Annotated in this window: 73 protein-coding genes, 2 tRNA genes, 1 pseudogene and 2 other annotated features (1 of these 78 running past the window's edge); of the genes and pseudogenes, 10 read left to right on the top strand and 66 right to left on the bottom strand. The window is 40.5% G+C overall.

Annotation, left to right across the window (positions count from 1 at the left end):
• Positions 1-63: 63 nt before the first annotated feature.
• The 30 genes and pseudogenes from CZ434_RS14670 to CZ434_RS22235 all read right to left on the bottom strand — a co-directional run bounded on the left by CZ434_RS14670 (position 64) and on the right by CZ434_RS22235 (position 22,290).
• Positions 64-261 (bottom strand): hypothetical protein, encoded by a 198-nt coding sequence (locus tag CZ434_RS14670; RefSeq protein ID WP_077623849.1) that lies wholly within the window; start codon positions 259-261, stop codon positions 64-66.
• Positions 261-2,291, bottom strand: coding sequence for a phage tail spike protein (locus CZ434_RS14665; protein WP_281252302.1), 2,031 nt, complete (start codon positions 2,289-2,291; stop codon positions 261-263). The genes CZ434_RS14670 and CZ434_RS14665 overlap by 1 nt, the downstream gene beginning before the upstream one ends.
• Before the next feature lie 126 nt (positions 2,292-2,417).
• Positions 2,418-3,893, bottom strand: a complete 1,476-nt coding sequence (locus CZ434_RS14660; RefSeq protein ID WP_077623847.1) for an O-antigen ligase family protein — start codon at positions 3,891-3,893, stop codon at positions 2,418-2,420.
• A 111-nt stretch (positions 3,894-4,004) separates the two neighbouring features.
• Positions 4,005-6,356 carry a hypothetical protein gene (locus tag CZ434_RS14655; protein WP_077623846.1) on the bottom strand — a complete coding sequence of 784 codons (2,352 nt, stop codon included), beginning with the start codon at positions 6,354-6,356 and terminating at the stop codon, positions 4,005-4,007.
• Between the two features lie 16 nt (positions 6,357-6,372).
• A complete protein-coding gene (locus CZ434_RS14650) occupies positions 6,373-7,176 on the bottom strand; it encodes a phage tail domain-containing protein (RefSeq protein ID WP_077623845.1) in 804 nt (267 codons plus the stop codon).
• On the bottom strand, positions 7,176-9,341 hold the full coding sequence (locus CZ434_RS14645) for a phage tail tape measure protein (protein WP_077623844.1): 2,166 nt from the start codon (positions 9,339-9,341) through the stop codon (positions 7,176-7,178). Before CZ434_RS14645 ends, CZ434_RS14650 begins: the two co-directional genes overlap by 1 nt.
• Positions 9,334-9,978, bottom strand: coding sequence for a Gp15 family bacteriophage protein (locus CZ434_RS14640; RefSeq protein ID WP_179107286.1), 645 nt, complete (start codon positions 9,976-9,978; stop codon positions 9,334-9,336). The genes CZ434_RS14645 and CZ434_RS14640 overlap by 8 nt, the downstream gene beginning before the upstream one ends.
• A gap of 4 nt (positions 9,979-9,982) precedes the next feature.
• A complete protein-coding gene (locus CZ434_RS14635) occupies positions 9,983-10,387 on the bottom strand; it encodes a hypothetical protein (protein WP_077623842.1) in 405 nt (134 codons plus the stop codon).
• A gap of 56 nt (positions 10,388-10,443) precedes the next feature.
• Positions 10,444-10,908 carry a phage tail tube protein gene (locus CZ434_RS14630; protein WP_077623841.1) on the bottom strand — a complete coding sequence of 155 codons (465 nt, stop codon included), beginning with the start codon at positions 10,906-10,908 and terminating at the stop codon, positions 10,444-10,446.
• Between the two features lie 13 nt (positions 10,909-10,921).
• The gene (locus CZ434_RS14625; RefSeq protein ID WP_077623840.1) at positions 10,922-11,311 is read right to left on the bottom strand and encodes a phage tail terminator protein; all 390 of its coding nucleotides are present in this window, start codon (positions 11,309-11,311) and stop codon (positions 10,922-10,924) included.
• A gap of 12 nt (positions 11,312-11,323) precedes the next feature.
• Entirely contained in the window at positions 11,324-11,668 is a 345-nt protein-coding gene (locus CZ434_RS14620) for a minor capsid protein (RefSeq protein ID WP_077623839.1), read from the bottom strand.
• Positions 11,669-12,013 (bottom strand): putative minor capsid protein, encoded by a 345-nt coding sequence (locus CZ434_RS14615; RefSeq protein WP_077623838.1) that lies wholly within the window; start codon positions 12,011-12,013, stop codon positions 11,669-11,671.
• The gene (locus tag CZ434_RS14610; protein WP_077623837.1) at positions 12,013-12,411 is read right to left on the bottom strand and encodes a head-tail connector protein; all 399 of its coding nucleotides are present in this window, start codon (positions 12,409-12,411) and stop codon (positions 12,013-12,015) included. The genes CZ434_RS14615 and CZ434_RS14610 overlap by 1 nt, the downstream gene beginning before the upstream one ends.
• A 15-nt stretch (positions 12,412-12,426) precedes the next feature.
• A complete protein-coding gene (locus CZ434_RS14605; protein ID WP_077623836.1) occupies positions 12,427-12,696 on the bottom strand; it encodes a hypothetical protein in 270 nt (89 codons plus the stop codon).
• 28 nt (positions 12,697-12,724) lie between these two features.
• Positions 12,725-13,603, bottom strand: a complete 879-nt coding sequence (locus CZ434_RS14600) for a hypothetical protein (protein WP_077623835.1) — start codon at positions 13,601-13,603, stop codon at positions 12,725-12,727.
• Between the two features lie 19 nt (positions 13,604-13,622).
• Entirely contained in the window at positions 13,623-14,189 is a 567-nt protein-coding gene (locus CZ434_RS14595) for a phage scaffolding protein (RefSeq protein ID WP_077623834.1), read from the bottom strand.
• A gap of 132 nt (positions 14,190-14,321) precedes the next feature.
• Positions 14,322-14,720 carry an ImmA/IrrE family metallo-endopeptidase gene (locus CZ434_RS14590; protein ID WP_179107285.1) on the bottom strand — a complete coding sequence of 133 codons (399 nt, stop codon included), beginning with the start codon at positions 14,718-14,720 and terminating at the stop codon, positions 14,322-14,324.
• Positions 14,721-14,822: 102 nt separating this feature from the next.
• Positions 14,823-14,954 (bottom strand): hypothetical protein, encoded by a 132-nt coding sequence (locus CZ434_RS22680; RefSeq protein ID WP_281252278.1) that lies wholly within the window; start codon positions 14,952-14,954, stop codon positions 14,823-14,825.
• A gap of 11 nt (positions 14,955-14,965) precedes the next feature.
• The gene (locus CZ434_RS14585; protein WP_077623833.1) at positions 14,966-16,090 is read right to left on the bottom strand and encodes a phage minor capsid protein; all 1,125 of its coding nucleotides are present in this window, start codon (positions 16,088-16,090) and stop codon (positions 14,966-14,968) included.
• Positions 16,090-17,580 (bottom strand): phage portal protein, encoded by a 1,491-nt coding sequence (locus CZ434_RS14580; RefSeq protein ID WP_077623832.1) that lies wholly within the window; start codon positions 17,578-17,580, stop codon positions 16,090-16,092. Before CZ434_RS14580 ends, CZ434_RS14585 begins: the two co-directional genes overlap by 1 nt.
• 12 nt (positions 17,581-17,592) lie before the next feature.
• Entirely contained in the window at positions 17,593-18,870 is a 1,278-nt protein-coding gene (locus CZ434_RS14575) for a PBSX family phage terminase large subunit (protein ID WP_077623831.1), read from the bottom strand.
• A gap of 178 nt (positions 18,871-19,048) precedes the next feature.
• Positions 19,049-19,396: pseudogene (locus tag CZ434_RS22790) on the bottom strand (terminase small subunit); the annotation flags it as partial.
• An 81-nt stretch (positions 19,397-19,477) separates the two neighbouring features.
• Entirely contained in the window at positions 19,478-19,672 is a 195-nt protein-coding gene (locus CZ434_RS14565; RefSeq protein WP_077623829.1) for a sporulation protein Cse60, read from the bottom strand.
• An 83-nt stretch (positions 19,673-19,755) separates the two neighbouring features.
• Positions 19,756-20,109 (bottom strand): hypothetical protein, encoded by a 354-nt coding sequence (locus tag CZ434_RS14560; protein ID WP_077623828.1) that lies wholly within the window; start codon positions 20,107-20,109, stop codon positions 19,756-19,758.
• Between the two features lie 288 nt (positions 20,110-20,397).
• The gene (locus tag CZ434_RS14555; RefSeq protein WP_077623827.1) at positions 20,398-20,859 is read right to left on the bottom strand and encodes an RNA polymerase sigma factor; all 462 of its coding nucleotides are present in this window, start codon (positions 20,857-20,859) and stop codon (positions 20,398-20,400) included.
• Positions 20,852-20,977 carry a hypothetical protein gene (locus CZ434_RS22675; RefSeq protein WP_281252277.1) on the bottom strand — a complete coding sequence of 42 codons (126 nt, stop codon included), beginning with the start codon at positions 20,975-20,977 and terminating at the stop codon, positions 20,852-20,854. The genes CZ434_RS14555 and CZ434_RS22675 overlap by 8 nt, the downstream gene beginning before the upstream one ends.
• Positions 20,978-21,101: 124 nt before the next feature.
• Entirely contained in the window at positions 21,102-21,500 is a 399-nt protein-coding gene (locus tag CZ434_RS14550; protein ID WP_077623826.1) for a hypothetical protein, read from the bottom strand.
• Positions 21,501-21,539: 39 nt separating this feature from the next.
• A complete protein-coding gene (locus CZ434_RS14545; RefSeq protein ID WP_077623825.1) occupies positions 21,540-21,719 on the bottom strand; it encodes a DUF3954 domain-containing protein in 180 nt (59 codons plus the stop codon).
• Positions 21,720-21,790: 71 nt separating this feature from the next.
• Positions 21,791-22,141 carry a hypothetical protein gene (locus tag CZ434_RS14540; RefSeq protein ID WP_077623824.1) on the bottom strand — a complete coding sequence of 117 codons (351 nt, stop codon included), beginning with the start codon at positions 22,139-22,141 and terminating at the stop codon, positions 21,791-21,793.
• Positions 22,138-22,290 (bottom strand): hypothetical protein, encoded by a 153-nt coding sequence (locus tag CZ434_RS22235; RefSeq protein WP_179107284.1) that lies wholly within the window; start codon positions 22,288-22,290, stop codon positions 22,138-22,140. The genes CZ434_RS14540 and CZ434_RS22235 overlap by 4 nt, the downstream gene beginning before the upstream one ends.
• Positions 22,291-22,719: 429 nt before the next feature.
• Between CZ434_RS22235 and CZ434_RS14535 the strand changes: the two genes are divergently transcribed.
• Positions 22,720-23,115 (top strand): YhjD family protein, encoded by a 396-nt coding sequence (locus CZ434_RS14535; protein ID WP_077623823.1) that lies wholly within the window; start codon positions 22,720-22,722, stop codon positions 23,113-23,115.
• 177 nt (positions 23,116-23,292) lie between these two features.
• Here CZ434_RS14535 and CZ434_RS14525 read toward each other — a convergent pair whose 3' ends face one another.
• The 21 genes from CZ434_RS14525 to CZ434_RS14435 all read right to left on the bottom strand — a co-directional run bounded on the left by CZ434_RS14525 (position 23,293) and on the right by CZ434_RS14435 (position 33,526).
• On the bottom strand, positions 23,293-23,721 hold the full coding sequence (locus CZ434_RS14525) for a RusA family crossover junction endodeoxyribonuclease (protein ID WP_077623821.1): 429 nt from the start codon (positions 23,719-23,721) through the stop codon (positions 23,293-23,295).
• Positions 23,718-23,903, bottom strand: a complete 186-nt coding sequence (locus CZ434_RS14520) for a hypothetical protein (RefSeq protein ID WP_077623820.1) — start codon at positions 23,901-23,903, stop codon at positions 23,718-23,720. The genes CZ434_RS14525 and CZ434_RS14520 overlap by 4 nt, the downstream gene beginning before the upstream one ends.
• Positions 23,891-24,016, bottom strand: coding sequence for a hypothetical protein (locus tag CZ434_RS22670; RefSeq protein ID WP_281252276.1), 126 nt, complete (start codon positions 24,014-24,016; stop codon positions 23,891-23,893). The genes CZ434_RS14520 and CZ434_RS22670 overlap by 13 nt, the downstream gene beginning before the upstream one ends.
• Before the next feature lie 11 nt (positions 24,017-24,027).
• On the bottom strand, positions 24,028-24,528 hold the full coding sequence (locus tag CZ434_RS14515) for a dUTP diphosphatase (protein ID WP_077623819.1): 501 nt from the start codon (positions 24,526-24,528) through the stop codon (positions 24,028-24,030).
• Positions 24,515-24,946: a hypothetical protein gene (locus CZ434_RS14510; protein ID WP_077623818.1), complete on the bottom strand. Its 432-nt coding sequence runs from the start codon at positions 24,944-24,946 to the stop codon at positions 24,515-24,517. Before CZ434_RS14510 ends, CZ434_RS14515 begins: the two co-directional genes overlap by 14 nt.
• A gap of 11 nt (positions 24,947-24,957) precedes the next feature.
• On the bottom strand, positions 24,958-25,227 hold the full coding sequence (locus tag CZ434_RS14505; RefSeq protein ID WP_077623817.1) for a hypothetical protein: 270 nt from the start codon (positions 25,225-25,227) through the stop codon (positions 24,958-24,960).
• A gap of 11 nt (positions 25,228-25,238) precedes the next feature.
• Positions 25,239-25,781: a hypothetical protein gene (locus tag CZ434_RS14500; RefSeq protein ID WP_077623816.1), complete on the bottom strand. Its 543-nt coding sequence runs from the start codon at positions 25,779-25,781 to the stop codon at positions 25,239-25,241.
• Positions 25,774-26,061 carry a hypothetical protein gene (locus CZ434_RS14495; protein ID WP_077623815.1) on the bottom strand — a complete coding sequence of 96 codons (288 nt, stop codon included), beginning with the start codon at positions 26,059-26,061 and terminating at the stop codon, positions 25,774-25,776. The genes CZ434_RS14500 and CZ434_RS14495 overlap by 8 nt, the downstream gene beginning before the upstream one ends.
• Entirely contained in the window at positions 26,058-26,222 is a 165-nt protein-coding gene (locus CZ434_RS22230) for a hypothetical protein (protein WP_179107283.1), read from the bottom strand. The genes CZ434_RS14495 and CZ434_RS22230 overlap by 4 nt, the downstream gene beginning before the upstream one ends.
• A complete protein-coding gene (locus tag CZ434_RS14490; protein WP_077623814.1) occupies positions 26,222-26,758 on the bottom strand; it encodes a YopX family protein in 537 nt (178 codons plus the stop codon). Before CZ434_RS14490 ends, CZ434_RS22230 begins: the two co-directional genes overlap by 1 nt.
• 11 nt (positions 26,759-26,769) lie before the next feature.
• Complete coding sequence (locus tag CZ434_RS14485; protein WP_245830997.1) at positions 26,770-27,585, bottom strand: ATP-binding protein; 816 nt, start codon at positions 27,583-27,585, stop codon at positions 26,770-26,772.
• A 28-nt stretch (positions 27,586-27,613) separates the two neighbouring features.
• Entirely contained in the window at positions 27,614-28,570 is a 957-nt protein-coding gene (locus CZ434_RS21830; protein WP_077623813.1) for a DnaD domain protein, read from the bottom strand.
• Between the two features lie 167 nt (positions 28,571-28,737).
• Positions 28,738-29,574: a recombinase RecT gene (locus tag CZ434_RS14470; RefSeq protein ID WP_077623811.1), complete on the bottom strand. Its 837-nt coding sequence runs from the start codon at positions 29,572-29,574 to the stop codon at positions 28,738-28,740.
• Position 29,575: 1 nt separating this feature from the next.
• A complete protein-coding gene (locus CZ434_RS14465) occupies positions 29,576-30,529 on the bottom strand; it encodes a YqaJ viral recombinase family nuclease (RefSeq protein WP_077623810.1) in 954 nt (317 codons plus the stop codon).
• A 100-nt stretch (positions 30,530-30,629) separates the two neighbouring features.
• Complete coding sequence (locus CZ434_RS14460; protein ID WP_077623809.1) at positions 30,630-30,848, bottom strand: YqaI family protein; 219 nt, start codon at positions 30,846-30,848, stop codon at positions 30,630-30,632.
• On the bottom strand, positions 30,835-31,062 hold the full coding sequence (locus CZ434_RS14455) for a hypothetical protein (RefSeq protein WP_077623808.1): 228 nt from the start codon (positions 31,060-31,062) through the stop codon (positions 30,835-30,837). The genes CZ434_RS14460 and CZ434_RS14455 overlap by 14 nt, the downstream gene beginning before the upstream one ends.
• A 385-nt stretch (positions 31,063-31,447) precedes the next feature.
• Entirely contained in the window at positions 31,448-31,684 is a 237-nt protein-coding gene (locus CZ434_RS14450) for a hypothetical protein (protein ID WP_077623807.1), read from the bottom strand.
• A 91-nt stretch (positions 31,685-31,775) separates the two neighbouring features.
• Entirely contained in the window at positions 31,776-31,946 is a 171-nt protein-coding gene (locus CZ434_RS22225) for a hypothetical protein (protein ID WP_179107282.1), read from the bottom strand.
• Positions 31,947-32,033: 87 nt separating this feature from the next.
• On the bottom strand, positions 32,034-32,315 hold the full coding sequence (locus CZ434_RS14445) for a helix-turn-helix domain-containing protein (protein ID WP_077623806.1): 282 nt from the start codon (positions 32,313-32,315) through the stop codon (positions 32,034-32,036).
• 122 nt (positions 32,316-32,437) lie between these two features.
• On the bottom strand, positions 32,438-32,758 hold the full coding sequence (locus tag CZ434_RS14440; protein ID WP_077623805.1) for a hypothetical protein: 321 nt from the start codon (positions 32,756-32,758) through the stop codon (positions 32,438-32,440).
• Positions 32,759-33,526 carry a BRO family protein gene (locus CZ434_RS14435; protein ID WP_077623804.1) on the bottom strand — a complete coding sequence of 256 codons (768 nt, stop codon included), beginning with the start codon at positions 33,524-33,526 and terminating at the stop codon, positions 32,759-32,761.
• 72 nt (positions 33,527-33,598) lie between these two features.
• On the opposite strand from CZ434_RS14435, the gene CZ434_RS14430 reads away from it, so the two are divergent.
• Positions 33,599-33,871 carry a hypothetical protein gene (locus CZ434_RS14430; protein ID WP_143262133.1) on the top strand — a complete coding sequence of 91 codons (273 nt, stop codon included), beginning with the start codon at positions 33,599-33,601 and terminating at the stop codon, positions 33,869-33,871.
• Here the strand turns inward: CZ434_RS14430 and CZ434_RS22220 are convergent.
• Both CZ434_RS22220 and CZ434_RS14425 read right to left on the bottom strand, forming a co-directional pair.
• Positions 33,868-34,029 carry a hypothetical protein gene (locus CZ434_RS22220; protein WP_179107136.1) on the bottom strand — a complete coding sequence of 54 codons (162 nt, stop codon included), beginning with the start codon at positions 34,027-34,029 and terminating at the stop codon, positions 33,868-33,870. The genes CZ434_RS14430 and CZ434_RS22220 overlap by 4 nt on opposite strands.
• Entirely contained in the window at positions 34,029-34,286 is a 258-nt protein-coding gene (locus CZ434_RS14425) for a helix-turn-helix transcriptional regulator (RefSeq protein WP_077623802.1), read from the bottom strand. The genes CZ434_RS22220 and CZ434_RS14425 overlap by 1 nt, the downstream gene beginning before the upstream one ends.
• Positions 34,287-34,424: 138 nt before the next feature.
• Here CZ434_RS14425 and CZ434_RS14420 point away from each other — a divergent pair, with 138 nt between their 5' ends.
• The 4 genes from CZ434_RS14420 to CZ434_RS14405 all read left to right on the top strand — a co-directional run bounded on the left by CZ434_RS14420 (position 34,425) and on the right by CZ434_RS14405 (position 36,820).
• Complete coding sequence (locus tag CZ434_RS14420) at positions 34,425-34,814, top strand: helix-turn-helix domain-containing protein (RefSeq protein ID WP_077623801.1); 390 nt, start codon at positions 34,425-34,427, stop codon at positions 34,812-34,814.
• 3 nt (positions 34,815-34,817) lie between these two features.
• Positions 34,818-35,093 carry a hypothetical protein gene (locus tag CZ434_RS14415; protein ID WP_077623800.1) on the top strand — a complete coding sequence of 92 codons (276 nt, stop codon included), beginning with the start codon at positions 34,818-34,820 and terminating at the stop codon, positions 35,091-35,093.
• 73 nt (positions 35,094-35,166) lie between these two features.
• Positions 35,167-35,691, top strand: coding sequence for an ImmA/IrrE family metallo-endopeptidase (locus CZ434_RS14410; RefSeq protein ID WP_179107281.1), 525 nt, complete (start codon positions 35,167-35,169; stop codon positions 35,689-35,691).
• Entirely contained in the window at positions 35,669-36,820 is a 1,152-nt protein-coding gene (locus CZ434_RS14405; protein ID WP_077623798.1) for a tyrosine-type recombinase/integrase, read from the top strand. The genes CZ434_RS14410 and CZ434_RS14405 overlap by 23 nt, the downstream gene beginning before the upstream one ends.
• Positions 36,821-36,921: 101 nt before the next feature.
• On the opposite strand, the gene CZ434_RS14400 is transcribed toward CZ434_RS14405, so the two are convergent.
• A tRNA-Arg gene (locus tag CZ434_RS14400) sits at positions 36,922-36,994 on the bottom strand.
• A gap of 192 nt (positions 36,995-37,186) precedes the next feature.
• Here CZ434_RS14400 and CZ434_RS14395 point away from each other — a divergent pair.
• Both CZ434_RS14395 and CZ434_RS14390 read left to right on the top strand, forming a co-directional pair.
• Entirely contained in the window at positions 37,187-37,828 is a 642-nt protein-coding gene (locus CZ434_RS14395) for a deoxynucleoside kinase (RefSeq protein WP_077623797.1), read from the top strand.
• Entirely contained in the window at positions 37,825-38,508 is a 684-nt protein-coding gene (locus CZ434_RS14390) for a deoxynucleoside kinase (RefSeq protein WP_077623796.1), read from the top strand. Before CZ434_RS14395 ends, CZ434_RS14390 begins: the two co-directional genes overlap by 4 nt.
• Positions 38,509-38,556: 48 nt before the next feature.
• On the opposite strand, the gene proC is transcribed toward CZ434_RS14390, so the two are convergent.
• From proC to CZ434_RS14340, 10 genes are all read right to left on the bottom strand, one after another.
• The gene (gene proC, locus CZ434_RS14385) at positions 38,557-39,405 is read right to left on the bottom strand and encodes a pyrroline-5-carboxylate reductase (RefSeq protein WP_077623795.1); all 849 of its coding nucleotides are present in this window, start codon (positions 39,403-39,405) and stop codon (positions 38,557-38,559) included.
• A gap of 66 nt (positions 39,406-39,471) precedes the next feature.
• Positions 39,472-39,695: a binding site (T-box leader), on the bottom strand.
• A 197-nt stretch (positions 39,696-39,892) separates the two neighbouring features.
• Positions 39,893-39,985: transfer RNA gene (locus tag CZ434_RS14380), tRNA-Ser, on the bottom strand.
• A gap of 82 nt (positions 39,986-40,067) precedes the next feature.
• A complete protein-coding gene (serS, locus tag CZ434_RS14375; protein ID WP_077623794.1) occupies positions 40,068-41,342 on the bottom strand; it encodes a serine--tRNA ligase in 1,275 nt (424 codons plus the stop codon).
• Between the two features lie 79 nt (positions 41,343-41,421).
• Positions 41,422-41,626: a binding site (T-box leader), on the bottom strand.
• Between the two features lie 31 nt (positions 41,627-41,657).
• Positions 41,658-42,248, bottom strand: coding sequence for a pyridoxal 5'-phosphate synthase glutaminase subunit PdxT (gene pdxT / locus CZ434_RS14370; RefSeq protein WP_077623793.1), 591 nt, complete (start codon positions 42,246-42,248; stop codon positions 41,658-41,660).
• A gap of 69 nt (positions 42,249-42,317) precedes the next feature.
• Complete coding sequence (pdxS, locus tag CZ434_RS14365; protein WP_077623792.1) at positions 42,318-43,202, bottom strand: pyridoxal 5'-phosphate synthase lyase subunit PdxS; 885 nt, start codon at positions 43,200-43,202, stop codon at positions 42,318-42,320.
• 124 nt (positions 43,203-43,326) lie between these two features.
• Positions 43,327-44,661: a serine hydrolase gene (locus CZ434_RS14360; RefSeq protein ID WP_245830996.1), complete on the bottom strand. Its 1,335-nt coding sequence runs from the start codon at positions 44,659-44,661 to the stop codon at positions 43,327-43,329.
• A 150-nt stretch (positions 44,662-44,811) separates the two neighbouring features.
• Entirely contained in the window at positions 44,812-45,492 is a 681-nt protein-coding gene (locus tag CZ434_RS14355; RefSeq protein ID WP_077623791.1) for a uracil-DNA glycosylase, read from the bottom strand.
• Positions 45,493-45,588: 96 nt separating this feature from the next.
• A complete protein-coding gene (locus CZ434_RS14350; RefSeq protein WP_245830995.1) occupies positions 45,589-47,685 on the bottom strand; it encodes a TRAP transporter permease in 2,097 nt (698 codons plus the stop codon).
• Positions 47,675-48,202, bottom strand: coding sequence for a DUF1850 domain-containing protein (locus CZ434_RS14345; protein ID WP_077623790.1), 528 nt, complete (start codon positions 48,200-48,202; stop codon positions 47,675-47,677). Before CZ434_RS14345 ends, CZ434_RS14350 begins: the two co-directional genes overlap by 11 nt.
• A 204-nt stretch (positions 48,203-48,406) precedes the next feature.
• Positions 48,407-49,426 carry a TAXI family TRAP transporter solute-binding subunit gene (locus tag CZ434_RS14340; RefSeq protein ID WP_077623789.1) on the bottom strand — a complete coding sequence of 340 codons (1,020 nt, stop codon included), beginning with the start codon at positions 49,424-49,426 and terminating at the stop codon, positions 48,407-48,409.
• Positions 49,427-49,930: 504 nt separating this feature from the next.
• Between CZ434_RS14340 and CZ434_RS14335 the strand changes: the two genes are divergently transcribed.
• Positions 49,931-51,121 (top strand): IS110 family RNA-guided transposase, encoded by a 1,191-nt coding sequence (locus CZ434_RS14335; protein ID WP_077623788.1) that lies wholly within the window; start codon positions 49,931-49,933, stop codon positions 51,119-51,121.
• A gap of 305 nt (positions 51,122-51,426) precedes the next feature.
• Here CZ434_RS14335 and guaB read toward each other — a convergent pair whose 3' ends face one another.
• On the bottom strand, positions 51,427-52,896 hold the full coding sequence (gene guaB, locus CZ434_RS14325; protein WP_077623786.1) for an IMP dehydrogenase: 1,470 nt from the start codon (positions 52,894-52,896) through the stop codon (positions 51,427-51,429).
• Between the two features lie 214 nt (positions 52,897-53,110).
• Between guaB and CZ434_RS14320 the strand changes: the two genes are divergently transcribed.
• The gene (locus CZ434_RS14320) at positions 53,111-54,076 is read left to right on the top strand and encodes a YaaC family protein (RefSeq protein ID WP_179107280.1); all 966 of its coding nucleotides are present in this window, start codon (positions 53,111-53,113) and stop codon (positions 54,074-54,076) included.
• A gap of 101 nt (positions 54,077-54,177) precedes the next feature.
• On the opposite strand, the gene CZ434_RS14315 is transcribed toward CZ434_RS14320, so the two are convergent.
• Positions 54,178-55,002 carry the 3' portion of an HD-GYP domain-containing protein gene (locus tag CZ434_RS14315; protein WP_179107279.1) on the bottom strand. It continues 273 nt past the right edge of the window, so 825 of the gene's 1,098 nt are visible here — the last part of the coding sequence; its start codon lies beyond the right edge, outside the window; the stop codon is at positions 54,178-54,180.

Here is a 55,002-nt window from a genome sequence, read left to right as displayed (position 1 = left end):
TTATCTTTACTATACACATCACCACCTCAAGCTTGAATTCCTATTTGGAATATAAAAAAACGCCTATATGGCGCTGGTTTCTTCTTCCTCTTCTATTGTTCTTGTTCCCTTTATATCTATGCCTGAGAATGTTTCGCCGCCAAGCTCTACTAACTGGGAGCCGGCTTCGTTAACCTCTTGAATGAATGCTTTGCTATCAAAATCTTCAACTTCCACCGTTACGTCGTCTCCACTATGTGTTAGAACCTTTATTTTTATCATTAATAATTACCTCCTAAATGTGATTGGATAAATACTCTTAAAATTACGTCAGCCTCTATCCTCGCTAAATCATTAGGTGAAATTTCTATTTCATGCCGACCTCTTGTTACTTTCCCAGAGTCATCCTTCTCCAAATAATCAACTATATCGATGCGATCACCACTTGTGCTGTCAAAATCAACCACGTTACCATCCACTCTTATTTCCACATTGGATGGTGTTTCATTAAGTTCATAAATGCCATGATTGATATCGTGAGTATGATTCGGCAGTTCTATCTCATGAGAATGATTTGGTATATCAATTTCATGCGTATGATCTGGAATAGTCACATCATGAGCGTGATTCGGTATAGTTACTTGGTGTGTATGATTTGAAATCGAAACATCATGTGAATGATTTGGCGTGCTAAATGAATGAGAATGGGCCGGTATGCTTACAGAGTGATTATGAGCTCCGTCTGCCGAATGAGTATAGATATCCCCTGCAGCTCCTGGTATAAAAACGGCGCCTATAGCAGTACCGTCAGCAACCCTTGGAGCAGAATAATACTGCCAGTTATCATCTGCAGGCACCGTCCCGAAATTGTTGTTGTAATTAAAAACTCTGTGGCGATGGGTTCCAGCTGACGTTGATGATTGAGTGGTAGAACCTCCACTGTTTGTGGATTTGCTTGTCCCTCCACCACTACTGGAAGTGGCAGTCGTTCCACCCCCAGAGCTAGATGTCGCTGTGGTACCCCCTCCGGACGTGGTAGATCGTGTCGTTCCTCCTCCTGAAGAAGTTGATTTTACAACCGAACCACCACTGGAAGTGGATTCAACAATTGCCCCTCCTCCATGAGTAGCCTGACTGTATGCCCTGAAAGCCTTTGTCCGGAAAGTTAACTCGCAAGTATTAATATTCACTACATCGTCATCAATATAGATAGGTATTAATGCAGGGACTGCGCTGTCGCAATTGTCCTGATAAGTGAAATTCATGATGTTCGTTGCTCCCATGCTATACGCATCATTAACTTGCTGCTTTCTTTCAACATCTGCCTGAGTAGTCGCAATATCATCCAATTTATTATTCAACTCAAAGTCTATATCTTCATATCTGCCAAATAAATCACCTTTTGACTCATTAACTATTCTAACGATGTAGCTATCCCTATCCGGGACAATAATTTCAACCAGGTCACCCTCGCGAAGCCTTTCGTGCTTGAACTCTTCTTTCATGGATAAATCAGAGGCTTTGGCTTCTAGTGATATTTTCGGGTCCTTCCACTGACTTAACAGCGACTCACCGTTTGCCATTAACGTTTTAGCATTTTCAAATCGATTATCCACCCATACATATTGAAAGAGTCCATATTTTTTGATGGATTCTGCATCCTCGATATAAGGAACACTGTTATTCACTTCGGTAATATCGAGTTGATTGACCCCTTCACCAGCTCCGAGAGGATAAATCCGGTTTACAATTTCAGTAGGGTCCAGAACTTCATCAAAGGAGCCCATATTCTTCCCCCAGCGTAATTCGCCCTTAACGACTTCAGAGGGTCTTACCAGGCTTAATTCCCAAGGGTATGTTTGCGTATTATATTCAAATCGATATGGTTCATTAAATGGTTCTGGAATCGACAATACCGGAGCAAGCAGACCATTCTCATTTTCAAACTTATAATGAAATCTACGCTCGAAATCAACTCTATCCAATACCCAGTGCTTGGTTGTTTGTTCATCTAGGATGAATTGAAGAACTTGTCGTGTCGTATAATTCGTGAATTGATGGTATTTAAAAAGCACGTCCCCCAACAGAGTGGCCAGAACGTGCTCGCATTCATAGTTTATTATATTGTCTTGGATGCTTGTTTTCTGCGGTATAATACGGAACAAGCCGATATATTCATCGTGATGTGTTATCTCAAGGACATTGAAGGAATCACATAATTCATTCTTCGGATCGTCTATCGGCAAAGAAAAATAAGCCGTCCAAAGTTCATTGGTTGGCTTCTCGTATCCTACATTTGAGGCGTTTTCCAGTATGCCTAAATCCTGTAAGTCTTTTGTTTTTACAGTTAGTATAGCGATTCACCTCCATAAAAAAAGAACCACTGCAACAGAGGTTCTTCTAAATTATTATCAATATGTTAAGCCTTCGGTTGATTATTAACTAACACGTAACTTTCCTTTTTTTACTTGTTCTTCCTCATTTTCATTACTATCTAAAAGTATTTTATAATTATTAATTAAGATGCTAGACAACAGTATTGGTATCCCGGCACTAGTGTATGAGATAGCAGACTCCGTTAAGAAAGCAGTTGAGAATATAGCTACCATCACAGCCAACAACGAAACTGAGACAGAATACAGAAATTTATCATCAGAAACCAACTTTAAAAATTTCATCAACCTGTTAAATATCAGGATAAAGAATAAACTGAATAAAGCAAAACCAATAACACCAAATTGCCCGACCACTAATCCCAAAAAGCTTTCTGCTCCAGCTCCCTCCGAAACAGTCGCATTGCCATTATATACCTCTGCCAGGTTTCCTACAGTGCCCAATCCTGATCCAAATGGATGTTCAAGTCCTTCTTTAAAGCTATTAGTAAAACCAAATATATGGTCTACCGCTGAAAGTCCTTGTTTTATTACTTTATTAATATATGCTGCCGCCCCTAATACACCTAAGCAACCTAAGATGTAAGATAAAAAAGGTCTTTTTAAGACAAACAACAAATAAAAACCAAACCCGATAGCTAAAGTGATAATTCCGCCTTTGCCTAGTGTTAAAAATACACCAGCAGACAAGAATAATATAGAAAACCAACTCTTGCCAATGTATTTCCGGTTAAACAGAGAAAAAACAGCTAGGAATCCTATAATATGTGCGAGTACGGGCGGGTTTGATACAAAAGAAGCCGTCCTCCTTAACATTTGCCCAGTATATTTTACAAAGTCAGAAGTATAAAAATTCGAGGGTAGCCCGTTCACCATTGTCAATGCTTCCTGCCCTCTTTTTTCTAAAAAGAAATTATATATTCCTATATCCTGCCAAAATTCAGGGTATAGATAACTCTCAAAAATGCCAAACAAGACAATAATAACTCCAAAAACATGCAATTTAGTCAGCAACTTCTTTAAGTTAGACCTACTAAGTACAATATGCTTACCTAAAAAGTAAAAGATAAAAGGGAGCATTACCTGTCTTAAGGATGCAATTTTTGTAAAATTATTAGCATCACCAAGCCAAACCGAAATTGTCAAAACATAAAAAATAAACAATATCGAAACAAAGTCAATTCTTGTTAAATTATGGAAAAGTCTATTCTTAAATAACAATAAATATCCCAATAACCCTAACAAGAATAACTCTTTATAATACTGAAGTTCATAAGCTTGTGAGATGCCTAAGTTCCCCATTAAATAAATAACTACCGTGTTTTGAATAATCGACACAACAAAAAGGAAATATATCATTTTGTAATTGGACTCAACAAAAAAGTAGAATGTCACACATAAACCCAAAATTGCTATAATTATTCCGGCTGTTAGAATTGGATAAAATCCTATTAAAAGCAAGAAAGGTATTGCCACAGCTCCAATCACTATGTTTTCACGTCTTTTATTAATCGTTAGCATTTTCTTGAACCCCTGTCAGTATTTGTATCTACCTAATAATACCAGTATCATAATACTAACTCAATGAAATTTTATGAAAATACCGACTTTGGACCATAACGATAACCAAACTTACATACTACTCCAAGAGCTTCCATTCCATAGCAATGTTATAACATCTTTCGGCTGTAATGTTACTGGTTGGCTCATTCGAAGTTCTGTCCTGTAAGAAGAACTTGATCTAATTACAAGTGTATTCATACTACTGTCATTCTTTATTGTTAGAGTCTGTCCTCTTCTATTTCCAGCAGGAAATTCATAAAAGCCAATAGAGTCTGTGCTCGGGTTTACTTTTAGATAAATGTTGTCATGTAAACTCTGACCGATTTTATAATGTGCATCTACATTGGTGTTTATTGTCTGGTTTAAAAAATAAAAAGTATTATTGTAATCATTAGCAGATGAAAAAAGGAAAGACGGTATGTCTTTATCAGTTGCCACTTCTTGATTCCCTGAAAAATCAATAATTTCACATTTAGTTGTAGAAGAATCACCTTCAGCGACAAGATGTACACTACCACCACCATATATAACTTTGACATCCTTCGCCTTCATTTTAGACCCCTCGTTAGTGGTGAAAATTCTTGATCCCGATAGTGAATATTCACTTAAATCTACTGTTAAATTTTCAACAATAAAATCAGATCTTGTCTGTTTTATCATCCGAGCATAAGAGGAATTAGTCTTACATTTAATCTTTACTCCCTCTATTCTTCCGTTTGAATCAGCGAGATCAAATACGACACTCCCTCGCAATAATTCAAAGTATCCACCCTTTATGAATACATTATTAACTATTTGACCAGTTCCCGTTTTATTGACGATAACGGCAGCACCAACTATATTAAATGCTTTACAGTCAGTTATGAATATATCTTTAGTTGAGTTTGGAAACCCTTCAAAAATGTTAAAAGCGTATCGACAATTCTCCGCTACACAATCCGTAAACTGAATCTTCCTCCCTCTAGCACTAAATGCTGTACCACTAGCTGATTTACCTTTGTAATTTCCATAAACCGTACATCCCCTAAAGTGAATGTTGTAAGCTTCATCATGGGTATCAAAAGCTGAATTGGAACACCCGTGACCAAAACCTTTTACGGTCGTATTCGCACTTCTTCCGAAACTCTCAATCTCCGTAGAACCGGCTTCCACACCGTTTGTGTTAGTGGTATAGCCATGACGACAATTAATAAACAATGTTGAATTCACGGAACCATATTCGCAAGAAATGTCGTTAATCCCATAACCATAAGAACCGGTAGCCGGATCATTTTTTAAATTTTTAATGTGAGTGTCAGTTACTGAATATCCGTAAATTCCGGTTAACGTTACAAACGAACCGTACCCTTTTTCGCATTGTAAATCATTGAGTGTTATGTCCCTCGCTGCTTTTATGGTGATATAGGAAGCGTTCCATCCAGAAGAATCTCCAGAATTCAGAGAGTCAAACTTGAATCCTTCAATGGTAAATGTGATATTTTTTAACTTCGATACCCTTGGACTTGTTATATATGTTTCGCGAAGTTTGCTTGTTAGAACAACATCTTCACCCTCCACCGCTCCTACTACGGCAAATTCTCCTTTTCTACGTACACCTGTTGCACTTTGTTTTGCTCCTTCTATTTCGTCATCTGAAACTACCTTGATAACATCTCCCTTTTTAAATGCAGGTGTTGTAGAAAGGGTAATTTTATCAGTTATAATAGAACCTTCCCCAGAAAAATCATAGTTGGTTTCAGAAATGGAGGAAATACTGCTCGTTTCCTCCCACCCTCCTTTGAAACTCATTACAGGGGAATTTACATTTTGAATAATTCTTGCACCATAACTTATAACACTAAGCGATTTACCTTCACTTGAAACATTGCCTAGATAATAAGTTTCGGTAGGAGGGAAGATAATCACGCCACCATCTAATGAATCATCCACCGTTTTTTGGAATGCGGCAGTCCAGTCCCATCCGTTCGCAACAGCTATTTTTAAACTTTCATTTTCTTTTATGCTTTTAAAATAATCTACTTTCTTTTCTGTTGCTTCTATTTGCGAACTAAGTCGTTGATCAACTTCATTGACTGGACCGGTTGTTATCTCGGAAAATTCAAACCATTCACCGTCTTTTCGAACAAATACTTTTCCTGTATCCCGTATAAAGACTCGGTCGTTTTCTTCAGGGTTAGGATAAGTAGATGCTAAATCTGATAGTGTGGCTACTGGTTGCAGGTATTTACCAACGTTATATCTTAAAGCAGCTTCTGAATCTTTTATAGCTTTGTCAGACTCGGTTTTCGCTTCATTAGATATATTAATCGCTTGATTCGACTTATTTTCAGCTCTATCTGCCGCATCAATGGCAGCATTTACCTTTTTGGCACCTGATGCCAGTGATTCTTTCTCTCCAATTTTAATTTTATCTAATGACATATCACCCACCGTCCTTCTACATGTATTGATCTATGACTATTACTGATAAATTAAAGTCCATATTAGATCCACTTATTTCAATGTCATTTAAACCTGGCAACAACTCTAAAAAGTCTTTGCCTACTTTTTCACTAAAACCGTTTGCTCCATCCTTAATGATCGTGTAATTTTGTCCATTTATCTCAAAAGAAGCATCCGTGAAATTCTTCAAAGAAAAAGACTTCCCATTCGCACGGAAAGTCACATTGTCACCACTGCCTGTAATTATTATTTTTGGTCTTATAGCATAGCCGTTTACAAAAGTCTGTACCGTTTGCGGTGAACTAATATGTTCATCGTCAACATAAACAGTTTCGAAAGAATAGTCATCATCAAAGGTCACTGTTTCACTATCCCAGTGAATTTCATTGTTCTCCACATTACTGTAATGCCAAGCTTTGTTGTTAATAAAAGGCAAGGTGAAATCTCCGGCTATAGCTCGCCTTAAAATATCCAGCGATCCAGAGTATCTCACCCAATGATACTTATTCGACTCTAAATCGTAGGACAGCTTAACATTTTTCGGTCTTCCCCAATCATCCAAGAGAAGCCTGGTTAATTCTTTCACCTTTCGTTGGACATCAGCCATATTGTTGCTTCTAACCCTTAGAGGAATGGCATGAGGTACAGGGTCCATTTCCGATGGGAAATCATAGACCCCATGCATACCAGGTATTTCTAATGTTTTGTCGCGGGTAGGAGGTAAACCCGGAAGCTCTATATCTAGCAATATATCAATGCCTAAATCCTTTTTTAAATGTACACCGTCAATTGCAACCATTACCTGTACCCCCTACCTCTTGCAGATTTTACTTTTTCCCCTTGCAGATATCGCTTCATCGGCTTTCCTGTTGTTCTTACAATAGCCTCACCGTTAACATCAAAGGAAGTTTCCAACACAATTTTGTCCAGGACTTTATCAACCAAAGCCCCGATATCAATGCTTCCTCCACCGCTGTTACGTTGCATTTCGCTAGAGAATATATTTCGAAGCATCTTCTCAGGTGCTACAATTTCCGGGTTTCCTGTTCCGGCATCACCAATCATGGCCAAAGTTGGATCGGCTGCAACACCACCAGTTGCCAGTGAAGGGATTCTCGGTAAAGAAACAGATGGGATGTGTGGCAATCCGAAAGAACCACCGCCTATTCCTGGTACCCAATCCGGAATATCTATGCTCGGAATACCGTTTATTGCCCTAGAAATTCCATTGACCATGCTCTCTATGGCACGCAGGACTCCGTTCGCCATAGAGATAATTCCGTTTATTGGTCGTTTGACCCCATTTTTGATGGCTACCCATGCTGAAACAAAACCGTCCTTCAAAGAAGATATCCCCGAAAGTAATTTAGACCAGGTTCGAGAAAAGAAGCCAGAAATACCCGACCAAATAGAACTCGTTGTATCGGAGACCCAGCGCCAAGCTTTGCCGATTATTGACTGACAAAATTCTACCGATTTAGTAAAAATCGACCCTATTTTTGAAAAAATTGAGCTGAAAAAACTAGCGATTCCGGAAAAAACTGATTTTGTTAAATTAGAAGCAGATTTCCACCCAGAAGCTATCTTAGCAACTACTAAAGCAATAAATTTTAAAGTTACATCCCAAAAATCCTGCCAGAATTTTTTTAAAAACGCTGCTACCGCTACAAAAATTTGCACCGTAAATTCCTGAATTTTGCTCCAGTTTTTCACTATCACTGTAGCCAAAACAGCGACAATTGCAATTACCCCTACAATAATGCCAGTCCACATTAAAAATGGAGCACTAAGCCCCATTACAACAAGCGATAAGCTACTTAATAAAATCAATAAAGGACCAATGGCTGCAATAATAGCACCAACTACCATAATGACTATTTGGGCAGTCGGTGACAGATTTGCAAACCATTCCGCGACTTTTTGAACAGCAGAAATCAAAGGAGGCAAAGCATCTTTAGCAAGGTTCAACAAAGTTTGTCCCAAAGGTTCTAGTGCTGTCATAGATTGGTTTTTGAGTTCCTGGAATTGTTCTCCTATGGTTTTAGTTTCTTCTGTAGTCTCGTTTATCAGGCCTTGAGAACCTTCCATACTGTCTCCAAGTTCATCAAAGGCAGGAATAGCACCATTTTTAATGGCCGTCATCAAACGCTGGGCACCTTCTGCACCAAATGTTTCGGTAGCAAGAGATAACGCTTCCTGACTGTCCTCTGTTTCACGTATTTTCTTAACTACCTTTTCTAGTTCATCACGGCTGTTTTTCCCTTCGGATGCCCAGTCACGAAATGACTTATTCAACCCTGGCATGATACGACTCACTGCAATACCATTTGATTCCAAGCTTGCCATAAATTCAGCAGATTCCTGCATATTAAAGCCGGCGTTACCCAAGACAGAACCATAGGTTGTCAATTGACCACTTAATTCTCCTAACCCCACGCCATAATCCTGGGTCATTTTGTATAGGTGATCTAATTGGCCAACACCTTCATCAGCAGGAATTTGCCATTGTTTCATAGCCCGACCGAATGCTTCACTATTTGCAACGCCATCTTCCCCTAATGTCCTCGAAGCATCTAAAACACCCTTGGTTAAATCACCTAATTGATCCCCGGTTGCTCCTGTTAAGGTGTTAATCGTTGATAGAGCATTGGAAACTTGGTCAGCACTATCCGGAACGCTTTCAAATACATCTTTAAAGGTATCTTTCAAGCCTTCCAATTTATCACCAGTCGCACCAGTACCAACTCGGATATTTCTATAGGCCTGATCTAAGGAGTCTGCTGCTGCAAAACCAGCTGCACCCACAGCCATTATAGGAGCAGTTAGATAAGTGGACATCTTTTTCCCGACGTTATTGGCTTTCTTTGCAGAACCTTGAAGTGTTTTTTGAAGGTCCTTTACTCCATGCTTTGCTCCCAGTTGATCTATTTTTGTACCTATGGTTATTTTCCCATCATTAGCCATGCTTTCCACCTCCTTTGGCGGATGCAATGAATGCAGCTCCTAGTTGGTCAAATGTTTGATTGATGCTCTCCACGGATGGTTTATCAAGCTTGTGGAGACGTTTTAATTTGAGAAGCTTGTCCACGTCTTTGGCGTTATGCTTGTTGCGTTCTGGGACATCGCATGTGCGAATCTCAATCACTTTCTTAAATGGCGTTCTTTCACTCAGTCCAGTTAGAAGTGCAATGAATTTCTTCCAGTGAAGCCTGCCCTGGTACTCGAATAGATCCATGTTGTAATCCATTAAAAAAGACGCGAATATCAAATCCGCATCCTTCTCCAAGTCATATGTTTTTTTAGGTGTTGAGCTCTCTTCCTGGTTGTCATCATCTTCTTCTGGTTCTTCCTCGTCCTCTTGATTTAGAATGAATTTATCAAATATAAAACCTACTAATTCCGATTTGTCATAGATAGAAAGCTCAATATCTCCGCAATTAATGACCAGCATTTCAAACATTTGTTCAATTTTCTCTGTGTCTGTGAAATCTTTATCTTTCTGCAATTCAAAAAGGCGCAAGACATTATCGAAAGCCATATCAAGCTTTAATTCGACCCCTTGCACAATTAAAGTGTCATCCAACCAGTCCGTAAGCTTCATTTGATCACTTCTTGCGTTTTGGTTTGTATCGCTGTTTTTTCTTGTCATCAACTGTTGCCAGTTTGGAATCTAACCATTCCATAATTTGATTTATAAGTCCGACAAGATTAATCATTGATTTACCACAAGCCTGGTACATCTTTTCGTATGAGCCGGCACCAAGGAATGTTTCTATGAATTCCTTAACGAACTCAAACCCTTCATCTTCAAGCTTTTTGCGTTCTTTTTCGCTCATTTCAGGGATTTTATCTTGTTTCTTCGCATAATCAGATGCTTTTTTCGAGTAAATTTGCGCTTGTTTTTGATATCTTTTTAAGCTTTCATCATCATAGAAGAGCTTATAATCTTCTCCAGCAATCTCCACTTCGTCATATGCTTTACTGTTTACATCAAAACTTAACTTTGCCAATATCTTTCACGCTCCTTTTGAAATAAAAAAAGAGCAGCCATTAAGCTGCCCTTATATTAGGTTGTTGTTGTAGTTGTAGTGGTATCTGGTGGTGTAACATTCGGTTTACCATTGAAGTGAACAGCCACTGTGATTTCGCCTTTTGCATTAGCCTCACCACTAGCCCCTGTAATCTCAGCAAGAGTACAATCCCCTTCTACTATAGTCCCGTCAGGCATTGTCCAACGATAGTCCGTTTCTCGTTCTGTCCCAAGAGAAAACTGCCTAGAAAAAATAAAATCTTGTGCTTCGTCCCCATAGTAGCGATGACCGCTGAAGGTCAAAATCAATTGCCCACCCATTACAGTGGATCGTAACCAACCGTCATCTGTTAAATATGCGGTTTGATCTACTTCCTCATTGTTTGATGGTTCGACACCTGTAAAACCTTGCCCCATTCGGGCGTATGTGCCTGGATCAGTACCAGGTGTAGTATTAATTTCAAAGCGATGTTTTGATTGTGTAAGAAAACCCTCTGGCATAGTTCTTCCTCCTTTAATTTATATATAATTCCGCTTCAAACATGGCTGTCCATAACGCTCCATAGCTTGTCTTCTGAACAAAATTAGGAGTCGTAGTACATTGGAATGAAACCAATTGAAAAGAGCCATCACTTGATGTGATAGCTCCGTTGGAAAGATTCTCATATTCACTTAATAATTGCTCGATCATTCGATATGCTTCTAAATTGTCTCGATGATGGACCAGCAGCTGAAAGGAAAAGGGATATATTTTCGATTTCTCCATATACCTTTCGCTAATGTTAGCTGGAGAAGGCCGCAATGCTATGCTGTTTCCATCTTCTTTATATAATCCAATACCAACAGTAGGAGGTGTATAAGACAACCCTTCTGTATATGCTTTTAATCGTTCAAGAAAATCCATCAGATACACCCCCTAAATGTGCTTCTTCACTTCTTTTTCAGCTCCATCAAGCCATTCTTTAAGAAATTGTGCTTTGGCATTTTCGAACCAGAATCCCCTGGCATTTGGATTTTTGTCAGTTGAGAAGTCATAATACGGATTGTAATATAACCGTCTTGCATATTTGGTTTTCCATACTACTTCACCACTACCAACTTTCGTATTAATAACTCCACTATCCCGTAGGTTCCAAGTTCTAGCCGGGATATAAAAATTACTGTCTTTAAGAATTTCACCATCAAGGTATTTCTGGCCATGACCTAATGCATCATCAATCTTCTTCTCGATATCGAAAAACTCTACTTTGACATTGAACATCTAAACCAACTCGATTTCTAAGTGGTGTGGTTCAGGGCCAAATGCTGTGGGAGCCAAAACTTTGGTGACTTCCCGGTATTCAGTCTCTCCAAGCACTCTGAATCTGTCCCTTTCTTTCACTTGTGGGAAGGATGACGAATTAACTCGATCAATGATCAATAAATGATTAGCTTCTTGCCCTTCAGAGTTAGAACTCCTATTCAAGGAGGTTGCAGACTCAACACGTACATAATGAATCGCCACTGGATCTGCATATTTTTCCTTCCACCCATCATTATTTAAATAAGCTTGATATTCAGTAGAATGTGGCAACAATCGCTTAGGAATCGGTTTAACTCTTGGCATTACCTCACATCCAATCCGGCATAAAGTAATCCAGTTGGTTCCAGGTAAGATAAGGCGCTAGGGCTTATTCTGTCGGCCTGTTTATTTCCGGTGCTTCCACCGCCACCATAGCTGAACGTACCTACTTTTACATTCCCTAAATCGCCCTCTGTTCCGGCATTAACTTCAGAATCGCCGTCCTTCTCCACATAAAACTCCACTTGTGCAGCTGTAGCCTTTTTAACTTGCTTCTGTAGAAAGGTTGCCAGGTTATCAATGCCGTAATTAGCAACGGAATACCTGGTCACTTGATCTATAACATCACTGGCACGTTCAATATACCTTTCAATTGTGGTATCGTCCGGTTCTTCTTTTCCTTTGAAATCATCCCGGTAATAGGTAATATCGATATAACCCATAAATAAAGCGCCCCCTTATTTAGAGGACGCATTATCGTTATTTTCCTGCTTATTAGCTGATTCAGCTTCTTGCAGGGATTTTTCAAGTTCTTCAACCTTTGCCTTCAACTCTTTATTTTCTTTCAAAACTTTCTTATGAGTTGACTCAGCAACAGTTTTTTCTTGCTGCTCCTCCACGATTTTCCCGTTTTTATCGGCTTCTTGATAGCCCATAGCCTTTAATTCCTTTATTTTCCCCTTATCATCTTCCTGCAAAATTACATTATCTCTACGAAAGTAAGGCATGTTATCACTCCTTGTAATTATTAATTATTTAGGCTCCAGTAGGCTCGTGAGATACGATTACACCGGCCGCTTGATTCTTCATTACAAACAGATCATGATACAAACGGTTTTGGTACAAGTACCCGTCGCCTTCTGTATGATCCCCTGGTTGGAATAGATACACAGAATTCAATTTTGATTTCGCTACAACCGCTCCACGATAGACAATAACCCAATTCAATTGAAGTGCATCAGCAGCAGGAACAAATCCGTCTGTGAAATCAAAGCTAGAATGGAAACGATCCACGTCAAATACCTCAATCAAACGAACACCGTCAAGCGTGGTTACACGAGTTTCAATGATGGTCCCCTCATTGCTGATTGAAATACTTCCTTTGCCCTCTTTATATAACTCAATGGCATCCATTACATCAGCAGATACATAGACCACTAGATTCGCAATCCCGTATTTCCGTACTTTTCGTAGGTCTCGCTTAAGAGCAGTGATAACATTGTCAGCTGTAATTGCTTCACCTGTAGCACGGTTTCCATTGATTGCATTGGTAGCAAGCTTAGAGAACCGATATGCATCAATTTCAGGTCCCGCATGGTCATTCAAGAAAGTACGAGTTACGTTAGCAGCACTTGCAGCCTGGTTGGATTCATCTACATCCATTTGGTCAACAAACAGCTCGACATCACGGTCGAATTGCAGCGTATATGGCTCATGGGTTACATCAACCGTACCTCGGTTATATCCACCGTTCCTGCTATGGTTTTTAAAGCCACTAACAGATAGAGAAGGTACATGGAAAGTCTTTGCACCCATCCATTGAACGTTTGGCGTCTCCAATACATTTGTTAGAGTAGCCTGTTTAATTACTTGATCCAGTTCCGTTTGATACTTTTCAGCGTAGTTAATCGCCATTAATAATCATCTCCTCAAATTATTCTTTACCTAGTAATGTTTTTGCGAAAGCGTCCATGTTACTCTCAGAAGAATGTTGGCCTGTTGAGAATGAAGGTTTTTGTTGCTGTTGTTCTGTTTGGTCTTCTTCAAAAAGGTATGGATCACTTTCTTTAATGGTTTTCAGCTGATCATCCAAACCTAATAGTTTATTACCATCAAGTTTGATATTCTCAGTATCTAGCAATGCTTTAATAGCTTTAGGATTGCGGGCTTTAGCATTTCCTAGCGCATCTTTTAAAGCATAGTCAAATTGCTGTTGTTGAATTTGCGATTCATAATCATCTTTAAGTTTTTGGTTGTCGTCTTGCAGCTGTTGAATCTTGTTCTGCAATTCTTCATTTCCTGTGGCTTTGGTTTTAAGGTCTTCAAGTTGCTGATCGCGTTCTCCGAGAGATTTCTTGTAGTCATTCTTTTCTTTGTTGACTGCATCAAACTTCTCTTTCGGAATGTAACTTCCATCAGAAACCACAGCAAGCTTGTTATCACCAGCTTTCTCCATGACTTGGTTGTACAGTTCTTCTCCAAGCAATTCTTTTAAATCCATCTATATCGTCTCCTCATTAGTTTTTTTAACGTGTAACCCTCCACGCTAAGGAATCCGCTTAGTTTCACCCCAAGCCTTTAAAAAGGGCATAAAAAATAAGCTTGTTTAACGTCTGTTGCTTAAAGACAAGTGTTACCTCATACCTTTTATTCGCGCTTCCTTTCGTTCTGCTTCCAACAATGATTTCTGTATTGCTTTAACAGTCTCTCCTCCGGTTTCCAATTCTGGAGGGCTTTTTCTTTCAGACAACATATTTGGATTATCTTTTAATACTTGATTCAAGACCTTTCCCAGACGATTAATCATTTCCTCGTCTTGTTCGTCATATCCTGCAGCTTCGAATATGGCGTGAGTCAATTCATGTACAAAGACCTCTTCTTTTCTTTCATCAGAGATATTTTCAAGAATCTCAATTGTTGTTTGGTCATAATCACAAGCACCCAGAAAATTTTTGTTGTTATTAATCCCAACATAAGGTTTTTCTTCAACTACATAATTCAATCCAGCGACTTTCACTTGTTTAGGTATCAATTCCTCACCGCCTTTTCATAATCATTGCGTAAACAAAGAATGCAACTATAGGAATAGTGATAAATATAGTCATCAATAAACCAGTTAAAAACATTTCATCACCTACCCTAAGTAATTAGGCTCCTTCTTCTCATCTTCAAGCTTTTTCACTTTTTCTACTAGCTGAAAGAACATCATTTCAAGCTGCTCGTGCTGGTTCTTTAGTTTCTCAAACTCCTTTTTACTTACTGGCAATTTGGCACCTCCTAATAGATTTGCTCTCTATCATACTGGCGTGTACGATTTGTAGACTTAATGAACCCTCTCATGTTTGCTTGTCTATCCAAAACCTTGCGTTTGGCAGTTTCAAGACCTTTTGAATCCTCCATAGCCTCCATCATCCGCATTTCACGCTTAGCATCACGGATGCGCCTTTCCAGATATCGTTGCTTCTGGCTGTTTTCATACTGCCTATCATTCGTTTCCGGATCCCGGGGCTTATAAGTCCGTTTACTGACTCCTTCAATGAATGGATATTTAATATGGCCGCAATGAACACCGAATAATCCGTCCGGCTCTCCAATACTTGTACTAGCCAAGGCAGGGTATTTAGGATGATTGCCACTTCTGGAATAAATTCTACCCTGATAAGGTGCACATTTAGGACGGGCGCCAGAGTGGGAGCTTACTTCCACCAAATCATTGCCATATTCGTCCATTCTGGCGTCTTGCATGTCGTTTGCTATGTTGTTGCTCATGGAGCGGGTAATCATGCTCACATAGCCTTCTGTGTACATTCTAGCGCCATTGCTTTTCTCTAAAACTGGCATTCCTTTTTCTGCCCATTCAGAAGCAGTCTTTCTCAATGCTTCTTGTGGTGTGGAGACACCCGCCAATACTTCACCTGTAGTCCGGTTGATAATGTCTAAATAGACTTGCTGTGATTGCTCTAGCATAGTCGTATTGATGAGATTGAATCTATCCTTTGCTTGCCTATCAAAAGCAACTAAAACATCCTGCAGGGCTGTGCTTTCCTCGACTGGTGGTGCTTTTCGGAGAACACCCTTTTCAGCACCCTCTTGTAAGTCATCCTCTGTCTCTTGAACAGCAGAATAACCGGCTTCTTCCAACATCTTGGTTATTTCCTCAATTGCCTTGCCAGAATACTGGGATAATGTTTCAAGATTCTCTTCTGTAAGAGTGTTTAGATCGTTAAGCCTTAGCAGCTGCCAGGATTCAATCTTGCTGACTTCTCCACCCTTTTCGATTTCGTCTAGCAATCTCTTATCCTTGGCTATTTTCTTAGCGATATTTACAAGGATTTGTTCTTCAATCCCCATGTAAACATCAACGATAGGCTTAGAAAGATTCTGCAGCTTCTTTTTGTCCATCAGTTACCACTGCCTTGGCCTGTTCCGAAGAAATCCACGTCTTGAGCTGTTGCTGTAGCATTCTCTTCATCGATTTCCTTCATCATTTCCAACGCTTCCTCTTCTGTGACCCCATGAATTTTCATGATTTCCTTTTTCCGGGGACTGAGTTTGTTACTTACCAACTGAATAGACCTGGCAACCTCTGCCGTTTTGTCCTCTGCCACGCTATCATCAAAAGTAACAGTGACTTCCACATCTTTCGGAGCGCTAATCAATTTGTAAAGCTCACCTATCTGAACGATAGATTCAATCAATTCCTGCAGTCCGGCCTCAATAATGGTTTCATGAGACTTCTTCGATTTAAATGTCTTAGATTGTTCGGAAACAACCTCCGTAGCTGTTTTCATGCTCTGGCCATCGAATGTGAATGTTCCTGAAGAAAAGCCTGTCTGCATAGCAAGAAGGTTCAACATGGCGTTAATGGCGCTAATATGCTCTTCCACTCTTAACTCAATGGAGATATCATGGATTTTGCCTTCTTCTGGCTGCTGATATTTCATTGCTTCGTAGGTTTCGTCATCAGCATCAAAGTAACGATGAAACTCTTGGGTGTTTGGATCCACCACTGTTTTAACCATTTGCGCCGGCACCAAGATACGCTTTTTCCCTAGACGGAATTCTCTCTGAAAGCTGTCAAAGGCTGTATCAATTGATTTAATGGTATCTATGGAGTTTGCATACAAAGATATGCCCATCGGGCTCTGAGTATCGATATTGTTAGCGATATTCGGCTTAAAATAAACGAATAAAGGCCGTTTCAAGTTTTCGATTGGTACTTCTTCATCCAGATCAGGGAAGAATCGCTCCAAAGGAACTTTAATCCCTAAATCATTGCCGTTTTTGCTCTCATACACTTCGTTGCGGATAACATATATACCGTTTTCCCAGATATGCCATTCCAAGTGAGTGTATTTCTTATTGCCTTTTCGGAATTCATTAACAAAGACACCCTCTCGAACGCCATCATTGCCCCATGAGATAGGGATAAAGCAATCAGCTGTCACAAACGAAAACTTTATTTGCTCCCCTTCTACATAAGGCTTGATGACCATACCACCATGAGCGAAGTTATATTCAAGATAGTCCTGGAACTTTTTATAGAACTTGTTCTTTTTGAAAACATCGTTAATGTCTTTTTTCAGGCCCTCATCGCCAATGCTAATCTCGCATTTTTCATTAAAAACTAAAGAAGCCATCTCCTCTGAGATGACCTTTGGCATGTTCAATGTCTGCATTCGGCGGGTTTGCTGCCCTTTGCCAACAGTATGATATTTAATTGTGTGTATTTCTTCATGATAGCCTTTGTATAAAGCCTTCCAGTCATCTATCTTCTGGTACATTTCCTCATTCATGTAAATGTCCTTGTGATTCTCCAAGCTATTGATTCCTTTAATTATATTCAATCGATACAGCACCTCCTTTATCTTGTAAATTATGCTCTTGAACATCGTTTCACCGCCTTACAGGACGTATTCTCGATAGAAATGATTATTAGCGTATCTCGCTTCATCCATTGCATGGTTAAAATCATCAATGGGGTTTCCGTTATCATCTCTTACATACATACCAATTTCTTTGATGAAATCGTAGTGATCATATTTATCGTTTTCCACCAGGAAGAATTGTTCGTTGGTCATGGAATTCTGGAATCGTTCAATACCTGTTTCAATCCCGCCGCCTTGCCTCTTAGCGTCAGTAGCATTGTTATCAGCTCTTTCTGTATCAACGCCTATTTTGTGTAATTCTTCGCGAAGTGATTTACAGGCAGGGTCCACAAACACATCCGTATAGCGCATTTCGTATTTATCAACGCACCATTGAATGAACTCCTTTATTTCCTTGGCATAGGTACTCATAGCTTTTACTTGGCCTGTTTCAGCCCCGCTATGATAATAATTTCCTGCTCGATTCAATCTGAATTTTTCTCCATACCTGGTAACAATGTTGCAGCTGCAGGAAGTGGCATCTGATTGACCGCCATCAGCCACAAAGTACATTTCATAAGGCTTACCTAACAAAGCCGGTATCTGGTGGACTGCCGGATTGAACATGGAATAAATAACACCTTCTGGCATTACTCGTTTTCCGTACCAGTCACGATCCAGCAAGTATGGATTCTTTTTCAGCGTTTCATAGATTTCCTGTTTACGCTCATCGCTGATTATCGGGTTGTCCTGAATAGTCCAATGCGTCCAGCGTGTGTTTTGAACATCGAATACCTCGGTAATAACCGGATGGTTAGGTGCTGGCGGGTTTAAGTCTGCAAGAAAATATCTATCCTGTGCAGCAAAGGTACGTCTAAAGCATTCTTGAATCATTCCCATGTTCAATAAGTTAATCTCACAAAAAACAACAGACCCTAGCGACATACCAGTTATCGCGCCGACACTGTTTGCCTTGGCTCCGCCTTTGTAATAGACACGTTTTATTCCATTAGGTGTATGGACTTCCAAGTGATCTCCATGCTCATCATGTTTGATATCAGCCAAATCTCCGAATATATGCATCAACCCGGTTCCGTCACCATCGATAAAAAGCCTAAATGCTTGCTCCTGGTTATATGCGGCAATCAAATGGTTTGAATCTCTGGAAAGAGTAAGGTAATCAGCGTATCTGAAATGCCCTGCAGTCGTCTTACCACTTCTAGGTGTTCCTTCCAGCACGTCCATGGTGTAATCATATGGTCTGTAAATCGTTTCAAGTTGTTTTTGCGAAAACTCAATTCCTGTTTTGCTCATAGGCTTTACGTCCTTCAATTAATGCATCGAGTAGAGAAGTATCTTTCTTTTGACCTTTAACAAGCTTGATTCTTTCCTCCAAGAACTCAATTTCTTTCTGGTCTTTCTTGTTCTTAATCTCAAGTGACTTCAATTGCAATTGTAGCTTTGGATCGAACATGCCTATATGCTTGCCGATTAATTCAGTAGCTTTATTGGCTCCGTTACTATCGAATTGATACTCTCCAGTTGGCACCATTTCACCTAATGCCGGGTCCCACGTTTCAACAGGTTCTGCTTGCATGGATCTGTCCGATATATCTTTCAATCGTTTTAGAACCCAGTAAGCATCAAGTTCCAATTTCTCAGCGCGCTTATCCTTCAATTCTTTCACACGCGCGGAAATGTTAGCTTTTGTTAACAGTCTTGCTGCCGTCTGCCTAGCTGTTTTCTCACTATAACCAGCTCTAATGGCTGCCTGTGTAGCATTCAAGTCTATAATGTATTCCTGACAGAATAACTCTTGTTTTGCAGTTAACTTAGCCATTTATGTCATCACCCTACCCCCTTGTTTTAATAAATTTACGCAAAGAAAAAGCACCCCGGTTGGGATGCTTTCAATAAAAGGTTATTTTGCTTTGTATATTACCATCGCAGCATAAATATCTATAGTTCCGCCATACGGCTGACTGTCAGGCGCAGTATTAGAAACATTAAATTTTATATCTATTAGTCTATCTTCAGGTAAATTTGCCAGGAATTTATTCAATTCATTTTCTAAAGCTGCATTATTAGCGCCCCTAAGTATCTTTGTTTGAACCACTGAGTATCCCTCCTCTCATCAAACAAATTCGACAAAAGGAAGTACCTTCCTGCACATTAAGACAACCGCAAGAGTATTCCAAATTATAATTTTGATTTGAATTTTTCAATCAATAATTTGATATTTTTAATATCTGCTGCATTATTTTTTTCTATTTCTTCTTTTTTGGTTTGCAATAACTCCACACTTTGCTGCACATTTTCCAACCATTCGCTATATTGAGAGTACACTTCTCCCTCGTTTACACCACTGTTTTTAATTACTGAATAGATATCTTCAATCTCTCTGATTTGGTGCAATTCACTCAATACGTTTATTTTTTCAATACTCTTATTCGGATAATTTTCCGGACGCTCTATGGTATAAATGTCCTCTAGCTTTTTTTCTAGTTCTTTAATATGCTGTTCACAAAAATTTTCAAATGCTACTTTATCCATCTATTACCACCCCCTTTATTATTATTTTACGATAATTAATCATTGCTATGGGGTGGCTTTTTGCGACACAAAACGACAAGACACCCGAAAGGGTGCCTCCTATTTGCTATTCTTCTTTGGTCCGGAGCGACCTTCTAAACGGCTGTCTTTCTTACTGGTGTTAGAAGAATTCTGTTTACTCACCGGACCTGGCTTCGTTCTGCCTTTTTTGGCCATGAGACATACCTCCTTATCGGGTATTTCTCGTATTCCGGGACGGGAATCTGCCTCGCCGTCCTCCCTTCCAGTTTACACAGCAGATTTTTCTTCAATCAAATCATGCAAGAAGTGGCATTTTTGGCATAATTGGCACAGCATGTCCTCTTTTAACTCTCTAATTTTATTTCTGTTAAGGCTTAAGTGATCAGCGATAGAACGGTAGCTCATGCCTTCCATCATGCAATCTAATACAATCTGCTGCTGTTCATCTTCAAGGTAATCGACCATTAATTCAATTGCTTGTACTTTCTCTTGATATGCTAACCAGCGCTTGTATAATCGTTTTTCTCTAGCTTCCATAGCATCAATTTCAGCAGCACTTTTTATATTCGTATTCGCTTTTGGCAAAGAAGCTTCTACCCCCATTTGCTGGACTAAACCAAAAGAAGGTGACTTTGAATATCTTCCCCAGATAATAACCTCGATACGATCCAGTTCTTTCTTACGCCAATGATATTCATAAATGAGATTTTCGACTTGTTTCTTATTCATTCCAACCAGCTCCAATCTCGAATAATTGTTTTGCATATTCGCTTCTTTTCACTGGCTCTTGTGGCTTCTTATCCTTGTCTTTCCTAAATTCACTTACTTTCCACTGCATTTTATACACTTCATCGACCCCCTCGATAAAATAAAAGAGGACACCAACTAAGCAGCTGCAATCAGCTAACTTAATCAGTGTCCTCGGTTTTTCCGATAGACTTATTTAATTTTCATTTTCTCCTAGTATGTGTTTAATTTATAAAGTCACTTTCATCTTCGAATATCCAATCGGTAATTACATCTTCAATGGGAGGCATTTCCCCTAATTTTTCGAAAGCTTGCTTTCTCATATCCTGCAGTTCTTTTTCAAAGTTATTCCTTTTACTTATAACTCGATTTATGAATTCACCAACTTTATACAAAAATTTCATGGTATCTTCTTTTGATTCGGTAGCCGTCATCACTTCTAAATTCATCGGTATTGTCATTACTCTTGCTCCGGATGTTGCCTCAGATACATTTATACCGCTATTTAATGGGATAGCGCAGAAATGATACTTTCCCACTTTGATTTCATGACCAGTAACAGGCAACCATTCATCGAGTGCTAAATAGAACTTTTGAGTTTGTTCGTTAACCGATATTTCCATTTATTTTCCCCTTTCCCTCTTCAATAAATTGGTCTATCCCTACCTCTTCGAATAATTAATCTCATATCGTTGCGGCTTGCCATCCTGCCAATGAATCACTTGCTTTCCAAACCCTTCACCAGGGACATCCACTCGATCTAGTTGCCCGTCTTTTACTCGATACACCGCGTTTTCCTTAAGGTTGATCTCAGCCGTCTTCTTCTCTACATCCATTTTCATATCAGGCGCCCCCTTGTTTATGCTATACTTTAGTTATTCAGGCTAAAGTCGGGCGCCCGCTCGGCTTTTTGTTATTCTTCAGATGCTAAATCAAATGCGTGTTCAAATTGCTCACTTGTAATATCCAAGTTTATTGGTTCGTAAATCTCAAGCCAGGCTTTTACGTCGAAGGACACATACGCATCATCTCCAAATTTATCTTTCAGGAACTTCTTGTGAGCTTCTGATAGGGTTATCAAATTATCAACATCTTGTTCATCCGGTTTTGATAAATCCTCTCTCCAGATCATCATGGCGTTTTCTATTTCATTTATGGATACATCTAACTCTTCATCGCTCCAATCTCCCACATCCATAGAAGCAGCTAAATAACGTTCATCCTTCGATTTGTTTTTAAATGCGATAACAGGTATTTTGTTCATCTCTTCCCCTCCATCACTTGTCTTTCAAGCTTCCTGGCATAATGCAGCGTTTCAATTAAAATCTTCCGGTTTTCCCCGAGAATCTTGTCCTCAAAATCAGAGCCTTCCACCAACCCAATTGCCTTGGAAAGCTTTTCTTGATCAGTCATTGTTTTCACTCCTTCGTAATTTCGTCGACTGCGAAGCTATCTTTCTTGTTTCTCTTTTATAGTTTGTTCATTATCGCATTGTTTACATTTCATCAGACCAACTTCTACACCATCTGACATAACTAAATACTCGTTTGAATAAACCATTTTTTCACCGCACTTTTTACATCTCATAATTCATTCTCCCTTCTAATGCTTTTGTTGTATTCGTCAAACTCTGCCTTGGAAACTTCGATATACCCATCACCTAAACAACTAAGGCATTCTGATTCGGGTATGTCACGGTCTATTCCATATCCTTCGCACATTAAGCAAGTTATTTTATACTCCATTTAATCACCTTCTCACTTCGCTTTTCAGTCAACTATAAATTACCATTTATAAGAACAAATGTTCGTGATAAACTAATATAAAAAAGGCGGTGTACCCATGAATCCAGAAATTGAGAAAACGATCTACAGCTATATCATCCTTCCGTATGCCCTCAAAATCTTTAAACGCGATCGGAAGCAGTTCGAGAATTTCAGTTCGTCTGCAGCATATCCGGTGTACCTGGACAAACTAGACACCGTGATTGATTCCGTCCAGCAGGATTTGAATTCCATTAAGCTGGAGATTATCAAGAAGTATCACTTGCGCGTCAAATACATAGGCAAAGAGAATGAAATGGTGCAATACAAGTGGTACTCCAAAAGTGATTCCGGCGTTATTTGGATTGCTGCAGATGACCTTCGAAACTTAACCAAAGACATGATGAGCGATTATCTGTATGGGTCCTTGGCCGTTGAAGTAACACCTTCAGGGCGACCTTGGGCTATGCATTAATGCCTCCTAGCTTTTTTCCGGACATAATCCGGGAGACTTTCTTCTATGATGGTCTCCTGGGTACTAAATCGGGTAAGACATTCTGAGTATTCATATCTGCGCCATCTTTTAATTACTTTGATTTTTCTTCTTACCTCTAGAACTTTAGCTTTTTCGCCACAAACAGGACATTTCATCCTAAGCCCCCATTTCCTCTAAGACTTCCACCCTTACCTCGATCCTTGGCTTTTCGCTGTAAAACTTGGAAACTCTCATTTCAACGATCTGGCTGTCATCCTTCCAGATGATTTGATTCAGCGCATCTGCAACAGCTTTCCCGTAGTTATCGACATCCGGCTTGGTAATCGGCCTGTATAATCCTGCCTCGGCTTCTTCTCTGCGTTTTTTAGACATATTCGAGAGCAATGGCTTGTACACTTTAATAAAGACAACTACAGGCCCCTCTATTGGCATTTTGGGAGCGTGTTGCTGGGCGACCAATCGGACGTACTGTTTATAATCCTTTGACTTGCCCGGATCATAGACAACTGTTTTTCCTTTTCGGTTTTTTCCGGCCCTTGGTCTGCCCTGGGCAACTGCCTCGCCTAAGACAGTGAACTGAATCATGCTAACTCTCTCCCAAGACGACATTTTGCATTAATGTACTCATGTTCCAAGGTAAACAGGCTGACATCCTCCAGTTTCCGGCCATCTCTTGTTTTATCTACATCCATCAGATAAAGCTCCGTGATAAGCTTTGTTTTCCGTTCCTGCACTGCTCTAGCTTTCTGCTTTTCTACCAAATCCATAATTGAATCACTCCTCCTAACGTTGCTAATAGTCCAAAACCAATTAAGACATTCGTAATCAAATTGCTAACTGTCGCGGCCTTCGTCCTTTCTTCGTCTAAATTTGGGTTCACTTTTGGACCTCCTAATAGCCGTTTACTTGCCGATCATGGTTGATTTTGTTTTTCTCCAGGTATGCAGCTTCGATTTGTTCAGCCGTAAATCCTAATAACTCTCCTAAATGATTAAATCCATGAAGGACACTTCCGTAATTATGTTTCTTGTCAGCTTCTTCATATTTCAAAGTGCTTACACCCATAATTAAGTCTGATAAAACCTCTGTAACATTGCTGGATATTAGTCTGTTTCTTGTCAATATATCAATATCAGTCAGCTTTAAATCCAATCCGATACTTAAGATAAAGTGCAGGCAGTCCACGTACTCTTCTAGCACCTTTTTTCCATTCCGTTTGAATCCTAACTTCCAAAACTTCCATGCATCCTGAACTTCTTGCGCCAGCTCCCCAAGCTCAACCTGTAGAGCAAGGATTTTCTGTGGCAATAAATCCTGCCCTTGCAGCCCTTTTTCTTTAGTTATGTGGAAGTCCAAGCCTCCCTGTATCTCGAATAACTTATCCCAGTTCATTGTCTGCCTCCTCTATCGTCCATTTGCCGTTAATCCATTTATCAAATGATAAACCCGTTCCCTCTAAGAACTGGATGGAAATGCTTTTGTTAAAAGAAGTTAAGAATTCATTGGTACGTTCATTCCAAAGCGCAACCCTTTTCCCATCCTTCAAAGCCCTCACTGCTTCTTCAAAAGACACATAGTTTGGTAGTATGCGCCATTTCCACGTAAGTACATGTCCAAATATTTGTAACGGAGAGGGACTTGGTAGACTCCCATCATTTTTGCACCACCGAATGTCTCCATCTTCTTTCTTGATTACGTGTTTATAACTTGGTCCATAGTTGCTCGGTATGCATTTTGCTGATTCTAACTCCGCGCGCTCGCCCACCTTCAACCGATCTATCATTTCACCTGTTGTAAGCCATTCACGCATCCTTCTACCTCCTAAATATAATCAAATATTTCCGTCTGTCCTTGCTCTCGCAATTCCTGCTGCAGCTTCATGATTGCTGCTCTTTCCTGCACCTCCTGGGGCGGATTGTAAGCCGGCCTGTCCAGTTCGTCGTTCATCAGAATGTTTTGAGCATTAAGCCGATATGGATAGGGAAGACCGCAACGTCCCAGCCATTCTCTTTCAAGCTTTGCTCGATGTTCTGGATGTTTTTGGTGCAAGGCGACTATTTGATGTAGTGCTAGTTGATTTAGGTTTTGCATTGGCTTCCTCCTTAAAGCAAAGGTAGTTCTTTTTCTGAGTGAACCTCATCCCAATCAAATGTTTCTAAAATTTTCATAAGCCGTTCCATCTTTGGTGCCCTCCAAGCTGTCATTGCATATGTGTGGACTTCTTTTGTATAGTGATAATGATTCAACCGGATATGTTGTTTTGCTTCCTCTTTCGTTAAAAACATAGTATTAGGTATTACATAATGTTCTTTTACTTCTGGGACTAAATATGCACCGTCATCAACATATTCCTTTATCCAATCAAGAGCGCTTAATTCGCATCCTATATTAGCAAACCCTTCCTGAGCTTCTTCATTAAATTCTTCTTCAAGTTGTTCTTCTTTGTCTTTCAGGTATTCCTCTAGCTCCCAATCTTCTCCATCATTAGGTATATAAACTGAATATCTTTCTGCTGCTGAATCATCCCATGTACCTACCCATCTATAATCTCCGACTGTCCAAAATCTTGGTTCAGCTTGGCTGTCGCGATCCTGCGTTTTTAATTCTTTCTGCAATTCTTTTAAAAATTGAATATCGTTATTCACTTTTACTCTCCCCTTTCAGCCTGTAAGTAAATGGCCGTTCAATAATCCCTTTCCTCGCTTGATGAAACAGAGCAAGAAACACTTCATCCGGATGCCGTTTGAACCTCTTGGCCATAAACTCAATTGAAGCGCCTTCTTCCCATTGCTTGGTGATTTCTTCAAGCTGATCCTTAGGGAAGGCTAATTCCAATTCCTCCAGGCAATACTCATAATCTCCGGTCAATGGCAACACTGGAATGATTTGTTCATTCGATGTATTGAATTTCCTTGCTGTTCTCATGCTGTCTCCCTCTCTGATTCATCCAGTTTTGCTAATATTGCAGCATACCGATCTTTGAAATATTTATCGGATAAAGGCGGGCACTTCGGGCAAGGGGTGATTTCATATCCAAATCCGTTGTAAGAATGAATTGCGCCTGTTCCGTTGCATGTTTGGCACATTATGTCGTCGCCTCCTTTATCAAATGGGGATGCTCGTAAATGTTGCCTAAATAAGTCCAACTGGTTTCATGCAATCCGTAAAACATACAGATTGGTATTTTCTCGTCTTTGAATTCTTCGGGGTTTCCATATCCCATATATTTTCTTATGTCGTGATGATTTACTTTTGTTAAGCAAACGCATGCTTGATCATCGTTATAAGTTAATACGCCGACTACTTCATCTTCGTATTCGTCACCATCAAATAGAAATTGATGCATGCTTACAATATCGCCCGTGTACAGTTCCTTTGGTTCTTCAAATTGTTCAATGTCTTTCAGGCCTGTGTACTGCCTTGCCACCAGTTCCACTTCTTCTTCGGCGCTATTGTTCGTCCCGAATCCTACATCAATCATTTGGTGAATGATGCCTCTTAAAGTTTTGTCACTAGCTGCAAAGTATTGAAAGGTCCAACCATTTAAGGTTTCACCGGCTTCATCTAGTTCCCACATCTTTTGATTGACCGCATCCCAAAATTGGATCTTGATCTCTTGCATGAAATACCTCCTTAGGCGCCTTTCCTCAACCGATAATCAGCGCCCTCCACTTTGTATAATCGTTCTCCGCACATTCCTAGCAATCTACTGGAAGCTGCATAACCAATCTTTTCGCTCAAGGTTCCGGTGTCCTCATTAGAGCTAAACAAGATCGGGAGCTTATGCAGGTACCGGTGATTGATGATTTGGTAGTAGAAATTCTCTTTCGATTCCGACCACTTTGCTTTGCCCAGATCATCCCAGACAAGAACATCCACCTTGAGAGCGCTGTTCAACAGTCCTGCCAATGTGACACCTTCATCGTTCATTCGTTTGGCATTAATCAGATCATCCATAAACGTTACGTCTGACACGCATAGCACCCGGCAACCTCTTGTGAATCGGGAATACTGTTTTTTGTCGCTACGATTAGGTGATATCTCATCCCTCACCTTGATTTTCCGCATGATATACTTTGCGGCAGCCATTTGGAGATGGGTTTTTCCTAATCCAAAATTGTTATGTTCCGCCTTGGCTTGATACCTTTCTCTTGGATCCAGACCTCTAATTCGTGATTCGCCAAGAACTGCAATAAACCCCATGCTGTTATGTTCTGGTTTGCCGTCCACAATTGATTGGAATGTCTTTAAGTAATCTGTCGTTGCCTTAAACAATGTTTGCTGGACGTCTGTGGCTTGTTCATAATTATCAAATCTTGCATTCTCAAATTCACTTGGTATCAGGGCGTTTTTAAAGCGATTTTGAAGATTCAATGTTTCCTGGCAATGGCACGGCCTATAGACATCCTTTTCACGTTCTAAATAGTCGTCATATACTTTTTCAAGCAACGAACCGGTATCCTTGCAGTCATTGCACTTATAACTTTCTTCCGAGGGCGTGTTCTGCTTGTTCTGCTTCTCGAAGTGCATCTGCATAGCTTTTGCTCTTTCCATTACCTGTTCGATTTCCTTTCCTATGTGTTGCATCTCCTTCACCCCTATTCGTTTGTTCAACTTCTTCCAGAGTCAGCAATGATTCATTGATCCAGTTTTTAAGAATCCCTTCAATGTAGTTGAGCCTTCTCTTGTTATTCGAACAAGCAATATCCATGGCTTTAAGAATCATTTCTTTCGGATTGTTAAAATTGGTATCATCCAACCACGACAACAACTGTTTTTTAGCCTGCATGTTATTAAAACCGAATCCATTATGGTCCCAGAACTGAATAACTTCAGAAACGTCTCTTTCTTCTTGTTCTTGTTCTCTTTCTTCTTCTCTTTCTCTTTCTTCTTCTCTTTCTCTTTCTTCTTCTCTTTCTCTTTCTTCCCCCGAGTCTATGGATGGACTATGGATAGGGTATTGATACGGTATCGAACCCGCATGGTTAAGGGATTCTTGCTTTTTTGAGTCGATACGGTATTGATGCAGTACCGATAGGGTATCGATAGGGTATCCACACTCTATGCATTTGGTATAAAACATGCTTAGAAAGTCATTGTTTTTTATTTCTTTTAACTCTTTATTAATTAGAGAGAGAACTTTAGGTGACTTAATCCAGTTAAATTTAATCCAATTAATGATCATAATTTCTCTCGTTGGCTCGTGATAAAGAATCTTTCCGTAATCCTTAAACCTTTGAAGGAGTTTTTCTACTGTCTCCCGGTTGTAGCCCGTTTCTGTTTCAATAATCCGTTTAGGCAACTCATAGATTCCGCATTGAGTAGTCTTGCTGTTCGTCATAAGGTAAAGATAGAAGTATTTTTCTTCGGGTGTTAGATCTAAGACAAAACCGTCCTGCCAGAACTCAATGTGTATTTGTCGGTATTTAGCCATTGCTTTCGTCTCCTTTTACCTCTGTTCGTTCACAAATCGCCGTCATGCCCTTTATATCCTTCAGCTGATAACCGGGATGAGAGGACTTAACATATCCCCTCACATACCCGATAAATAGCTTTTTGTTACCCCTGGACATCCAGATATAACAGTGGGGAATGGTGGTTTTAATTACCTTCTGACTCGGCACTGTTGAACAAATCCTCAGCTTGTTTTAATTCCTCTTCGCCAGGCTCGTCCACTTCGCTGAATTCCCCATCGATAATGTCTTCATCGACTTCCTCATTTTCGTTATCGATATCAATTGGTGCTTTATCATCATCAGCAAAAGCCTTCTGCATATCGATGGAGAGAATCCCCCATTTGTTCAACATGTTTCGGATCACCGTTTTCTTAGCCATTGCATCCCAGTCGTTCTTCCACCCGAAATCTGATTTACTGAACTTCTTTTTGTGCTTCTCTACATCAGCCTTGGACCAATAAACGGTTTTTCGGAATCCGTTGATCAATTCGAAATATCCTGTATAACCAATCACCTTATCTGATTGCTTTTCATCGAAATCCAGTTCAATTTCTTCAGTAAGACGATTCCATTTCAATAATTCGCCTTCATATACCTCAATGACGTTGATGTTTCGGTACTGGCCTGTCCGTAAAGCCAGCTGAATATAGCCTTTATAACCAAGCTGAAACTGGGCTTTCCCGCTGTAAGGAACAATCCAGGCATATCCAAGGTTCTTATCGACTGGCAAATCCAATGTTGCTGCTATCATAGCTGAAGAAATAACGCTCATAGGTTCAGCCTTCTGAAGCATCTTTTCGCTGTTATATAGGCTTAAAATGGAAGCTGTGAACTGATTGGCACGTTTGCCTAAGACTTCCTCGAAACGTTTCATTACTGCCGGGGAGTTAAGCAGCCCTTTCATGGTTGTCCCTTGTCCATTGGATGGGGCATTGTTCTTTCGGTTAGATATCTGGTTTTTCAAGCTAGAATTAGTGGCCATATTAACTAATCTCCTTCACTTCGAATTTTCGATATTTACTTGGCTTCGTGACCTTCTTATAAATCTCAGGGAATTCTTTCTTGAGATACTTTGTGTCTACACGGTTGCTGACTATCGGTTTCCAATTCACTTGGTAGTTGTGAATGAAGCCTGTCTCCGCTTCTTTTAGTTCATTTTTCATTTCATTTTCGAGTTGTTTCTTTTGAGTTTCTAGTTTCTTAATAGAATCTTTCAATTCATGGTACTGCTCGATTTTCGATTTGTAGGCATGAGCTAAATCGACGGTTAAATCTGGGTTTGATTTTTCATATCTTTCTTTTAAAAACTTCTCAGCTGCACTGGATCCATCCAACGCTGGAGGAATACCTTGCTTAACGTGGTGCTCCCAAAAATGAACTTCTGCTTCGAATATCATTTCAATCAATTCTTTATCTCGTTCAATCTCTTTCCAGACAAACCTTTGACCGCCGATCAATACAGCGATATAAGCTTTTTCATAGCCGGTAACTCCTAAATAGTGCTGCACCTGAACCAAGTAAGCTTCGGGAATCTCTTCGCTTTCCCAATCCTTTGCCAGGAACATGCTTGCAGTCTTACATTCCAAAACAGCCTGTTCACCAACCACTTTCCGATCGATGTTTGCAAGAATGTAAGGATGCTCTGGGTGCTTCAGAATAGCGTTCCTTTTACGCACCTTTTTACCGGACCTAATCTCGAATTCTTTCGCGACCATATCTTCCAGAATGTTTCCGAAGTATGCAGCTTCACCTGCCGTATCTTCTAAATCGGTTTGACCTGTTTTCTCCAACCACAATTCAAATGGTGTTTTGTATTTGTTCAATCCAAGAATGATAGATGCATCGGAGCCTCCAATGCCCTTTGTACGTTGAGCCAACCATTCTTCATGAGTTAAATCAGCTGTAGCAGTTAATACTTCTGCTTGCGCTTTTGCCATGGATAAGTACCTCCTTGCTTATTTCAGGCCGACCAGCTATAATTAAGGTGTCAAAATAATTAAGTGATCGACCCGGCCTGTAGCTTTGCTGCAGGTCTTTTTATATGGCTTCCTTTATCTGTGCACCCATCAACTCAACTAGGTAACGCTCCAAGTTCTCTTCCAAGACGGTTTCACCATCGATTTCGAAAATCTTGTCGCCGACAAGTATCTCGTCGCCTAGAGCATCAATCCCGCAATGTTCCGGTTGTTCCAGAGCTTCTTTCGGGTAACCTGTACGGTTGATCTGTGTGACCGTCGGGTGTTCAAGTTCTGGCATGTTCATCCTCCTTTTCATAAAAGGCAATTACATTTGTGCTAAATATCTCGAATAGCACCTTTTCGTCCTGGTCGAGTCCTATATAACAAGCCATTTCGCGGTTGTTTCGTGGATCGTTGGCATAACCTTTGATTTTTTCTAAAAGTCGGCCGTTATAAATTTTTCCGACTTTGAATTCTTCGTTGTTAACAATCAACCAATTTATCTTTTCCAAATTAATCCTCCTTTTTATAAGACGGGCCGCACCACCAGCCCGCCACCACATTTACTAACCCTCAAGATACATGACCGCATTACCGGTCTAAATCATGACAACCACCTTCCTTCTATAGGAGTGAAATCAATATATCGCTTGGGCATTGAGGAGTATTCAATGCCGGGACTGAAACGCTCGTCGCCAAGAGCGTTGGAGAGTTTGAGCTCTCCTTAGCAACCAGGAACATTTGAAAGGAGGAATTTAGGGTGATGGCAAACCCTTGTAACAGATAACGCTCCTGGTCACTAAGGAAGGCCCAACGGCCTTGCCTTTTGTTTTGTATGGGGTGTATAATGGATTTACGATATAAACTAGGTTGTGCACTGAATTGCTTTGGTCGGCTTCAGTGCTTTTTTATTGCCTCAAATTCGTACCCGAGATAATTAACCACTGATTTTAATTCGCTTAAACGATTTTCGTAGGCATTGACTTGAAAATTACTTCCTCTTTTCTCCCACTCATTTATTTTCCTTTGAAGATAATTGTGTCTTTTTTCGAAGAACTTCTTCGTTTTTTCATCCAACTCAGTAAACTCATTGAAAAAGCCATCTATTTTACTCAATTTCTGTTTCAGTTCCATCTCTCCTCACATTGCCGATATCCGGCTTGCTATGATAAAAAATATCGCGGTTATTACAGCCAGGACTTGATAGAATCGATTGATAGATTTGTCACTCATGGCAACCTGTCTCCAGCTTTTTTTTCGTTTCATTAGCTAAGTCCAAGTAACAAATAGATTTGCGATACTCGCCTTTCTGATACTCCTCTTGAGCACGCAGGTGAGCGTATTCATAACGCCTGTTTAATTCTTGTACATCTTCCATAACTGCTGCTGTCTTCATTTCCTTCACCTCTCTAAATATGATGGATAACAATAAACAGAAACGGGATAAAACCTAACCAGACTAAGCAATTGTCGTTTGCATCCTTCAAAACAGCATTCCTCCCATGATCATTCCAATTGATGTTGTAGTGAAATCGACCAGGTTTTGCATCATGCCGATTCCATCCAATCCGCAAAGATAGGCGACAAATACTTCCTGTGCCTGTGTATTGGTTGTCCACTGCTGGAAAAGGCTTATCGACGGCTCTTTTGTATCATTTTCATACTTCGATATGTCTGATTGATTAATGTGCAACATGTGCGCTAATTCTTCCTGGCTGAATCCTCTCCTTTGCCTTGCAGCTCTCAAAATTGCTCCTACTTTCAACGCTCTCCCCTCCTTCCATATTCTTAATTGGAATAGCTGCCAAGAGGGGTATCATTATATAATTGAGATATACCAGGTGACCCCCTTGGTATAAGAAAAGACCTACTCCGAAAACGATTCTGCTAGATAACACGATATGGATACTTCGCTTTCGGAGCGTTGTCTTTCACCCAATCAGTGTGCTGATCTATCCAGTACATAAGTTGTTGTAAAGAAACTCTTGGATGACCAAACTCTCTTATAACTGGGAAGTCATCTCTATTTAAAAGTTCAGATGCCTTGTTATCCTTAATTTGAAGGAATTCCATTAAGTCTTTTTTCGTAAGAATAGGAGGCCACTTGGAATATTGATCTAGCTTCGTTTTAATTTTTTCAAAGGCCATGTTTGCGATCTTATCTGCAACAAGTTGTGCGGTTTCTTCATCAAAATCGACTTTTAGCATTTAAATCACCGCCTCATACTCTTTAAGTAACAACTCTGCAAAGTAAACCTGTCCTTTTCCGGTGATTAATGTAGTAATACTTTCAACATCACCTTGAGTTCTGCTTACAACTGTCACGGTCGTGTTAAACAACCCTTGCTCGATATAGCGCTGTTTTGGATTATTTCTTTCTCGACCCGATTTGATTAGGTAACCTTTTTCTCGAAGCCAGTTGAACATTTTGTTTCGACCAATCCGTATTCCGTGTTCGTCATACATCATCTTGGCAAAAGCTCCGACATTGATAGATGCATTGGAATTTGAAACAGCTTTACCGAATGTTGTATAAGGCAAGTCAGCTTTCTGTTGCTGCTCCAATCGCTGGCGTTCTTCTCGCTCCTGTTTTAAGTCAGTGGCCAGACGAATGAGGGTATCTGGATTAAGAAGCGCTTCCTCTACTTTCTCTGGCGTGAGATACCCGCCGTGTTTTCTGATAGAAGGAATTACCTCGTGAGTGATCCAACGCTTAAATTGTTTGGCTTCAGGCTTCCGGCTAGCTAGTACAAGCGAATAAAGTCCAAATTCGTTTACAGCTTGCAAGTGTCTATTTTGGCTACCGTCATTTAAAGTGACACCAGCTTTTTCATCATTATCCAATCGTGTTAAGGCTTGTCTGCTATTGTTAATTTCCAAGATGTCACATACATCTTTTGCTACAAACCACGGCTCATTGTTTTGTTCGATAATTCTTAATTGCTCGCCGTCAAACATCTTTGTTAATTGGTTCATACGATCAACTCCTTAATTCTTATTTCCACCCTTTTCTAGTAAACTGGTGCTAGGAAGGGGGTGTGCAATTTGATGAAAAAGTACTTAATATCTTTTTATTGGGAAGACGATGTCAATAGTGAAATCGCCGTTTCTATTAGGAAAAAAATTGAGAAGTTAAGTCCAAAAACTTGGATTCAAATTTTTCCTAACCTTTTAGTAATTCAATCAGACCGTTCCATGGAGGATATTTATTCTGAAATTAAAACCGCTTCCTCTAGCAAACGCTTTATTATCACGGAAGTATCTGAAATTGTTACGAATGAAGATCGTTCAAATAGCTTATTGAACGAATATGGATATTAAGATGAGCATCTTCGAACGTATTCTTCATAAGCATTGATGTAATCTTCTTTTGACACCGGGGGATACTTGAAGCTCATACCTTCAAACAATTCTCCGGTATCTCTTTCATCTTTTAAAAGAGAATGGGTTTGTTTTTCAGTTTTCTTTGGTTGATTCATTAAATGGCCTCCTTGGATTTTTGTGATACAGCATTACATTTTTGTAATTCTTGTCGAACATTATTAGTAAAAAAAATTTCATCTACCCTTTTGTTGAAGAAATTCGCAATAGAAAACATCAATTCGTAAGAAGGCGAAGTTTTTAACTTATGCCTTTCAATGGCATGAATGGTTTGTCTTGTAGTGCCGATGGCTAGTGCTAGTTCTTCTTGTGTTACATCGGCTCCTCTTCTTACTTTTCTTAAGCAATTGTTCATTTATTTTCACCTCCTGACTATATAGTAATTCTTGTATTACACAATGTCAAGTAAGAATTACAACCTTTTTATTTATTTTTGGGAAGTTTTGCATTACAATTTGTAATATAAGTTTTACATTTAGAAAGGAAACTTGCGATGAATGATTTGTACAAGCTTCTTAAAGAGTTGAGAGGTAAAGAATCGTTAAGAGAAGCCAGTAAAAGGGCTGGTATAAGTCATAACTACTTAAGCCAGTTGGAAAAAGGTATTGATCCAAGAACCAAAAAACCTATTAAACCATCTCCTGATACATTAAAGAGACTAGCAGATGCTTATAACTATTCATATAACAAATTGCTATCTTTAGCTGGTTACACAGAGGAAGCTGAGCAGGAAAAAGAGTTAGAAACATTCATAAAGGATCCAGAACTTGAAAGATGGTATAGAGAGCTACCCAAGTCCAAAGAAGAAGATTTGCGAAGACTACGTATAATTCATGAGGCTTTTAAAGAAGAAGAAAACAAAAACAATAAAAAGGATGATTAAGAAATGTCTGGTAAACAAGGACAACAAATAATTCATTGTCCTAAATGTGGCGAAAATAAAGTATCCATGATGCCTATTGCTCTAATTATATTTTTATCTGGAGGATGCTTTGTTTGGATTCCGATTTTAGGATGGATCGTAGCACCAATACTATTTTTAATCGCTATTATTATGTGGGTTATTCCAACTGGCAAAGTATTTATGAGGTGCGAGAGTTGTAAACATGGTTTTAGCGTACCGAAATCAGAGTATAAACAATATAAAGAAGCCATCAAATAAGGTGTACAGATTTCTGTGCGCCAACTTTTTTAAAAATCAACAGAACATACGTTCCGTTCCAAGGGGTGTCATTGTGTTTTACACAGCGTTAGAGGACTATATTACAAACTTATATTTGACTAACTCTATCCATTCACCTGAACAATTAGTGCTAGAGAAAGTGGCAGAGAAACTGAAAGTGCCTATCCGTTACTGGAAATACGGCAGTGAAACAAACAAAAAGAACGGAAAATATATTATCTTTATCAATAAGCACCTTACACCACAACAAAAATGGCAGGAATTCGGGCATGAACTTTGTCATCCCCTTCGGCATGTTGGCAGGCAAGAGTATTTACCCTTTCCCTTTTATGAAATGCAGGAGCGCCAGGCCAATTCCTTTATGTACAACTTTTGTGTTCCCACTTTTATGTTAGAAAGAATGGAAATGAAGTCGACTTATCATGAAACTGCTATTCTTATAGCCGATTCTTTCAATGTGGAATATGGCTTCGCCTTAAATCGATTAGAAATGTACTTAAGGAAAAGGGATGAATTTGCTTTCTATGAAAAAATGAAAAAGGAGGTATCTTCTCATGCGAGAACCAACTATTTATAAAATGGCTGGCGGCTATGGTTTTCGAATGGACACAGGGAAGGATCCAAAGACAGGAAAAAGAGTGAGACAACGTTTTGGCCCATATCGGACCAAAGGAATGGCCAGGACAGAACGAAACAGGATTATGCAGCAAATCAATGAGGGTACTTTTGTAGCAGCAAGAGATATGAAAGTGAGCGACTTCTTGTTGAAGTGGTTGGAGCATAAGAGGGTCAATGTTTCAGCAGGAACCTATTCACACTATAAGCCCTATATCATGAATCATTGGATACCTAATCTGGGAATGGCAAAAATTAATGAAGTGAGGCCTTCCGACATTCAGCAACTATATGATGAATATGTAGAAGAAGGGACGCTTTCCAATCAATCCATTGTTCATATGCACCGCATCCTGAATAATGCTTATAATGCAGCCATTACATGGGAATGGGCAGTAAGAAATCCTTGTACTTCTATTAAGCCACCTAAACCAGAAAAATTTGAAATGAAGGTGTGGGATGAATTCGAAGTAAATCATTATTTAGAGGTAACGAAGAATGATCGTTTCTATATTGGATATTTGCTTGCTCTGTCCACAGGAATGCGTAAAGGGGAAATACTCGGATTGCGCTGGCAGGATATAGACTTTACCAATCAGGTTATTGCGGTAAGACAAGCAGTTACCCGTAAAAAAGGTGGAGGATATCGAATTGGTGAGGTGAAGAATAAAAACAGTCATCGAACCATTTCTTTGTTTGATCATGTCATGGAGGAATTGAAGAAGCATCGCAAGCAACAAATGACTTATAAGATGGAGAATCGAAATACTTATGAGGACCAGGATCTAGTCATTTCTGCAAATAACGGTTCTTTTGTGCTTCCAAGGAACTTTGATAGGCACTGGCGCCCATTGATGAAAGAATCCAGTTTGAAGATGATAAGATTCCATGATTTTCGACATACCCATGCAACCTTGCTGCTAAAACAGGGTGTACATCCAAAAGTTGTCCAGGAACGACTTGGCCACTCTTCTATCACCGTCACCTTGGATTTATATTCGCATGTATTACCTAACATTCAAAAGGCAGCTGCCGAACAATTTGGAGAGTCAATTTTCGGTTCAAAAAGTACGAACGCAGATTCGCTTTAAATGCCCTATGTCCCAAATTCGGCCCAGTTGCCCCAAAAACGTAAAAATACCAAGGGATTGAAATATCTCAAAACCCTTGGTATGACTGCCTTTAGGAGGTACGGCCCCAGCAGGATTCGAACCTGCGACGCATGGTTTAGGAAACCAACGCTCTATCCCCTGAGCTATGGAGCCATAATTTATCATCATTAAATCGTGCACTATTTATTATACATAATCCATTGCATCTTGAAAAGGGAAAAACATGACAATTGATAAGCAAGTCTGTCCTTCCTCTCCTGCCTTGTGTTAAAATATACGTTGCATGTCTAAAATAAACGAAATTACTGATATAGATACGTTCGATAGTCGATAGGAGGAGGAGAAATGGGAAATTTGCCTTTTATTGCTGTAGAAGGGCCCATCGGGGTGGGGAAGACGTCTCTTGCAAAGAAGCTTTCCTCACATTTTGATTTACACTTATTAAAAGAAATCGTGGAAGAAAACCCATTCCTAGGTAAGTTTTATGATGACATAGAAGAGTGGAGTTTTCAAACAGAAATGTTCTTTTTGTGTAATCGATATAAACAGTTGGAAGATATTGAGAAAAAATACTTAAGCAAAAATAAAGCTGTCATTTCTGACTATCATATTTCCAAAAATATGATTTTTGCCAAGCGGACTCTCAAGAATAAACAGTTTGAAAAATATGCACAAATATATGACATTCTGACAGCCGATATGCCGCAGCCTAATATGATGATTTACTTGGATGCTTCTTTGGACACGCTGTTAGAGAGAATTAAAATGCGCGGACGAGACGTTGAACAAAATATCCAGCCTGATTATTTACAACAGCTAAGCCGTGATTATAATGACTTTATGGATGAATTTGAAAGAGTTAATCCAACAATTCCAGTCATCCGCTTAAACGGGGATCATATCGATTTTGTCAAACATCAGCAAGACTTGGATATGATTATTGAAACAGTGGAAGAGCATCTTAAAAAAGGGGAAGTTATTCGATGAATTTAAGAGAAAAATACAATATTCCATCTGACAGTGTGATCACGATCGCCGGTACTGTCGGTGTTGGAAAATCAACTATGACCAATGCGCTGGCTCAAGCATTGGACTTTCGCACTTCACTTGAAAAAGTAGATACAAACCCGTATTTAGATAAATTTTACGCCGACTTTGAGCGCTGGAGCTTTCATTTACAAATTTACTTTTTGGCCGAGCGCTTCAAAGAACAAAAACGGATTTTCGAGTATGGCGGGGGTTTTATTCAAGACCGTTCCATTTATGAAGATACAGGCATTTTTGCCAAGATGCATTATGACGAAGGCACCATGTCAAAGGTAGATTACGAAACATACAAGAGTTTGTTCGATGCGATGGTAATGACTCCCTACTTCCCTCATCCGGATTTATTGATTTACCTGGAAGGTTCATTTGATGATGTCATCGGGAGGATTAAAGAGCGAGGACGTCCGATGGAGCAGCAGACTCCTTTGGATTACTGGGAAGAGATGTATAAACGGTATGACCAGTGGATCAATAATTTCAACTCCTGTCCAATCCTGAGGATCAATATCGCTGATTACGACTTGCTTAATAACGAAAATTCCATTGAACCTGTTTTGGAGAAAATCGGCCACTTCATCCAGCAATCAAGAAAATGGAAGTCCCGTCAATTGACGAAATAAAGCAGAAAAAAGCACTTGCTGAATAAAATCAGCAGGTGCTTTTTTTTATTATGACTGCGGGTTTTTTAGTTTACCTTGGTAAGGACTGCCGAGTTCAACCGATCTTGCAGCAGCTTGTTTAATGCATGCCATCAATGCTTCCTGATATTTATATCTTTCAAGGGTATCCAATCCGGCTTGAGTCGTCCCCCCGGGACTTGTAATCCGCTGTCTCAAAACTGCCGGCTTCTCATTGGACGATTTCAGCATCTCTGCAGCACCTACCAATGTCTGAATGATGAGTTGTTTGGCAATATCCTTTTGTAAACCAGCCTCTGCTGCTGCTTCTTCCATTGCTTCTACGAAATAATATATATAAGCGGGACCGCTCCCAGATAAGCCGGTGATAGCATGCAAGTCATCTTCCTTCACAATGGTCGTCGTTCCGATTGTTTGAAAAAGATCCCCTACCTGATCCATATGGTCTCTTCCTGCATATTTCCCTGCTGCAATGGCTGTCGCCGAGTAGCCGATAGTTGCCGATGTATTAGGCATGGCACGAATGACCGGACACTTTCTCTCTAACTGTTCGGAAATGTACTCTGTAGATACGCCCGCCAGCACAGAGACAACTATCTGACTTTCAGTAATATAATCCCTGATGTTTTCAATCGCTGTCGCAACATCCTTGGGTTTTACGGACAAAATAATAACGTCCGAGTGCTCGATCACTTCTTGCTTATCCATGGAACAATTTACGTGATAAACGTTGTGCAATCGTTCGAGTCGCTGCCTATTCTCCTTATTTGTCACCCATATCTGTTCCGAATGAACAAAGCCTTTAGCCAAGACACCCTGGATGATTGCTTCAGCCATTGCTCCGCCACCGACAAATGCCACTTTTCGATACACATTCATTCCTCCTAAACCTCATGATTGGCCAAAACTTTTCGGCAATATAAAAACCCCACACCGCCCTTGACTAAGAAGGACGGAATAGGGTTGACATCCGCGGTACCACCTTGTTTGACAACGTTTCATGTGAAACAGTTATCCACTTGATCCGATAACGTCCGGAAAACGGTCAGATTTAGCCTGACAGCTCACAGGTAGGTTTCCACAACATTCAAAACGAAGGAATCTTTCAGCCGATGAATTCCTATCTCTTACGCCGAGATGTTACGTACTGGCCTGTTCATTGCTTAAAATATTTTGTTATTTTTAAGTATTATGCAGGGTAATTTAATTTATGTCAATACATTTTTTCATTATTTAGACTTTTCCAATAAATTATTAATTGTTTTTTTTATATCATTATAGGAATGGCGGTCAGGAATAACAAAAAAAGCTGCCACCTGAGTGACAGCCTTTTATATAATCTCCAATTTGTTTGCGTGTGTATGTATGGAGGAGGATGAGGGATTCGAACCCCCGCGGGCGGTGAAGCCCCTGGCGGTTTTCAAGACCGCTCCCTTCAGCCAGACTTGGGTAATCCTCCGTGTCGACAAGTATTACTATATCATCCGAATCAAACACTTGTCAACACATTTCGATATTTTTTTCTAAAGTTCGCCTTTTTTCTATTTGATGACTTCTTTGCTGCCCATATATGGTCTTAATACTTCCGGTACTTTTACCGTACCATCTTCCTGTTGATAATTTTCCAGAATGGCTGCGACTGTCCTTCCCAGTGCAAGTCCAGAACCATTGAGGGTATGCACAAATTCCGGCTTGCCTTGATCCTCACGACGGAAGCGGATGCCTGCTCTGCGTGCTTGGAAGTCTTCAAAATTAGAGCAAGAAGAAATTTCTTTATAATCATCGTAACTTGGCAGCCAAACTTCAATATCATACTTTTTAGCAGCTGTGAAGCCAAGATCGCCTGTGCACATACTCATAACTCTGTATGGAAGTTTAAGAAGCTGCAAGACCTTTTCAGCATTACCAGTCAATTCTTCTAAAACCTGGTAAGATTCTTCCGGTTTTACAAACTGGACAAGTTCCACTTTATTGAATTGGTGCTGGCGGATCAAGCCTCTTGTATCCCTGCCCGCAGATCCTGCTTCAGAACGGAAAGAAGCACTGAAAGCCACGAACTTTTGCGGCAGGTCATTCATTGTCAGTATGTCATCCCTGTAATAGTTTGTCACCGGAACCTCTGCTGTCGGTACCAAAAAATAATCCCAATCTTCTGTTTTGAATGCATCTTCTTCAAACTTAGGCAACTGACCCGTACCTGTCATGCTAGTACGGTTCACCATATACGGTGGAAGCATTTCTGTGTAGCCATGTTCATCGGCATGTAAATCCATCATAAAGTTGATCAAAGCCCGCTCTAAACGTGCCCCAAGTCCTTTGTAGAACACAAAACGGCTTCCGGTTACTTTACCGGCACGTTCAAAATCCAAGATATCCAAATCTGTCGCCAAATCCCAATGAGGCTTTGCTTCAAATTCGAAAGATGGAACGTCTCCCCATTTGCGGTCTTCAACATTATCGTCTTCATCTTCCCCGATCGGCACACTTTCGTGAGGAATATTCGGGATGGATAACAAAAGCCCTTCAAGTTCTTCTTCCACTTCTTTTAATTCCGTATCAAAAGACTTAATTTTCTCGCCTACTTCTCTCATTTCGGCAATGTATGGATCTGCGTCTTTCTTTTCTTTTTTCATTTGCGCAATCTGTTTGGAGACTTCATTCCTCTTCGCTTTAAGCTCTTCTGTTTCAGCGATCAGTTCCCTTCTTCTTTCGTCGAGGTCACCGAATTTGTCCAATTCTGATAAATCTTCCCCACGGAACTTCAATTTCTCTTTTACTTCATTAAAGTTATTTCTCAGATACTTCATATCGAGCATTTTTATTTCCTCCTTTTTTATAAGCTTTCGCCTCGAACAAGCAATTTCTTTCATAAAAAATACTCTCGTCCCTAATATAGAAAGGGACGAGAGTATAATTCCCGCGATACCACCCTGATTGAAGAGTTCACTCTTCCGGCTCACTTACGATAACGGCGTCGGACCGGGTATGGATTCACATACCAGTTCAAGGATGGATTCGCAGGCACTTACATCGATTCACACCAGCCATCGACTCTCTTGAGAAAGTTATCACTGCTACTATTTCCTGTCATTACATTCGGCTTATTGCTATATAGAATAGCGAAAATTCCCTTAAGATGCAAGTTCTTTCAGTGATTCTTCCACCATTTCCACGAAATACCCTGTCAAACGGTGGTCATCCGTCAATTCCGGATGGAAAGCACTGCAAAGATATTGGCCTTGTCTCGCAGCAACAACTGCTTCATTGTACGAGGCAAGCACTTCGACATTTTCTCCTGTTTCCAGGATATATGGAGCACGAATGAACACAGCATTAAAGTCTACCGCCACACCTTTAACTGTAAGATCGGTCTCAAAGCTTTCTTTTTGGCGGCCAAACGCATTCCGTTCTACTTTGATATCCATCAATTTTAAATGGGCATCCTTTTGGCCGACTATTTCACTTGCAAGCAAAATCAAGCCTGCGCATGTACCAAAAATAGGCTTTCCTTTATTTCCGAACTCTACTAATGCATCAAAGAAATCATATTTATCAATCAACCGGCGCATTGTCGTGCTTTCCCCGCCGGGTAAAATCAATCCATCGATCTCTTCCAATTGTTCTTTTTTCTTGATGATCAGACCTTCTGCTCCAGAAGCTTCCACAGAACGGATATGTTCTCTTACAGCTCCTTGAAGACCTAAAACCCCTATTTTAACCATTTACACATTTCTCCTTTAAGAGGAAGTACAAAAAGTCCGGTTTACTTAGAAGCAATTAAAGGTAAATACTTACCAGCCGCGCTCTTGCATACGGTTTTCTGGTGCCAGTGTACTGATTTCAATCCCTTTCATTGCAGTACCAATATCTTTGGAAACTCTGCCGATTAACTCGTAGTCATCATAATGAGTAGTTGCCTCCACGATAGCACGGGCATACTTTTCAGGGTTGTCTGATTTAAAGATACCTGATCCGACAAATACGCCATCTGCACCCAATTGCATCATGAGCGCCGCATCTGCAGGAGTTGCCACACCACCTGCTGCAAAGTTAACAACAGGAAGGCGTCCGTTTTCTTTGATATCAAGCAATACTTCATATGGAGCACCGATATTTTTAGCGAAAGTCATTACTTCATCATGTGACATAGCGACTAATTTACGGATTTGTGATTGAACTTCACGCATATGACGGACGGCTTCAACGATATTGCCTGTTCCAGGTTCACCTTTTGTCCGCAGCATGGAAGCACCTTCCCCGATACGACGGGAAGCCTCTCCTAAATCGCGGCAGCCGCATACAAATGGTACCGTATAATCACGCTTGTTGAGATGATATACTTCATCGGCAGGTGTCAATACTTCACTTTCATCGATATAATCGACGCCCATTGCTTCCAATACGCGGGCTTCGACGATATGTCCGATACGGGCTTTTGCCATTACCGGAATAGAAACGGCATTCATTACCTCTTCTACGATAGTAGGGTCGGCCATTCTTGCCACACCGCCTGCAGCACGAATGTCAGATGGCACGCGTTCCAAAGCCATGACTGCAACCGCACCGGCTTCTTCTGCAATCTTTGCTTGTTCAGCATTGACAACGTCCATGATGACGCCGCCCTTCTGCATTTCAGCCATTCCACGTTTTACACGATCTGTACCCAAGTTAGACATGTTTGTATTCCTCCCATTTATCTTAAAGCAATCTTTTATAGTTTTTAAATTCTAACAATTAAAATATATTGTAACGCAATTCACTTAATTTCCCAACTATATTGCGCAAATTAATCAGGAATTATTAGAACCAGCCTTTTACAGTATCAGTCACCGTAGAAAAAACACTACCGAAGAAACTTCCCACTGCACTCATAGACAAGACAAACCAATTGGATTTTTCCACCGCACTTGTCGTAACAAGATCGACCGTTTTCGTTTTCGAACCATTGTTAATATAGCCGAAATCCTCTTCCCCGTTATAGGTCACTTCCATTGTGCCGACTTTTTCTCCGTCTTCTATTGGAGCAACCAATTCGCCATCTTCATTTACCTTATCTTCATCGATATTGTATTTAACATCATAGTTCTCTTCATCGCCGGCTTTGACCGATGTAGAAAATGCAGAGCTTGAGGCAACTTCCACTTCCTCTTCTTTTCCTTTGGCAACCGGGACTGTTTCTTGATCATCAGCTTGATAGCCAGCAGGGTAAAGTTCTTTATTCTCAAATTGCTCAAAACCATAATCAAACAGTTTTGCAGTTTCTTCAAAACGAACTTCCTTGCTCTCTGTCTTCATTACAACGGAGATGAGCCTTCTTCCATCTCTTTCCGCTGTCCCTGTGAAGCAGTATCCTGCAAGTTCCGTATAACCTGTTTTCAGTCCATCAACACCATCATAACTGAATTGTTCAAAGTTATTGTTATCCCATGGCAGCATCCAGTTCAAATTTTCCAACTGCTTCCCATCGAATTCAGTTGTTAATGTACTGGAAACAGTCAATGCCTCTGGATAATCATTCACTAAGTGATAGGCAAGCATCGCAGTAGACTTAGCTGACAACAAATTATCGGCGTCAGGGGCGGTTCCTTCAGGATGGCGGTCACCAAGATGGGAGTTGGAAAGCCCGGTTGCATTGACAAATTCATAGTCAGTCAAACCCAATTCTTCTGCTTTTTCGTTCATCATCTTTACAAAATCACTTTCAGTACCTGCAACCAGTTCTGCAAGCGCAATCGTCGTGCCATTATCTGAGATGATGGCCATCGCTTCATATAGTTCTCTAACTGTGTATTCTTTATCCTGGATAAGGCCTACTCCTGAAAATGCCGGATTGGCCGATAGTTCATATGGATAGTCACTAATTTCTGTCGTCGTATCCCAGCTGATTTGACCTTCTTCGATGGCTTCCAATACGAGATATTCCGTCATCATTTTGGTCATACTAGCTGGAGGCAATTTAATATCTGGCTGCTTTGCGTATAATATTTTTCCTGTATCTGCATCTACTAGAATTGCAGATTCAGCCCGCAAATCCAATGATTCAGCACTGGCTTTTTCCGGAATGAAAAAGAGTGACGTACACGCAATCAACAACGCCACCATTATATAAAAAGATGCTTTTAAATTATGTCTCAACTTTCTCTACCTCCACCAAAAATAGTATGCATCTCAACTATTCTATCATATGGAGGATAAAAGGAGAATACTCTTTTCAGAGCAGTTTGCAAACGAAATGCATGGGATAATCGTTTATACCTATTCAAAATGTTTGATAGTCTTATCAGCTTATTTTACCGGAAGGCACCAATCAATGGGGTCTTGGCCAAGTTCCTCCAGGTAGCCGTTTGCCCTTGAAAACGGCTTGCTCCCAAAGAATCCCTTTCTTGCCGAAAATGGGCTGGGATGGGGTGAAGTAATAATCCGGTGTTTCTCTGTGTCCAACAATTCCTGTTTCTCCTGGGCATGACGGCCCCAAAGGAGGAAGACAACCGGTGTATCCCGTTTATTCAATTCTCTTATTACGCGATTGGTGAAATTTTCCCAACCTTGCCCGCGGTGGGAGGCCGCTTTTCCTTTCCTTACCGTCAAAGCAGTATTTAAGAGCAACACCCCTTGGTCTGCCCATTTCTTTAAATAACCATGCTCTGGAATCGGGCAGCCAAGATCGTCCTGCAGCTCCTTGAATATATTTTTCAAAGAAGGCGGCGGGTTAACACCAGGCTGAACGGAAAAACTGAGCCCATGTGCCTGGTCAGGCCCATGGTAAGGATCTTGTCCAAGGATAACTACCTTCGTTTCCGAATATGGAGTTAAATTTAACGCCTCATAAATATTTTCCATTGCAGGGAAGACAGTCTGATTATTATACTCCTGCTTTAAGAATTCTCTTAAGTTAAGATAGTATTCCTCCTGAAATTCGCTTTGCAAGATATCCTGCCAGTCATTATTAAGTATTTGCTTTACCATTCGCTCACCTCTATCTCTTGTTTCTTTGCTATTACCACTTTTTGTGGTTATGTAAAAGTAAAAAAACAGCCCCTTCCACAGAAGGAGCTGTCATTTTCAGGCTCTTGCCCGTGTTTCCGGTACACCCAATTGATTTCTCTTAAGGAGAAATTGCATGGCGAGTAAAATACCGAATACTGTTAGTCCGATTACATCGGTCCAAACACCAGGATAAATCAAGGTAAGGCCTCCGGCTACAGCAAGTATTCGTTCCGGCCAGTAAACTTTCCGATACCAGTAACCTATTAATCCAGCTCCTATTGCTATCATACCGGCTATTGCTGTAAACAAGACCCATATCAACTCCCAAAAAGTCGTATCAATCATCAGCAACTGCGGCTGTAATACAAACATGTATGGGATAATAAAAGCTGCGATTGCTATTTTGGCCGCGTTCAGACCAGTCCTGATTGGCTCGGCGGATGCGACACCAGCTGCCGCAAAAGCAGCCAAAGCAACTGGAGGAGTGATATCTGCTACAATGCCAAAATAAAAGACAAATAAATGGGCCGGCAAATCTGCAACATCCAACAGGATAATCGCCGGGGCAGCAATGGTCGATGTAATAACATAGTTTGCAGTTGTCGGCGAACCCATCCCGAGGATAATCGCAGCAATCATGGTGAAGAACAAGGTAAGCAGCAATTGTTCATTCGCCAATGAGACAAGGCTGTTCGCCAGTTTTAATCCAAGACCGGTTTTTGTCACTACGCCGACAATAATACCTGCAGCTGCAGTTGCTGCTACGACAGCCAATGCCGTTCTTGCTCCATCGACAAGGGCATCGACAGAATCTTTAAAGTTTTCATCAAAGAAGTAACTGACGATCACCGTAGCGAGCGCGGCAATTATCAACCCCTGTGTAATCGAGACACCGCCAGTTATCCAACCAAAAATGAGATAACCGACAAAGGCTATACCGAAAACCGCCGGATAAATCTTCCTGAAACGTTCTTCCCTCAGCAAGCCCACCAAAATGGTCGTCAAAATTCCATAGATGGCCGCGCGCATTACACTGATACCAGTACTAAGGAAGAATACGATTGCCAGGATCGGCAGTAATAAGTATATTTTTTTGAGTACTTCTTTTTTATCGGGTATTTCTTCGTCGGATAAACCGCTTAATCCGGTACGCTTTGCCTCGAAGTGGGTCATAATCCATACCCCGGTGAAATATAACAATGCAGGTATGGCAGCCGCCTTGGCAATTGTCCAGTAATCTATACCGATAAACTCGATCATCAAGAAGGCAGCAGCCCCCATTATCGGTGGCATTAATTGCCCGCCGGTGGATGCAGCAGCTTCTACCCCGCCTGCAAATTCTCTCCTGTACCCCAGTCTTTTCATCATTGGGATCGTAAAAGATCCGGACGTGACAACATTTGCCACAGAACTACCGCTGATAGTCCCTTGCAGGGCACTGGAAAAAATGGCGACTTTCGCAGGCCCTCCCGTTCTTTTTCCGGCAAATGCGACAGCCAAATCATTAAAATACTGACCGACACCGGTTTTTACCAGGAAAGAGCCAAACAAGAGGAATAAGAAAATAAAGGTAGCCGAAACGGAAATAGGTGTCCCTAATATCCCCTCGGTCGTAAAAAACATTGATTGTACCAGGTTATCAAAATTGACCCCTCTGTGGATCAGGAAACCTGGCATTTGTCTTCCCCAATAAGCATATGCGAGGAAAACAGCTGCAATAATGGTGATCGGAAGGCCGACTGAACGTCTGGTAGCCTCCAGCACCAACAAGACAGCAATTGTCCCTACCAGCAAATCCATCTGATTGATTTCCCCGGCTCTCATTACTATTTCTTCATACATCAATGGCCAGTATGCCCCGACCCCAAATCCCAATGCAGCTAGAATGTAATCATACCAGGCAATTTTTCCATTAAGCCTTGATTTTTTTCTGGCAGGGAATAGAAGAAAGATTAATACAAGACCGAATCCAATGTGAATGGAACGGTGCATTTGAGCAGGCAGAGGATAGATTGTAGTGGCAAAAAGTTGATAAAGCGAAAAAGCCAGCAATCCAAAAAATACAAACTTCGCCATAAATCCAGTCAATTGCCTTACAGCGGATTCCTGATCGTATTTTTCCAGTAAGGCTTTCTGTTCATCATCTGTGAACGTTCTATTGTTATCGCTCAAGCATGTTCACCCCTTTAAACAAATTCCAGTTATTCTGGTAAACGGGTACAATGGAAATAGATGTACCTGCTCCCACATAGTCTTTTAACAAGTATTCCTTGTTATTATACAGAATAGTATGATTAGCCCTGACTTGGCCTACAGCCAGGTTGATTTCAGGATAAGAACCCTGCAGATTGGAAATGTAATACTTTCCATCTTTCACTTCGAATGTTTCGCCTTCCTGTGCATTGGAAGGCATACCGATTGCCGTATCTTCATATACCAATTGAACGGGATAAATGGTATCCCCGATTATCTCATATTCTTCGAATACTTCAGAAAGGTGTACAGAATGTGTGAATTGTATATAAAAATGGTCTCCATTTTTAATCGGCAAGAAGGCTGCAACTTTATCCGTGAAAGGATCTTGAAAGGACAAAACATATCGATAAGGATAAAAAAGGAAAAGAAAAACGAAAGAAGAAAATAAAATAAAAACAACACTAAACGATAAGACTTTTTTATATCTAGCCATTCAAAACCGTCCTCAATGAAGTTAAAGGAAAGAACAGATTAATTTCACGTAAACTTTTCTCACATGAAAAGATGAGGCTGTTCCATTGAGGCCAGCCCCTACGTTACTATAATGGAATACTAGAACTATCTTAAACTAGTATTTCGCAGTAGCAAACCAGGGGACAACCCCACCGAAACATCCTCATCCGGGCTTTACATTTTGCTATTCAATTCCTTTTTCGTCAAAATACCGTTGAGCTCCCGGGTGGAGGTCGATTCCTACACCTTCCAATGCAGTGTCTGCAGAGATGAATTCTCCTTTAGGATGACTAATCTGATCGGTATTTTCGAAGATAGACTGTGTAATCTCATAAACCAAATCTTCACTCAAGTCAGAAGATGTAACAAGCATTGCTTGTACTGCAACTGTTTTGACAGCCTCTTCAAGACCATAAGTGCCGCTTGGAATTTCGTCTTCTGCATAATATGGTTTAGCATCGATTAATTCCTGAATCTTATCTTCATCAAAGCGCACGATATTTACATCAGTAGTTGCAGCAAGACTTTCTACAGCCCCTGTTGGTGTTCCAGATGTAATGAAAGCAGCATCGATTGTTCCATCCTGGATGCCCGATGTGGAATCTCCAAAGTCTAAGTCGCGTGCTTCGATATCATCCATGGTTAGTCCGTAGACTTCCAGGATATCTGTTGCACTGGCATTTGTTCCCGAACCAGGAGCACCTACAGATACTACTTTTCCTTCTAGATCTGCTACTGTTTCAATTCCAGAGTCTGCCGTAGTAACAATTTGGATTGTCTCTGGATAAAGCGTACCAATCGCTTGAATATTATCAATCTGATCACCTTCAAACATTACAGAACCCTCAGTTGCATAAGAAGCGATGTCTGTCTGAGTGAAAGCCAGTTCTGCTTCGCCGTCTCTCATTGTTTTCATGTTTTCCACCGACGCACCAGTAGATTGTGCATTTGCCTCGACATTATCTACGTTACTATTGATAATTTGTGCAAACGTACCGCCAAGTGGATAATATGTACCTTCTGTACCGCCTGTCAGAACACTGATGAATTGTGTGTCACCGCTGTCAGCACTTTCACCACTGTCAGACCCTTCACTTCCTCCATCGCTTGATTCCGGGTCGGCTTCTCCACCGCCGCAAGCTGCAAGTAATAGGGAAAGAGTAAATACCATAACCAAAGTGAGTAACCAATTTCTTTTCTTCATAATTTACCCCCTTTTCAGAATATAACTTATTATAGCAAATAAGTTTTTATAGATTCAAATATTCATGTAAACTATCCTTACATATAATATAGCTGTTTGTCCTGTCTTTTACAAGGAAAAAAGATTTTGATAAAGGCTGTTTTATGAAGATTTTTGTTTCTGGATAAACCTAAACTACAACATAACTCCAGAGTGACTTCCTCCCATTCTTTTCAGATTGACTGGTAAGCCGATGCTGCGGAAAATACTCGCTCGTATGATATAGGTAACCTTAATTTAAGGGCCTCCATTATATTTGTATAATGGGGGTAATCAGATGGAGGTTGTCGTAAAACTCGCTTGAAGCTTTGTCTTCGTCGGAAAGTCAGACACCTCCTTCTTTGTAGAATGATCCGTATCAGCTGGATGACACAGATGTTGTCGGATATCGAACGAGCATGGATATCTATAAAGATGTGGAGGATCTCCCCTATCTGATTTAATTATCATACGGGTGGTGTTTACATGTATTACTTGGGTATTGATATAGGCAAAAACATGCATGAAGCCGGAGTGATAGATGATAGGGGGAATCCCATTGGGAAAACCCTTCGATTTTCTAATTCTAAAGCCGGAAGTGATAAATTGTTAGCTTTTATAAACAAGCATCAACTTACCCCGGATAATTGTGCTTGCGGCTTAGAAGCAACGGGACATTATTGGCTCTCCGTTTTTACCTTTTTACATCAACTCAGCTTTAAAATAACGGCATTTAACCCATTACAGTCGGATGCTTTGCGCAATTTTTATATTCGCAAGACCAAAACCGATACGCGTGATGCTTTTCTTATTGCTCAAGTTATTCGTATTGACGCCCCAGAAGCAACTCCTTTTATTGAAGAAGATCTCCTGCGTATCAGGCATCTAGAACGGCTGCGTTATTCCATCGTAGATCAAAGTTCGGATATCAAACACAAGATCGTCTCTCTCCTTGACCAGGTCTTTCCAGAATATGAAGACTTATTCTCAGAAGTATTTGGTCAGTCTTCAGCCAAATTACTCGAGTATTATCCAATGCCTGAAGATATACAATCCATTGATACCAATGACTTAGCTGCATTTTTAAATGAAGCTAGTAAACAATCTTACGGAAAAAAACGAGCACTTGAAAAGGCAACAAAGATCAAAGATTCTGCAGAGGAGAGCTTTGGCATTTCCATCGCCACGGATGCTTTCAGAACCCAAATTCATCTGTTACTTGAACAACTGTCTTTACTAGATCATCAAGTTAAAAAGATTGAGGAAAATCTCAAAACACTCATCGAGCAACAAGAGACTTATTTAACCACCATAAAAGGGATTGGTGATGTCACGGCAGCTGTAATCATGGGGGAAGTAGGCTCCATAGATCGTTTTGAACGTCCCGAGCAATTAGTGGCATTTGCAGGCTTGGATCCAGCAGTGAAGCAATCTGGAAATTTCAACGCTTCGGAAGTACACATGTCGAAAAGGGGATCCCCTTATCTGAGACGAGCCTTATGGTGTGCTGCATTTTCTGCAAGTCAGTGTAATCCAGCGTTATCCCAATACTACAAAAAGTTAAGAGCTAAGGGAAAGGGCCATTATGTAGCCGTGGGTGCCGTAGCAAGAAAACTTACACGTATTGTTTTTGCCATATTGCGAGATAACAAGCCTTATGAACCACATGTGAAATAATCCAAGATAAGAGAATAAATTCTTAAAAAACGCCTCTTCTGGAGGTGTAGTTTGATATGCCTTTTTTTAAGTGAAAATAACTTCAAAACATTTTCAATATAACCTTGACTTTCCATAGCTGGTCTTTCCGTGGGGAACGCTTCAGCCTCCTCGCTGGCAAAAAGCGCCGGCTGCGGGGTCTTCAGACTGTTCCTTTCCCACTGGAGTCTCGTATTTTTCCTCCGCTTATAGGAAAAGCGACAATATTTGCGAAAAGTCATAAAAAAACTGAGCCCCTTTACGGCTCAGTTTTTTCTTGTTCCCTATTAAACGGAATAATTCGGTGATTCTTTTGTAATTTGGACATCATGTGGGTGGCTCTCTCTAAGTCCGGCGCCTGTCATCCGGATGAATTTGGCCTCATTGCGGAATACGTCCAGATCTCTTGCTCCGCAATATCCCATGCCGGAGCGAAGGCCTCCAAGCAGTTGATGAACCGTATCTGCCAGCGGGCCTTTGTAAGCGACCCTTCCTTCGATACCTTCTGGAACTAGTTTCTTCGTTTCTTCTGATTCCTGGAAGTAACGGTCCTTGGAACCGGATTTCATCGCCGCGACTGATCCCATGCCGCGGTAGACTTTATATCTTCTACCTTGGAATATTTCTGTTTCACCAGGGCTTTCACTTACACCGGCAAACAAGCTTCCAAGCATTACAGCGTGTGCTCCGGCTGCAAGAGCTTTAGCAATATCCCCGGAATACTTTATCCCACCGTCCGCAATAACGGGTACGCCGTGTTTATGTGCTTCTTCTGCACAGTCATTGACTGCTGTAATTTGAGGGACGCCAACCCCGGCAACCACTCTTGTCGTACAAATCGATCCAGGACCAATACCTACCTTGATGATGTTGGCTCCCGCTTCGATTAAGTCCCGTGTCGCTTCCGGAGTCGCCACATTGCCGGCGATTATGTCGATGTCCGGATATTTCTCTCTTACAACCCTTACCTGTTCGATAACGCCTTGGGAATGCCCGTGTGCCGTATCAATAACAAGGACATCGACACCTGCTTCGACAAGTTTGTCGATTCTCGTCATTGCATCGCCCGTCACTCCGACCGCAGCACCTGCAAGCAGCCTGCCCTGACTGTCCTTGGCAGAGTTCGGGAATTCAATCACTTTCTCAATATCCTTGATTGTGATCAATCCTTTTAAGACACCTTGTTCATCGACGAGTGGAAGTTTTTCGATTTTGTACTGCTGCAATATCTTTTCCGCTTCCTGCAAGGTAGTTCCGACCGGTGCCGTGACAAGGTTGTCCGTTGTCATCACTTCCGAGATCTTGATGGAATAATCCTGGATGAACCGCAAGTCTCTGTTGGTGAGAATTCCGACCAAAACTTGATCCTTTTCATTGTTGACAATCGGTACGCCGGAAATCCGGAATTTACCCATCAAGTGTTCTGCATCGAATACCTGGTTCTCCGGAAGAAGGAAAAATGGATTGGTGATTACTCCGCTTTCTGATCGTTTAACTCTGTCGACATGCTCCGCCTGTTCTTCGATAGACATGTTCTTATGAATGACTCCCAATCCACCCTGGCGAGCAATGGAAATAGCCATATCTGCCTCTGTTACGGTGTCCATACCGGCACTGATCAACGGCATATGCAACTTGATTTTAGATGATAACTCCGTTGCCACTGAAACTTCTCTCGGCAGTATTTCCGACTTGGCCGGCATGAGAAGTACATCATCGAATGTCAAACCCTCTTTAGCAAACTTGTCCTCCCTCATTTCATTTCCTCCTTAAGCTTTTATAATGGTTTGTGTTAAATTGGTTAAAATAATTCCAAGTACCTAAAATCTTATTGTTACTTACAATACGACAAGCGTTTTGCTTTTTCAAGCTTAAATTCTACATTTTTTGACTAGAAAAAAATGACTGCGTTTTCTTTTTAAATGTAGGAAAATTCAGAAATTATCGATGGATATTGAAAGGGATTACTTTATGTGGAAGGATAAGGTCAACAGCTTTCTTACTTACTTACATTCAGCTGAATCGGCTCAACAATATTTGACAAGTTGCTATGAAAAAGAAAAGATGGACGATCCCCAAAAATACGGCTATCAAAATTGCTACCGTTTTCTTTATTATTTGCAGCATGGGCAGACTTTCTATAAATCGGGAAAAGATTCCCCTTTTATGATACAACCGATTCTTTACTTTTATGGGATGGTTCACCTGTTGAAGGCATGCCTGCTGACTGTTAAACCGGGATATCCGGAGAACACGTCTGTTCTGGCCCACGGGGTATCAACTAGAAAAAGGAAAAAACAGCAATACTCCTTTTTAAAAGATGAAGTCAAAATACAGCATAAAGGGCTTTTTCCTTATTTCGCAAGTCATCTATTCCATATGGAAAATAGGAGCAATGAGAAAAAAACGATGCAGGAACTGCTGGAAGGGATACCGGAAATGAATGACTTGTTCTTTTTTCATGCTGGCAGTTTTCCATTGATAAAAGTGGGTTCTATAAAAGAAAAAACATTCACTTTTCCTGCAAACATACTGGATGACTTCCATCTCACCGAAAAAAGCTTTCTCTCGTATATAAACAACTATTTTCCGGTGATGGACCACCAGCTGGAGAAAGAACAGTTCGTTATAAAGCTTTCCGAATACGTGTCTCCACTTATGAATTCACCGGCTGTATTCCATTTGGAAGAAGAAAATGTTTATTTCCCTGTCCGTAAACGCTCTGGTCACAATTGGCATGAGGTGATGTCACATTATTTGCTTTTATATAACTTAAGCATGATATGCCGATATGAGACAGAGTGGTGGGGCGACCTTCTTCATACACTGCCTAATACCGACTATTCATTCATTCGTTTATTCATGGAAGTAACTTCCCAAAAAATCCCGAATATACTTGGATATTACTTGTTGGAAAAGCACAATAAAAAGAACTAAGGGAGAGTCGTCTGCACCAAAATCGCAATGCAGCAAACAATCAGCGGACGCTGGCCATAACCGCAGTGATTGAAGGTTCACTTTATCCCTTAGTTCTTCAATTAGTTCAATATTTCCTCGATATATAAGGACTTTTCGTCTTTCAATGGAACGATCATTTCTTTCTCAATCAATCTTACCATCGGGCGGGTCGGGAATTTGGATTCAATAAAAACTATTTCCGCCTCTTCTCCAGAAGATAGCCTTACCTTTGTGCCTGCCGAGAAATTTGTCAAAGTAGACACAAATGCCTCGACCATACGGTGGTCATATTTTCCGAATTGGTCATAAACCATTTCTTCCACCACCTTGAAAGGTGACTGCCTCTCCTGATACATTCGTTCAGAGGTCATTGCATCGTACATATCGCATATTGCCAATATCCTGGCATATGGATGGATTCTTTCCAATTTAACCGCCATCGGATAGCCGGTTCCATCCAATTTTTCGTGATGTTGCAAAATGCCTAATTTAACATCTTTGGTGATGGAAGAGATGTTTTCCACCATCCGGTAAGAATAGGTCGGATGCTTTTTCATTTCTTCATACTCTTTTTTCGTAAGAGGCCCTTTTTTCATAATAATCGATTCATCCAATTTAGCCATTCCGCAGTCAGCCAGGAAACCGGCAATTCCCACCTGGACTGCCTCTTTTTCATAGCCGCATTTCCTGGCAAGCAAAGAAGCGAGAAGAGAAGTCATAACTGGATGGTGATATATGTAATCTTCTTTCGGTATCAGCCTTTGAAGTGATAAAATTTTCAGACCTATCTCATCAAGTTTTTTCAAAAGTGGAAATAACAGTCTGCTGACGGTAAGTGGATCGACTTCTGCTCCTTGTCTCCAACTATCGAACAACAGCTTATATTGTTTTACGGTATGATAGTA

The sequence above is a fragment of the Sediminibacillus massiliensis genome, from assembly GCF_900156915.1.
In the GTDB taxonomy this organism is placed as follows: domain Bacteria; phylum Bacillota; class Bacilli; order Bacillales; family Amphibacillaceae; genus Sediminibacillus_A; species Sediminibacillus_A massiliensis.
The sequence above is the reverse complement of the archived record's forward strand: the minus strand, read 5'-3'. Positions and strand labels throughout refer to the sequence as shown.

Coding starts and splice junctions, on each gene's coding strand:
- CZ434_RS14605 (WP_077623836.1), bottom strand. CDS start 12,696: ATGCCTTACTTTCGTAGAGATAATGTAATTTTGCAGGAAGATGATAAG.
- CZ434_RS14610 (WP_077623837.1), bottom strand. CDS start 12,411: ATGGGTTATATCGATATTACCTATTACCGGGATGATTTCAAAGGAAAA.
- CZ434_RS14470 (WP_077623811.1), bottom strand. CDS start 29,574: ATGGCCACTAATTCTAGCTTGAAAAACCAGATATCTAACCGAAAGAAC.
- CZ434_RS14435 (WP_077623804.1), bottom strand. CDS start 33,526: ATGAACCAATTAACAAAGATGTTTGACGGCGAGCAATTAAGAATTATC.
- CZ434_RS14510 (WP_077623818.1), bottom strand. CDS start 24,946: ATGCGTGAATGGCTTACAACAGGTGAAATGATAGATCGGTTGAAGGTG.
- CZ434_RS14525 (WP_077623821.1), bottom strand. CDS start 23,721: ATGATTCAGTTCACTGTCTTAGGCGAGGCAGTTGCCCAGGGCAGACCA.
- CZ434_RS21830 (WP_077623813.1), bottom strand. CDS start 28,570: ATGGCTAAATACCGACAAATACACATTGAGTTCTGGCAGGACGGTTTT.
- CZ434_RS14650 (WP_077623845.1), bottom strand. CDS start 7,176: ATGGTTGCAATTGACGGTGTACATTTAAAAAAGGATTTAGGCATTGAT.
- CZ434_RS14345 (WP_077623790.1), bottom strand. CDS start 48,202: ATGGCTAGATATAAAAAAGTCTTATCGTTTAGTGTTGTTTTTATTTTA.
- CZ434_RS14655 (WP_077623846.1), bottom strand. CDS start 6,356: ATGTCATTAGATAAAATTAAAATTGGAGAGAAAGAATCACTGGCATCA.
- CZ434_RS14495 (WP_077623815.1), bottom strand. CDS start 26,061: ATGAGAACAGCAAGGAAATTCAATACATCGAATGAACAAATCATTCCA.
- CZ434_RS14335 (WP_077623788.1), top strand. CDS start 49,931: ATGTATTACTTGGGTATTGATATAGGCAAAAACATGCATGAAGCCGGA.
- CZ434_RS14595 (WP_077623834.1), bottom strand. CDS start 14,189: ATGGATTTAAAAGAATTGCTTGGAGAAGAACTGTACAACCAAGTCATG.
- CZ434_RS14320 (WP_179107280.1), top strand. CDS start 53,111: ATGTGGAAGGATAAGGTCAACAGCTTTCTTACTTACTTACATTCAGCT.
- CZ434_RS22225 (WP_179107282.1), bottom strand. CDS start 31,946: ATGAAGACAGCAGCAGTTATGGAAGATGTACAAGAATTAAACAGGCGT.
- CZ434_RS14640 (WP_179107286.1), bottom strand. CDS start 9,978: ATGAAGCTTACGGACTGGTTGGATGACACTTTAATTGTGCAAGGGGTC.
- CZ434_RS14630 (WP_077623841.1), bottom strand. CDS start 10,908: ATGCCAGAGGGTTTTCTTACACAATCAAAACATCGCTTTGAAATTAAT.
- CZ434_RS14535 (WP_077623823.1), top strand. CDS start 22,720: ATGAATCCAGAAATTGAGAAAACGATCTACAGCTATATCATCCTTCCG.
- guaB (WP_077623786.1), bottom strand. CDS start 52,896: ATGAGGGAGGACAAGTTTGCTAAAGAGGGTTTGACATTCGATGATGTA.
- CZ434_RS14600 (WP_077623835.1), bottom strand. CDS start 13,603: ATGGCGATTAACTACGCTGAAAAGTATCAAACGGAACTGGATCAAGTA.
- CZ434_RS14670 (WP_077623849.1), bottom strand. CDS start 261: ATGATAAAAATAAAGGTTCTAACACATAGTGGAGACGACGTAACGGTG.
- CZ434_RS14515 (WP_077623819.1), bottom strand. CDS start 24,528: ATGAACTGGGATAAGTTATTCGAGATACAGGGAGGCTTGGACTTCCAC.
- CZ434_RS14450 (WP_077623807.1), bottom strand. CDS start 31,684: ATGGAACTGAAACAGAAATTGAGTAAAATAGATGGCTTTTTCAATGAG.
- CZ434_RS14405 (WP_077623798.1), top strand. CDS start 35,669: ATGCGAGAACCAACTATTTATAAAATGGCTGGCGGCTATGGTTTTCGA.
- CZ434_RS14615 (WP_077623838.1), bottom strand. CDS start 12,013: ATGCCAAGAGTTAAACCGATTCCTAAGCGATTGTTGCCACATTCTACT.
- proC (WP_077623795.1), bottom strand. CDS start 39,405: ATGAATGTGTATCGAAAAGTGGCATTTGTCGGTGGCGGAGCAATGGCT.
- CZ434_RS14465 (WP_077623810.1), bottom strand. CDS start 30,529: ATGGCAAAAGCGCAAGCAGAAGTATTAACTGCTACAGCTGATTTAACT.
- CZ434_RS14580 (WP_077623832.1), bottom strand. CDS start 17,580: ATGTTCAAGAGCATAATTTACAAGATAAAGGAGGTGCTGTATCGATTG.
- CZ434_RS14585 (WP_077623833.1), bottom strand. CDS start 16,090: ATGGACAAAAAGAAGCTGCAGAATCTTTCTAAGCCTATCGTTGATGTT.
- CZ434_RS14505 (WP_077623817.1), bottom strand. CDS start 25,227: ATGCAAAACCTAAATCAACTAGCACTACATCAAATAGTCGCCTTGCAC.
- CZ434_RS14430 (WP_143262133.1), top strand. CDS start 33,599: ATGAAAAAGTACTTAATATCTTTTTATTGGGAAGACGATGTCAATAGT.
- CZ434_RS14555 (WP_077623827.1), bottom strand. CDS start 20,859: ATGAATAAGAAACAAGTCGAAAATCTCATTTATGAATATCATTGGCGT.
- CZ434_RS14460 (WP_077623809.1), bottom strand. CDS start 30,848: ATGCCAGAACTTGAACACCCGACGGTCACACAGATCAACCGTACAGGT.
- CZ434_RS14440 (WP_077623805.1), bottom strand. CDS start 32,758: ATGCTAAAAGTCGATTTTGATGAAGAAACCGCACAACTTGTTGCAGAT.
- CZ434_RS14340 (WP_077623789.1), bottom strand. CDS start 49,426: ATGAAGAAAAGAAATTGGTTACTCACTTTGGTTATGGTATTTACTCTT.
- serS (WP_077623794.1), bottom strand. CDS start 41,342: ATGCTCGATATGAAGTATCTGAGAAATAACTTTAATGAAGTAAAAGAG.
- CZ434_RS14520 (WP_077623820.1), bottom strand. CDS start 23,903: ATGGATTTGGTAGAAAAGCAGAAAGCTAGAGCAGTGCAGGAACGGAAA.
- CZ434_RS14355 (WP_077623791.1), bottom strand. CDS start 45,492: ATGGTAAAGCAAATACTTAATAATGACTGGCAGGATATCTTGCAAAGC.
- CZ434_RS22220 (WP_179107136.1), bottom strand. CDS start 34,029: ATGAATCAACCAAAGAAAACTGAAAAACAAACCCATTCTCTTTTAAAA.
- CZ434_RS14545 (WP_077623825.1), bottom strand. CDS start 21,719: ATGAAAATGGATGTAGAGAAGAAGACGGCTGAGATCAACCTTAAGGAA.
- CZ434_RS14425 (WP_077623802.1), bottom strand. CDS start 34,286: ATGAACAATTGCTTAAGAAAAGTAAGAAGAGGAGCCGATGTAACACAA.
- pdxT (WP_077623793.1), bottom strand. CDS start 42,248: ATGGTTAAAATAGGGGTTTTAGGTCTTCAAGGAGCTGTAAGAGAACAT.
- CZ434_RS14575 (WP_077623831.1), bottom strand. CDS start 18,870: ATGAGCAAAACAGGAATTGAGTTTTCGCAAAAACAACTTGAAACGATT.
- pdxS (WP_077623792.1), bottom strand. CDS start 43,202: ATGTCTAACTTGGGTACAGATCGTGTAAAACGTGGAATGGCTGAAATG.
- CZ434_RS22230 (WP_179107283.1), bottom strand. CDS start 26,222: ATGTGCCAAACATGCAACGGAACAGGCGCAATTCATTCTTACAACGGA.
- CZ434_RS14390 (WP_077623796.1), top strand. CDS start 37,825: ATGAATTTAAGAGAAAAATACAATATTCCATCTGACAGTGTGATCACG.
- CZ434_RS14560 (WP_077623828.1), bottom strand. CDS start 20,109: ATGGATAAAGTAGCATTTGAAAATTTTTGTGAACAGCATATTAAAGAA.
- CZ434_RS14625 (WP_077623840.1), bottom strand. CDS start 11,311: ATGGATTTTCTTGAACGATTAAAAGCATATACAGAAGGGTTGTCTTAT.
- CZ434_RS14490 (WP_077623814.1), bottom strand. CDS start 26,758: ATGCAAGAGATCAAGATCCAATTTTGGGATGCGGTCAATCAAAAGATG.
- CZ434_RS14660 (WP_077623847.1), bottom strand. CDS start 3,893: ATGCTAACGATTAATAAAAGACGTGAAAACATAGTGATTGGAGCTGTG.
- CZ434_RS22235 (WP_179107284.1), bottom strand. CDS start 22,290: ATGACTGATCAAGAAAAGCTTTCCAAGGCAATTGGGTTGGTGGAAGGC.
- CZ434_RS14395 (WP_077623797.1), top strand. CDS start 37,187: ATGGGAAATTTGCCTTTTATTGCTGTAGAAGGGCCCATCGGGGTGGGG.
- CZ434_RS14620 (WP_077623839.1), bottom strand. CDS start 11,668: ATGTTCAATGTCAAAGTAGAGTTTTTCGATATCGAGAAGAAGATTGAT.
- CZ434_RS14645 (WP_077623844.1), bottom strand. CDS start 9,341: ATGGCTAATGATGGGAAAATAACCATAGGTACAAAAATAGATCAACTG.
- CZ434_RS14540 (WP_077623824.1), bottom strand. CDS start 22,141: ATGAACAAAATACCTGTTATCGCATTTAAAAACAAATCGAAGGATGAA.
- CZ434_RS14420 (WP_077623801.1), top strand. CDS start 34,425: ATGAATGATTTGTACAAGCTTCTTAAAGAGTTGAGAGGTAAAGAATCG.
- CZ434_RS14415 (WP_077623800.1), top strand. CDS start 34,818: ATGTCTGGTAAACAAGGACAACAAATAATTCATTGTCCTAAATGTGGC.
- CZ434_RS14550 (WP_077623826.1), bottom strand. CDS start 21,500: ATGGAAATATCGGTTAACGAACAAACTCAAAAGTTCTATTTAGCACTC.